This window comes from Bradyrhizobium sp. G127, from assembly GCF_021502575.1.
In the GTDB taxonomy this organism is placed as follows: domain Bacteria; phylum Pseudomonadota; class Alphaproteobacteria; order Rhizobiales; family Xanthobacteraceae; genus Afipia.
On record NZ_JAKFGN010000001.1, the window covers coordinates 170,112 to 226,503 of the forward strand.

The 56,392-nt window shown below is 62.5% G+C and carries 52 protein-coding genes and 3 tRNA genes (2 of these 55 only partly in view); 26 read left to right on the forward strand and 29 right to left on the reverse strand.

Annotation, left to right across the window (positions count from 1 at the left end; genetic code table 11):
• The 5 genes from LVY71_RS00845 to LVY71_RS00865 form a co-directional block, all read right to left on the reverse strand.
• On the reverse strand, positions 1-401 hold the start of the coding sequence (locus LVY71_RS00845; protein ID WP_235097318.1) for an aminotransferase class I/II-fold pyridoxal phosphate-dependent enzyme. The gene continues 838 nt to the left of window position 1, outside the view; 401 of the gene's 1,239 nt are visible here — the first part of the coding sequence; it begins with the start codon at positions 399-401; its stop codon lies beyond the left edge, outside the window.
• Between the two features lie 279 nt (positions 402-680).
• The gene (locus LVY71_RS00850) at positions 681-2,123 is read right to left on the reverse strand and encodes an ammonium transporter (protein WP_235097320.1); all 1,443 of its coding nucleotides are present in this window, start codon (positions 2,121-2,123) and stop codon (positions 681-683) included.
• 37 nt (positions 2,124-2,160) lie between these two features.
• A complete protein-coding gene (locus LVY71_RS00855; protein WP_235097321.1) occupies positions 2,161-2,499 on the reverse strand; it encodes a P-II family nitrogen regulator in 339 nt (112 codons plus the stop codon).
• Positions 2,500-2,832: 333 nt separating this feature from the next.
• Positions 2,833-4,137 carry an ammonium transporter gene (locus LVY71_RS00860; RefSeq protein ID WP_235097322.1) on the reverse strand — a complete coding sequence of 435 codons (1,305 nt, stop codon included), beginning with the start codon at positions 4,135-4,137 and terminating at the stop codon, positions 2,833-2,835.
• 134 nt (positions 4,138-4,271) lie between these two features.
• A complete protein-coding gene (locus LVY71_RS00865) occupies positions 4,272-4,610 on the reverse strand; it encodes a P-II family nitrogen regulator (protein WP_235097323.1) in 339 nt (112 codons plus the stop codon).
• Positions 4,611-4,873: 263 nt separating this feature from the next.
• Between LVY71_RS00865 and LVY71_RS00870 the strand changes: the two genes are divergently transcribed.
• On the forward strand, positions 4,874-5,743 hold the full coding sequence (locus tag LVY71_RS00870; RefSeq protein WP_235097324.1) for a DUF4339 domain-containing protein: 870 nt from the start codon (positions 4,874-4,876) through the stop codon (positions 5,741-5,743).
• 28 nt (positions 5,744-5,771) lie between these two features.
• On the opposite strand, the gene tesB is transcribed toward LVY71_RS00870, so the two are convergent.
• Positions 5,772-6,647: an acyl-CoA thioesterase II gene (tesB, locus tag LVY71_RS00875; RefSeq protein WP_235097325.1), complete on the reverse strand. Its 876-nt coding sequence runs from the start codon at positions 6,645-6,647 to the stop codon at positions 5,772-5,774.
• Positions 6,648-6,840: 193 nt separating this feature from the next.
• On the opposite strand from tesB, the gene LVY71_RS00880 reads away from it, so the two are divergent.
• A complete protein-coding gene (locus LVY71_RS00880) occupies positions 6,841-8,061 on the forward strand; it encodes a ubiquinone biosynthesis hydroxylase (protein ID WP_235097326.1) in 1,221 nt (406 codons plus the stop codon).
• Here LVY71_RS00880 and LVY71_RS00885 read toward each other — a convergent pair.
• From LVY71_RS00885 to trxA, 4 genes are all read right to left on the reverse strand, one after another.
• On the reverse strand, positions 8,058-8,690 hold the full coding sequence (locus tag LVY71_RS00885) for an HAD hydrolase-like protein (protein WP_235097327.1): 633 nt from the start codon (positions 8,688-8,690) through the stop codon (positions 8,058-8,060). The genes LVY71_RS00880 and LVY71_RS00885 overlap by 4 nt on opposite strands.
• Before the next feature lie 26 nt (positions 8,691-8,716).
• Positions 8,717-8,914: a Trm112 family protein gene (locus LVY71_RS00890; protein WP_235097329.1), complete on the reverse strand. Its 198-nt coding sequence runs from the start codon at positions 8,912-8,914 to the stop codon at positions 8,717-8,719.
• A gap of 80 nt (positions 8,915-8,994) precedes the next feature.
• A complete protein-coding gene (locus LVY71_RS00895; RefSeq protein WP_235097330.1) occupies positions 8,995-9,669 on the reverse strand; it encodes an LON peptidase substrate-binding domain-containing protein in 675 nt (224 codons plus the stop codon).
• 40 nt (positions 9,670-9,709) lie between these two features.
• Positions 9,710-10,630 (reverse strand): thioredoxin, encoded by a 921-nt coding sequence (trxA, locus tag LVY71_RS00900; protein ID WP_235097331.1) that lies wholly within the window; start codon positions 10,628-10,630, stop codon positions 9,710-9,712.
• A 247-nt stretch (positions 10,631-10,877) separates the two neighbouring features.
• Here trxA and LVY71_RS00905 point away from each other — a divergent pair.
• Together LVY71_RS00905 and LVY71_RS00910 are read left to right on the forward strand one after the other, a co-directional pair.
• Positions 10,878-10,952, forward strand: a tRNA-Gly gene (locus LVY71_RS00905).
• A gap of 234 nt (positions 10,953-11,186) precedes the next feature.
• Positions 11,187-12,242, forward strand: a complete 1,056-nt coding sequence (locus tag LVY71_RS00910; protein ID WP_235097332.1) for an alpha/beta hydrolase — start codon at positions 11,187-11,189, stop codon at positions 12,240-12,242.
• Positions 12,243-12,310: 68 nt separating this feature from the next.
• On the opposite strand, the gene panE is transcribed toward LVY71_RS00910, so the two are convergent.
• From panE to LVY71_RS00925, 3 genes are all read right to left on the reverse strand, one after another.
• Positions 12,311-13,240, reverse strand: a complete 930-nt coding sequence (gene panE, locus LVY71_RS00915; protein ID WP_235097333.1) for a 2-dehydropantoate 2-reductase — start codon at positions 13,238-13,240, stop codon at positions 12,311-12,313.
• A 110-nt stretch (positions 13,241-13,350) separates the two neighbouring features.
• Entirely contained in the window at positions 13,351-14,088 is a 738-nt protein-coding gene (locus LVY71_RS00920) for an SDR family oxidoreductase (protein ID WP_235097334.1), read from the reverse strand.
• Positions 14,089-14,173: 85 nt separating this feature from the next.
• Entirely contained in the window at positions 14,174-15,382 is a 1,209-nt protein-coding gene (locus LVY71_RS00925; protein ID WP_235097335.1) for an ABC transporter substrate-binding protein, read from the reverse strand.
• Positions 15,383-15,612: 230 nt separating this feature from the next.
• Between LVY71_RS00925 and LVY71_RS00930 the strand changes: the two genes are divergently transcribed.
• Together LVY71_RS00930 and LVY71_RS00935 are read left to right on the forward strand one after the other, a co-directional pair.
• Positions 15,613-16,110, forward strand: coding sequence for a winged helix-turn-helix transcriptional regulator (locus LVY71_RS00930; protein ID WP_235097336.1), 498 nt, complete (start codon positions 15,613-15,615; stop codon positions 16,108-16,110).
• An 88-nt stretch (positions 16,111-16,198) separates the two neighbouring features.
• Entirely contained in the window at positions 16,199-16,861 is a 663-nt protein-coding gene (locus LVY71_RS00935; protein WP_235097337.1) for a glutathione S-transferase family protein, read from the forward strand.
• A gap of 16 nt (positions 16,862-16,877) precedes the next feature.
• Here the strand turns inward: LVY71_RS00935 and LVY71_RS00940 are convergent, their stop codons facing one another.
• The 4 genes from LVY71_RS00940 to ggt form a co-directional block, all read right to left on the reverse strand.
• The gene (locus LVY71_RS00940) at positions 16,878-17,768 is read right to left on the reverse strand and encodes an SDR family oxidoreductase (RefSeq protein WP_235097338.1); all 891 of its coding nucleotides are present in this window, start codon (positions 17,766-17,768) and stop codon (positions 16,878-16,880) included.
• 12 nt (positions 17,769-17,780) lie between these two features.
• On the reverse strand, positions 17,781-18,686 hold the full coding sequence (locus LVY71_RS00945) for an amidohydrolase family protein (RefSeq protein ID WP_235097340.1): 906 nt from the start codon (positions 18,684-18,686) through the stop codon (positions 17,781-17,783).
• Positions 18,679-19,980 carry an MFS transporter gene (locus LVY71_RS00950; protein WP_235097341.1) on the reverse strand — a complete coding sequence of 434 codons (1,302 nt, stop codon included), beginning with the start codon at positions 19,978-19,980 and terminating at the stop codon, positions 18,679-18,681. Before LVY71_RS00950 ends, LVY71_RS00945 begins: the two co-directional genes overlap by 8 nt.
• Before the next feature lie 138 nt (positions 19,981-20,118).
• Complete coding sequence (gene ggt, locus LVY71_RS00955) at positions 20,119-21,867, reverse strand: gamma-glutamyltransferase (protein WP_235097342.1); 1,749 nt, start codon at positions 21,865-21,867, stop codon at positions 20,119-20,121.
• Positions 21,868-21,984: 117 nt separating this feature from the next.
• On the opposite strand from ggt, the gene LVY71_RS00960 reads away from it, so the two are divergent.
• Complete coding sequence (locus tag LVY71_RS00960) at positions 21,985-23,391, forward strand: MFS transporter (RefSeq protein ID WP_235097343.1); 1,407 nt, start codon at positions 21,985-21,987, stop codon at positions 23,389-23,391.
• A gap of 96 nt (positions 23,392-23,487) precedes the next feature.
• On the opposite strand, the gene purH is transcribed toward LVY71_RS00960, so the two are convergent.
• From purH to LVY71_RS00975, 3 genes are all read right to left on the reverse strand, one after another.
• Positions 23,488-25,080, reverse strand: coding sequence for a bifunctional phosphoribosylaminoimidazolecarboxamide formyltransferase/IMP cyclohydrolase (gene purH, locus LVY71_RS00965; protein WP_235097344.1), 1,593 nt, complete (start codon positions 25,078-25,080; stop codon positions 23,488-23,490).
• Positions 25,081-25,296: 216 nt separating this feature from the next.
• Positions 25,297-27,051, reverse strand: coding sequence for a heparinase II/III family protein (locus LVY71_RS00970; protein WP_235097345.1), 1,755 nt, complete (start codon positions 27,049-27,051; stop codon positions 25,297-25,299).
• Positions 27,052-27,320: 269 nt separating this feature from the next.
• Positions 27,321-28,670, reverse strand: a complete 1,350-nt coding sequence (locus LVY71_RS00975) for an RsmB/NOP family class I SAM-dependent RNA methyltransferase (RefSeq protein WP_235097347.1) — start codon at positions 28,668-28,670, stop codon at positions 27,321-27,323.
• A gap of 294 nt (positions 28,671-28,964) precedes the next feature.
• Between LVY71_RS00975 and LVY71_RS00980 the strand changes: the two genes are divergently transcribed.
• Together LVY71_RS00980 and LVY71_RS00985 are read left to right on the forward strand one after the other, a co-directional pair.
• Positions 28,965-29,186, forward strand: a complete 222-nt coding sequence (locus LVY71_RS00980; RefSeq protein WP_235097349.1) for a DUF1674 domain-containing protein — start codon at positions 28,965-28,967, stop codon at positions 29,184-29,186.
• Positions 29,187-30,065: 879 nt separating this feature from the next.
• Entirely contained in the window at positions 30,066-30,269 is a 204-nt protein-coding gene (locus LVY71_RS00985) for a hypothetical protein (RefSeq protein ID WP_235097350.1), read from the forward strand.
• 83 nt (positions 30,270-30,352) lie between these two features.
• On the opposite strand, the gene LVY71_RS00990 is transcribed toward LVY71_RS00985, so the two are convergent.
• Positions 30,353-30,880 carry a L,D-transpeptidase gene (locus LVY71_RS00990; RefSeq protein ID WP_502797525.1) on the reverse strand — a complete coding sequence of 176 codons (528 nt, stop codon included), beginning with the start codon at positions 30,878-30,880 and terminating at the stop codon, positions 30,353-30,355.
• Positions 30,881-31,445: 565 nt separating this feature from the next.
• On the opposite strand from LVY71_RS00990, the gene LVY71_RS00995 reads away from it, so the two are divergent.
• Positions 31,446-31,862: a hypothetical protein gene (locus tag LVY71_RS00995; protein ID WP_235097351.1), complete on the forward strand. Its 417-nt coding sequence runs from the start codon at positions 31,446-31,448 to the stop codon at positions 31,860-31,862.
• A 175-nt stretch (positions 31,863-32,037) separates the two neighbouring features.
• Here LVY71_RS00995 and acs read toward each other — a convergent pair whose 3' ends face one another.
• The 5 genes from acs to tsaD form a co-directional block, all read right to left on the reverse strand.
• Positions 32,038-34,002: an acetate--CoA ligase gene (gene acs / locus LVY71_RS01000; RefSeq protein ID WP_235097352.1), complete on the reverse strand. Its 1,965-nt coding sequence runs from the start codon at positions 34,000-34,002 to the stop codon at positions 32,038-32,040.
• 168 nt (positions 34,003-34,170) lie between these two features.
• On the reverse strand, positions 34,171-34,848 hold the full coding sequence (locus LVY71_RS01005) for a class I SAM-dependent methyltransferase (protein ID WP_235097353.1): 678 nt from the start codon (positions 34,846-34,848) through the stop codon (positions 34,171-34,173).
• 140 nt (positions 34,849-34,988) lie between these two features.
• Positions 34,989-35,402: an EVE domain-containing protein gene (locus tag LVY71_RS01010; RefSeq protein ID WP_235097354.1), complete on the reverse strand. Its 414-nt coding sequence runs from the start codon at positions 35,400-35,402 to the stop codon at positions 34,989-34,991.
• A gap of 12 nt (positions 35,403-35,414) precedes the next feature.
• Positions 35,415-36,395 carry an NAD(P)H-dependent glycerol-3-phosphate dehydrogenase gene (locus LVY71_RS01015; protein ID WP_235097355.1) on the reverse strand — a complete coding sequence of 327 codons (981 nt, stop codon included), beginning with the start codon at positions 36,393-36,395 and terminating at the stop codon, positions 35,415-35,417.
• Between the two features lie 2 nt (positions 36,396-36,397).
• Positions 36,398-37,489: a tRNA (adenosine(37)-N6)-threonylcarbamoyltransferase complex transferase subunit TsaD gene (tsaD, locus tag LVY71_RS01020; protein ID WP_235097356.1), complete on the reverse strand. Its 1,092-nt coding sequence runs from the start codon at positions 37,487-37,489 to the stop codon at positions 36,398-36,400.
• Positions 37,490-37,606: 117 nt separating this feature from the next.
• On the opposite strand from tsaD, the gene LVY71_RS01025 reads away from it, so the two are divergent.
• From LVY71_RS01025 to LVY71_RS01040, 4 genes are all read left to right on the forward strand, one after another.
• Positions 37,607-38,359, forward strand: coding sequence for a uroporphyrinogen-III synthase (locus tag LVY71_RS01025; protein ID WP_235097358.1), 753 nt, complete (start codon positions 37,607-37,609; stop codon positions 38,357-38,359).
• 80 nt (positions 38,360-38,439) lie between these two features.
• Positions 38,440-39,657, forward strand: coding sequence for a COG4223 family protein (locus tag LVY71_RS01030; RefSeq protein WP_235097360.1), 1,218 nt, complete (start codon positions 38,440-38,442; stop codon positions 39,655-39,657).
• Positions 39,658-39,665: 8 nt separating this feature from the next.
• Positions 39,666-41,363 (forward strand): heme biosynthesis protein HemY, encoded by a 1,698-nt coding sequence (locus tag LVY71_RS01035; protein ID WP_235097361.1) that lies wholly within the window; start codon positions 39,666-39,668, stop codon positions 41,361-41,363.
• Positions 41,364-41,490: 127 nt separating this feature from the next.
• Positions 41,491-41,566: transfer RNA gene (locus LVY71_RS01040), tRNA-Thr, on the forward strand.
• Between the two features lie 52 nt (positions 41,567-41,618).
• On the opposite strand, the gene LVY71_RS01045 is transcribed toward LVY71_RS01040, so the two are convergent.
• Positions 41,619-42,761 carry a GGDEF domain-containing protein gene (locus LVY71_RS01045; RefSeq protein WP_235097362.1) on the reverse strand — a complete coding sequence of 381 codons (1,143 nt, stop codon included), beginning with the start codon at positions 42,759-42,761 and terminating at the stop codon, positions 41,619-41,621.
• Between the two features lie 216 nt (positions 42,762-42,977).
• Between LVY71_RS01045 and LVY71_RS01050 the strand changes: the two genes are divergently transcribed.
• The 9 genes from LVY71_RS01050 (at position 42,978) to LVY71_RS01090 (ending at position 53,741) form a co-directional block, all read left to right on the forward strand.
• The gene (locus LVY71_RS01050) at positions 42,978-43,949 is read left to right on the forward strand and encodes a Bug family tripartite tricarboxylate transporter substrate binding protein (RefSeq protein WP_235097363.1); all 972 of its coding nucleotides are present in this window, start codon (positions 42,978-42,980) and stop codon (positions 43,947-43,949) included.
• A gap of 138 nt (positions 43,950-44,087) precedes the next feature.
• Entirely contained in the window at positions 44,088-45,485 is a 1,398-nt protein-coding gene (locus LVY71_RS01055) for a cytochrome P450 (protein ID WP_235097364.1), read from the forward strand.
• Positions 45,486-45,687: 202 nt separating this feature from the next.
• On the forward strand, positions 45,688-46,845 hold the full coding sequence (locus LVY71_RS01060) for a TRAP transporter substrate-binding protein (RefSeq protein WP_235097365.1): 1,158 nt from the start codon (positions 45,688-45,690) through the stop codon (positions 46,843-46,845).
• A 123-nt stretch (positions 46,846-46,968) separates the two neighbouring features.
• Entirely contained in the window at positions 46,969-47,637 is a 669-nt protein-coding gene (locus LVY71_RS01065; protein WP_235097366.1) for a TRAP transporter small permease subunit, read from the forward strand.
• On the forward strand, positions 47,634-49,493 hold the full coding sequence (locus tag LVY71_RS01070; RefSeq protein WP_235097367.1) for a TRAP transporter large permease: 1,860 nt from the start codon (positions 47,634-47,636) through the stop codon (positions 49,491-49,493). The genes LVY71_RS01065 and LVY71_RS01070 overlap by 4 nt, the downstream gene beginning before the upstream one ends.
• Positions 49,494-49,591: 98 nt before the next feature.
• Positions 49,592-51,001, forward strand: coding sequence for an adenylate/guanylate cyclase domain-containing protein (locus LVY71_RS01075; RefSeq protein ID WP_235097368.1), 1,410 nt, complete (start codon positions 49,592-49,594; stop codon positions 50,999-51,001).
• A gap of 244 nt (positions 51,002-51,245) precedes the next feature.
• Positions 51,246-51,725, forward strand: coding sequence for a tellurite resistance TerB family protein (locus LVY71_RS01080; protein ID WP_235097370.1), 480 nt, complete (start codon positions 51,246-51,248; stop codon positions 51,723-51,725).
• Between the two features lie 65 nt (positions 51,726-51,790).
• Positions 51,791-52,567 carry an SDR family NAD(P)-dependent oxidoreductase gene (locus tag LVY71_RS01085; RefSeq protein WP_235097371.1) on the forward strand — a complete coding sequence of 259 codons (777 nt, stop codon included), beginning with the start codon at positions 51,791-51,793 and terminating at the stop codon, positions 52,565-52,567.
• A 349-nt stretch (positions 52,568-52,916) separates the two neighbouring features.
• The gene (locus LVY71_RS01090; RefSeq protein ID WP_235097372.1) at positions 52,917-53,741 is read left to right on the forward strand and encodes a glutamine amidotransferase; all 825 of its coding nucleotides are present in this window, start codon (positions 52,917-52,919) and stop codon (positions 53,739-53,741) included.
• 95 nt (positions 53,742-53,836) lie between these two features.
• On the opposite strand, the gene LVY71_RS01095 is transcribed toward LVY71_RS01090, so the two are convergent.
• Positions 53,837-55,057: a bifunctional alpha/beta hydrolase/OsmC family protein gene (locus LVY71_RS01095; RefSeq protein ID WP_235097373.1), complete on the reverse strand. Its 1,221-nt coding sequence runs from the start codon at positions 55,055-55,057 to the stop codon at positions 53,837-53,839.
• Positions 55,058-55,254: 197 nt separating this feature from the next.
• On the opposite strand from LVY71_RS01095, the gene LVY71_RS01100 reads away from it, so the two are divergent.
• Entirely contained in the window at positions 55,255-55,614 is a 360-nt protein-coding gene (locus tag LVY71_RS01100; protein ID WP_235097374.1) for a nuclear transport factor 2 family protein, read from the forward strand.
• A 70-nt stretch (positions 55,615-55,684) separates the two neighbouring features.
• On the opposite strand, the gene LVY71_RS01105 is transcribed toward LVY71_RS01100, so the two are convergent.
• Positions 55,685-55,760, reverse strand: a tRNA-Ala gene (locus tag LVY71_RS01105).
• Between the two features lie 273 nt (positions 55,761-56,033).
• Between LVY71_RS01105 and LVY71_RS01110 the strand changes: the two genes are divergently transcribed.
• Positions 56,034-56,324 carry a YggT family protein gene (locus LVY71_RS01110; RefSeq protein WP_235097375.1) on the forward strand — a complete coding sequence of 97 codons (291 nt, stop codon included), beginning with the start codon at positions 56,034-56,036 and terminating at the stop codon, positions 56,322-56,324.
• 21 nt (positions 56,325-56,345) lie between these two features.
• Positions 56,346-56,392, forward strand: the beginning of a protein-coding gene (locus LVY71_RS01115) for a DUF167 domain-containing protein (protein ID WP_235097376.1). The gene runs 277 nt beyond the window's last position; 47 of the gene's 324 nt are visible here — the first part of the coding sequence; it begins with the start codon at positions 56,346-56,348; its stop codon lies off the right edge, out of view.

Genomic DNA, 56,392 nt, shown 5'->3' on the forward strand with positions numbered 1-56,392 from the left:
GGCGCGCCTTTGCGCGGGGCGGCATAACGCGCCGCTGCGATGCCAGCGAAAAACAGCCCCTCGCGGCTGCCGTTGAGCACCAGGATTTCGGTCTCTGGATCGAGCGCGCGGGGCAGACTGAATCGCCGCGAGGCCCATGCTGCGGCAGCCTGCCGGAACGGCTCGATGCCGCGTGCGATCGGGTAGCGGCCGAAGTCGTTGATGTGCTTGGCCAGGATCGGCCCAACAAACCCCGGAACAGGGTGCTGCGGCTCTCCAAGTGACAGGTTTATCAATGGTTTGCCTGGCTTGTGAGGTGCCAGCAGCTCGGTCAACCGGGCGAACGGCGAGCGCTCGCTGGCCTGGGCGCCGTCTTGGGCGCCGGCAAGGGAAGCCGTGCGGGAAGAAGCGGTCATGGCCATCTCAGAGCGCCAGCACTTTTTAAGGTCCGTCGGTCGCGCCCGGATTGGTCGCGGGGTCGCGGGATTGGATCACGCCACCATAGGTGCGGCGAGGTTAAGACGCGATTAACCATCGCGGATCGGCGTGCGTCCAGCGTGTTCTTCCCCCGGCCGGCTTCAACGCAAAAGTAAAGGGCCCCAGCTTGCGCTGGGGCCCTCCGACGGAAAGGGCATTGCCGGGTTTGTGCCCTAACCGTTGTTCCGAAAATTCGCCGCGACCCCGAGATCGCGGCGAACGGCTTACATGTTATAGGCACGCTCCGTGTGATCGGTGATGTCGAGGCCTTCGCGCTCTGCATCGACCGGGACACGCAGGCCGACGATGACATCGACGACCTTGAAGATGATCGCCGAGCCGACGCCCGACCACACCAGCGTGGTCGCGACAGCCTTGAGCTGCGAGATCATCTGCGCGGTGAAGTCGTAGTCGGCGATCTTGCCGGCGACGTAGTCCATCACGCCCGTGCCGCCGAGGGCAGGGTTCACCAGGATGCCGGTAGCCAGAGCGCCGACGATGCCGCCGATGCAGTGGACGCCGAACACGTCGAGGGAGTCGTCGTAGCCGAGAGCGTTCTTCACCACGGTGCAGAAGAACAGGCAGACGACGCCGACCACGAGGCCGAGGATCAGCGCGCCCATCGGGCCCGAGAATCCGCAAGCCGGAGTGACGGCGACAAGACCTGCGACCGCGCCCGAAGCCGCGCCCAGCAGCGAGGGGTGACCCTTGATCATCCACTCCGCGAACATCCACGACATGGCTGCCGCGGCGGTTGCGAGGAAGGTGTTGGTCATGGCCAGTGCAGCCGTGCCGTTGGCTTCGAGGTTGGATCCGACGTTGAAGCCGAACCAGCCAACCCAGAGCAGCGAAGCGCCGATCATGGTCATGGTCAGCGAGTGCGGAGCCATCAGCTCCTTGCCGTAACCGGTGCGCTTGCCGATGATGAGAGCGCCAACGAGACCGGCGATACCGGCGTTGATGTGCACCACGGTGCCGCCCGCGAAGTCAAGTGCACCCCAGAGGAAGATCTGACCGGCGTCGGCCATGACTTCATCGAGTTTGGCCTGTGCCGCAGTCTTTGCAGCGCCGTCAGCGGCAGCAGCAACAGCCTTGGCCGCAGCCGTAACCGCGTCCGGACCAGCCCAGTACCAAACCATGTGAGCCATTGGGAAGTAGATCAATGTCACCCAGAGCGGGACGAACAGCGCGACCGCCGCGAACTTGGTGCGTTCTGCAAACGCGCCGATGATCAGGCCGGGGGTGATCGCGGCGAATGTCATCTGGAAGCAGAAGTAGATCAGCTCCGAGATTTCGACGTCAGCCGAGAATGTGCCCGCCATCGAGTCCGGCGTGATGCCCGACAGGAATGCCTTCGAGAAGCCGCCGATGAACGGCGAACCGCCGGTAAAGGTGATGCTGTAACCGTAAACGGCCCAGATGATCATCACGATGCAGGTGGTGTAGAGGATCTGCATCAGAACGGAGAGCATGTTCTTCGAGCGGACGAGGCCGCCATAGAAAAGCGCGAGGCCTGGAACGGTCATCAACAGCACCAGCACTGTCGATGTCATCATCCAGGTATTGTCGCCTTTGTTGATCGCCGGTTCGGCATATGCCGCGGTTGCGGCGAACAGGCCGACGGCAAGTGCCGCCAATCCCGCGCAAGTGGGACGTTTGAACGTCATCTGTTTAACTCCTGATTGGTAAAGGGTGAGCGCGAAATCAGAGGGCGGCAGCATCAGCCTCACCCGTGCGGATACGCACCGCATGGTCGAGGTTGATGACGAAGATTTTGCCGTCGCCGATCTGGCCGGTCTTTGCAGCACCGGTGATCGCTTCAATGGTCTTGTCGACCTGAGTCGAGGCGACAGCGACCTCGATCTTGATCTTGGGCAGGAAACTCACGGCGTATTCAGCGCCGCGGTAGATTTCCGTATGGCCCTTCTGCCGACCATATCCCTTGACTTCCGTTACCGTGAGACCGTGAACGCCAATGGCGGTCAGGGCATCGCGGACCTCTTCCAGCTTGAATGGCTTGATGATGGCCATAACAATTTTCATGGGTTCTTCCCCGCTTGGGCCCGGTCGTACAGACCGGGCGTTCTCGACTGAGGGTCACCACGCGAAGAAAGATCACTACGCGGGCACAGCCGGGTCCCTTAGAATCAAATGCCGTGCCAGAACCGCCAAATTCCCTAACGGTTTATGAATCCGAGGCTTTTCGGCTTTTAGGGGGGTGATGAAGGATTGGGCGCTTTTCTCGCGCCTAAAAGATCAACAGCAGTGCAAAAAACATAGGCATGGCAGACTGCCGACACATTCGTGCCCATCAGACAAGCAAAAGGTATTTCTGACCGGCAAAACCGGTCATTGAGCGCCTCGAATTGCGGCGATTTATTGAAGCGCTTCGCCGTGCTGGGTAATGTCGAGGCCCTCGACCTCGTGTTCGTGGGAAACCCGCAAGCCCGCCAGCATGTCCACGATCTTCAGCAGAACGAACGTCATTCCGCCGGTCCAGACGAACACCACGGCGACCCCGTAAGCCTGAGTCAGCAGCAGCGAGGGATTGCCTTCAATGAGCCCGGCGGTGCCGCCGATGGCGGCCGTGGCGAAGACGCCGGTCAGCAGCGTGCCGAGCAGGCCGCCGACGCCGTGGATACCGAAGACGTCGAGGGTGTCGTCATAGTTGAAGCGATGCTTGAGACTGGTGCAGGCCCAGAAGCAGATGGCACCCGCGACGCCGCCGATCACGATGCCATGCCAGGGCTCCACGAAGCCCGAAGCGGGGGTGATCGTGCCGAGACCAGCCACGGCACCCGAAATCATGCCAAGCACTGAGGGTTTGCGCCGCGTGATCCATTCGATCGCAGTCCATGTCAGCGCGCCGGCGCATGCCGCCAGATGGGTTGCGAGAATCGCCATCACCGCGCGTGAGCCGGCCTGCAATGCCGAACCGCCATTGAAACCGAACCAGCCGACCCACAACAGGCCGGTGCCGATCACCGCGAGTGAGAGATCGTGAGGCGACAGGTTTTCCGTGCCATAGCCGCGGCGCCGTCCCATCACCACCGCGGCCACAAGGCCTGCGGTGCCAGCGCTGAGGTGCACGACGAGACCGCCGGCGAAATCCAGCACGCCGGCTTGCGCCAGAAAACCGCCGCCCCAGACCCAGTGGGCCAACGGGATGTACACCACCGTGAACCAGCCGATGCAGAACAGCACATAGGATGAAAACCGCATCCGGTCCGCGACGGATCCCGCCACCAGCGCTACGGTGATTACCGCGAAGGTCATTTGATAAATCGCGAACAGCGCTTCCGGAATGGTTTTCGCGGCGGAATTGACGCCGTCCATGGCCATGCCGGACATCAGAATGCGATCCAGTGTTCCGATCCACGCGCCGTCGCCGACGAACACCAGGCTGTAACCGTAGATCACCCAGAGAATGGAAATCAGCGCCACCGCGATCAGGCTTTGCGCCATGGTCGCCAGCACGTTCTTCTTGCGCACCATGCCGGCATAGAACAGCGCGAGGCCGGGAATCGTCATCATCAGCACGAACGCGGTCGCCGTGATCATCCATGCAGTGTCGGCGGCGTCGATCTTCACTGTGCCGGCGAAAGCAGGCGCTGCAAATGCAAAAATCGCGACGAAAGTTGTCGCCGCAAATCGTGCGGCGGCGCGCGGCAACCTCAACATCGTAATCCCCCCGGCTAGGAAGACCTCGCGGCGTCTTGCGCGCGCCGCTGCGGTCGCTTGGTGATGCTTATTTGTTTGAGCGTGATCTTATCCAAAAACCGGCTTCCGCTTTTTGGGATCATGCTCCCAAAATTCTAGAGCGCGTCGTTGTCGGTTTCGCCGGTCCGGATGCGGACGGCGTTCTCGATCGGCGTGACGAAAACCTTGCCGTCGCCGATCTGTCCGGTGCGCGCGCCGGCGGTGATGACCTGCACTGCCTTGTCGGCGAGATCGGAGCCGACTGCGATTTCGATTCGCAGCTTGGGCAGGAAATTCACGATGTATTCTGCGCCCCGGTAAATCTCGGTGTGGCCCTTCTGGCGGCCGAAGCCCTTCACCTCGGTCACAGTCATGCCGTGCACCCCGATCGCGGTCAGAGCCAGGCGGACCTCTTCAAGTTTGAAGGGTTTGATGATTGCGGTGATTAGCTTCATGATCGCGTTTCATCCCTTGAATTCAATGCGACGTCCTCACGCGTCTTTACTCGGACCCATGCTAAATCGCTACCTTTTTGGGCAAATCGGCAGAAAAATATGCAGTTTGGGCCAAAAAGCATTGCGGCGATGCGCGGTCAGTTTGTAGCATTCGCTTTGCTCGGGGGCCGAGACCGATTGCATCCGCTTCGTGCCGCAATTCGATGCCGCAAAATGTCTTGCTGCTGGGCCCCGCACATAATTTTCCGCAGTGAGGATATGGCATGTCGGGGCGATCTTGGTTTGTTGCCGTCGGGGATAAGCAGGAAGGCCCCTATTCCGAGGACGAGTTTCGCGACCTGATTGCACGAGGCGCGGTCAGGGCTGATACATATGTGTGGGCGGACGGTATGCCCGCTTGGCAGTTCGCCGGCGACGTTCCGGGTCTGCTGTCGTCCGGTCGCACGCCGCCGTCGATCCCGCGGCAGGGCGGCGCCATCCCCGCGGAGAGCGCGCAGTCGGGTCAGTCGTTTTCCATCGATTTCAGCATCTGGGAGATGACCGGTCGGGCGCTGATCTTTGTGATTGGTTTTCTGCTGGTCATCCCGGCGCCGTGGGTGGCTGCAAGTTTTTACGGCTGGGTGATCTCGCGCGTCCATGTGCCGGGGCGCGGCCAGCTCGGCTTCACCGGCAAGCCGCTGGACATCTGGTATGTCTTCGTCGCACTGGCATTGCTGACTTACGTCGGACAGAGCGGCATCGGATACATCGAGCTGCTTGTTTTTCCGCTGCAGGCGTTTCTGTCCTGGCTTTCGCTTCGATGGGTGATCGCAAACATCAGCGCACAGGGACAACCGCTGGGGCTGAGCTTCACGGGAAATGCCTGGACGTATATTGGCTGGTATCTGCTGTTCTACCTGTCGATCATCACCATCATCGGATGGGCGTGGGTGATCACGGCCTGGATGCGCTGGCTCTGCGCCAATGTCGAAGGGACGCGGCGGGCGATTTCGTTCAACGCAACCGGGCTTGAGATGCTGTGGAGAACGCTGGTGTTCTCCATCGCCTGCATCTTCATTATTCCAATCCCGTGGATGATCCGGTGGTACGGCCAATGGTATATCGCGCAGTTCTCGGCATCAGGCCGGGTATAAGGCGCGACATCGCCATTGCGGAAGCCGCCTAAGCCGGCGGCTTTTCCTTGCGCTCGCGGACCGAGCCTTCCTGCGCGACAGAGGCCACCAGCGTGCCGTCCTGCTTGAAGATCAGGCCTCGCGTCAGGCCGCGCCCGCCCTGCGCACTCGGCGAGTCCTGGCTGTAGAGCAGCCATTCGTCGGCGCGAAACGGCCGGTGAAACCACATCGCATGATCGAGGCTGGCGGGCATCATGCGCTGGTCGAACAATGTGCGTCCGTAGCGCGCCATCACTGCATCGAGCAGTGAGAAGTCCGACGCATAGGCCAACGCGCACATGTGCAGCGCCGGATCTTCTGGCAGTTTCGCGACGGTACGAATCCAGACATGGATGCGGCCGTCCTCGATCTTCTGGCCGAAGTAGCGGCCGAGTTCGACCGGGCGCAATTCGATCGGCCGATCGGATTCATAATAGCGGCGGATGAATTCCGGCATCTCCTTGAAGATCGGCTGCTTGGAGACCTCTTCGGCCGTCAGCTTTTCGGGTGGTGGGACATCCGGCATTTTCTCCTGATGGTTGAAGGAGCCTTCTTCCTCGGCGTGGAACGACACCATGATGGAGAAGATCGCGTGGCCGTGCTGGATCGCGGTTACGCGCCGTGTCGAATAGCTCTTGCCGTCGCGCAGCCGCTCGACCTCGTAGACGATCGGAATCTGCGGATCGCCTGGCAGGATGAAATAGCAGTGCAGCGAATGCGGCAGGCGGCCTTCGACCGTGCGGCACGCCGCCACCATCGCCTGTCCGATCACCTGTCCGCCGAACACCCGCTGCCAGCGCGTTTTCGGGCTGGTGCCGCGGAACAGGTTCACTTCGAGTTGTTCGATATCGAGGATCGAGAGCAGATCAATGAGGCTTTTCGACATTCACGATGTTCCGATCTTCGTCATGCAGAGAGGACAAGGCGATTTCCGGCGGCCGGCAAACCCTGATAAACAGCGTGGGCCCATCTTCGGACCCATTCATAAGGCATATTTCCCTTATGGCCGGGTCTGAGGCAAGGGCGGCCGTGAAATACGCGCCATACGCATAATATGTCTTGAGAAACATCGGGGTCTCATGTCGTCACAGCGAAGCATCGTGATCGGGGGAGGCGCCTTCGCCGGGTTGGGACTGGCGCTGGCGCTGCGACAGGGTCTCGGCCCGGATATTCCGATCGTCGTTGCCGATCCGGCATTTGCCATGCGGCCGAGCCGCGATCCGCGTGCGTCCGCTATTGTCGCCGCCTGCCGCCGATTGTTCGAGGCGGTCGGCGTCTGGGGCGAAGTGGCGGATACCGCGCAACCCATTCTCGACATGGTGGTGACCGACTCCCGGCTTGAGGATGCGGTGCGTCCGACATTCCTGACCTTTTCGGGCGAGGTCGAGCCCGGCGAGCCGTTCGCCCACATGGTCGAAAACCGGCTTCTGATCGATGCGCTGACGGCGCGTGCGGAAGCCGAAGGCATCGAGCTCACTGCAGTGGCGGTGTCCACTTACGACTCGAATCCGGACGGCACGCGCGTGACGCTGAGCGACGGCCGCGTCATCGATGCGAGTCTGCTGGTCGCCGCTGACGGTGCCAGGTCGAAGCTGCGGGAGCGCGCCGGGATTGCGACCCATGGCTGGGACTACGATCAGTCGGGCATTGTCGTCACCGTTGGGCATGAGCGCGATCATCGAGGCCGCGCCGAGGAACATTTCCTACCGGCGGGGCCGTTCGCGATCCTGCCGCTGAAGGGCAACCGCTCGTCGCTGGTCTGGACCGAGAGCCGGCGTGAGGCCGCGCGCATCGTCGTTCTGCCCGCCGATGAATTCCAGGCCGAACTGGAAACACGATTCGGACTTCATCTCGGCGAGGTGAAGGCGCTCGACAAGCCGCGCGCATTTCCGCTCGGATACTTTGTGGCGCGCTCGTTCATCGCGGAGCGCCTCGCGCTGGTCGGCGACGCCGCCCATGTGATTCATCCGATCGCGGGACAGGGGCTCAATATGGGCCTCAAAGACGCGGCGGCGCTGGCGGAAGTGATCGTGGACGCGGCACGGCTCGGCATCGATCCGGGGCAGGCCGACGTACTGGAGCGCTATCAGCGCTGGCGGCGGTTCGACACGGTGGCGATGGGCGTCGCCACCAATTCGCTCAACCTGTTGTTCTCGAACAAATCGACCTTGCTGCGCACGGTGCGTGACATCGGGCTGGGACTGGTCGATCGTATGCCGCCGCTGAAAAGCGCCTTCATTCGTCAGGCGGCAGGATTATCCGGCGAGATGCCGCGGCTGCTCAAGGGCGAAGCGCTCTAGGTATGCAGTAGCTTTATCGCGATGTCGGCGGGCGTTTCGAACATCAGCGCCGGTGATGTCGCGCCAAGTGCTTCGCGTGTGGCATGGCCCCACGCCACGGCGCCAAAGTGTGCGCCGGCTTTCGCCGCAGCCTCGGCATCGCGAATTTCATCACCGATACACAGCGTGTCTTCGGGCTTGACGTTCAGTTTCCGCATCACGCGGGTGAACAGGGCGGATTTGCCGAACAGCGACGCGCCGCAGCCGAACGCCGCAAATAATCGCTCCGCGTCGCCCAGCGACCTGCGCACATTCGACTCGGAATCGGATGTTACGATCGCAAGAAGAATTTTTGCGGCGTGGAGCCGCTCGAGCATGCCGATCGAACCGGGAAACAGCGGAATATCACCGAGGTTCTCTGACTTCAGCCTGCGCATGTCGCGCGAAATCCAAGGAAGCCGCCACTTCGGAATTTCCAGATGCTTGATGATGTCGCGCGACGTCTTTCCCCGCAGCATCTCGGCAGCGTCATCGTCGATGCGCTTGAAGCGGTGTTTGTCGGCGATCGAATTCACCACGCTGCGAAACCACGGCAGGCTGTCGGACAGCGTGCCGTCGAAGTCGAAGATCGCGAGCTTGTAGGGCATCATCGCGGGAAGGACCGGCCGCGCCGGTCTCAATCAATTCGGCGCGCTTCTTCCGGCAGCATGATCGGAATGCCGTCGCGGATCGGATAGGCGAGCTTGGCCGAGCGCGAGATCAGTTCCTGCCGCGCGCTGTCGAATTCCAGCGGGCCCTTGGTTTGCGGGCACACTAGAATCTCCAGAAGTTTCGGATCGACGCTGCTTTCGGGCCGGTCGTTCGGCGAGGTCATTTCACTTCAGCTCCGCTGGATCTTTATTGCCGGGTCATAGCACGGCGCGGACAAAACAAAAACCGTCGGGATTTCGCAATCTATTGCAGAGGCGGATCGCCGCTGGTGCGTTTCTTGGCGAGATCCATTTCGGTGACCGCAATCAGGATTTCGGCGCGGGTCTTGAGGTTCGGCGCTTCCAGCAGCGCCTGCTTTTCCGCCGGTCCGTAGGGCGACATCATCGCCAGTGCGTTGACGAGGGCTTCGTTGGGCGCGCTCTCGATGCCGTCCCAGTCGACCTTGAGCTGATTGATCTTGAGAAACTGCGTGAGTGCCCGGAGCAGCGCGGGGCGATCCACGTCTTCCTCGCCCTTGCGCGCAGTGAAGTCGTCGATGAAGGCGGAGTAGTCCACGCGGCACTGGCGATAGGGCGTCAGAACCGTCTGCTCCTCAGCCACCTTGAACCGCGCGACACCGGTCAGTTCGAGAATGTAACGACCGTCACCGGATTCAGCGAGCTGGGTGATGCGGCCGACGCACCCGACCTTGAACAAGGTCGGCCGTTCGTTGCTGTGGGAGTGGGTGACATCGGGCTGGATCATGCCAATCAGGCGGTGGCCGTCACGCAGCGCGTCGTCCACCATCTGGAGATAGCGCGGCTCGAAAATATTGAGCGGCATCTGTCCGCGCGGCAGCAGCAGCGCGCCGGGCAGCGGAAATATCGGGATCACTTTCGGCAGATCGGCCGGACCTTTGTACTCGGCATTGATCGGCATCGGCTTCCCTCACTTCCGGCGTACGGCTTCGGACAAACCTTCAGGAGAAAAGGATCGTGGACAGACGCTTGCGGCCCTCAAGGGTGGCGTCGTCGTTCGGTCCCCATGCCTCGAAGAACTGCACGAGCTTCTTGCGCGCGCCATCGTCATCCCACTTACGATCGCGCTTGACGATTTCCATCAGATGGCCGGCCGCCTCGGTGCGCTTGCCATTCGCGTTGAGCGCGACCGCAAGATCGAAGCGCGCCTGGTGATCCAGGGGATTGGCCGCGACCTTCTGTTCGAGTTCGGTGACCGGGCCGACGGCTTTCGCCTGCTCGGCGAGATCGAGCATGGTCTGCACCGCAGAGACAGCCGCATCGCTGCGCTTGGACTCTGGTACCATGGCCAGCGTCTGCTTGGCCTGCTCCAGTGCACCGGTAGCGACATAGCACCGCGCGAGCCCGGCCAGCGCCGCCAGGTTGGTGGTGTCGATGGAAAGCACTTCGGCATAGATCGACGCGGCCGTTGCCGGATCGCCCGCTGCTATCGCGGCGTCGGCCTCGTTGAGGATTTCTGTCACATCGCCTTCCGGCGACGGCATGCCCTGCGTGAGTTTGTCGATAAAGGCGGTGACCTGGCTTTCAGGCACCGCGCCCATGAAACCGTCGGCAGGCTGGCCGTTGACGAAGGCGATCACGGCCGGAATCGACTGGATGCCCATCTGTCCCGGAATTGCCGGATGGTCATCGATGTTCATCTTGACCAGCTTGACCTTGCCCTTCGCGGCCCGGACCGCCTTTTCGAGGCTGGGCGTGAGCTGTTTGCAGGGGCCGCACCATGGCGCCCAGAAGTCGATCAGCACCGGCTGCCGCTTCGATTCCTCGATAACGTCCTTCACGAACGTCTGGGTGGTGGTGTCCTTGATCAGGTCGGGCGGCGTCGTTGCCGCGGGTCCGCTGCCTTGCTCGACTATGGTCACGTGATCCTCGCCTGCCGTATTATTTGGTGAAATTGAGCCGCTTCTAGCATAGCCAGAGCTATAAATGGCGGTCCTTCGGCCGATTTTCAATCGTCGGGATGCCCTAAAGACCTTTGGAAACATCGCTTTGACCACGAATCCATGGAACTGGTCCCGAAATGAAGGATTCCCCCTGTTGCATTGCATGTCCGCTTTTGGCATAGGAAGGCCCGGCGGCGGCGCTTGCGCCCCGCCAATTCTCTGCGATGCGGGTGTAGCTCAGGGGTAGAGCACGACCTTGCCAAGGTCGGGGTCGAGGGTTCGAATCCCTTCGCCCGCTCCAGAAAATTCTTGGCCACGCACGATCCCCGGATCGTTGCGTTCGAATGACAAGCCGCCGCAAGGCGGCTTTGTCGTTTGTACTTTGTTGCTTGCCCCATGCGCGCGCCTGCCGAATACCCGCCTCACGTAGCCGTGGCTATCCAGAGCCGCGGAAGCTGCCTAGCATCGTCATCGGCCCAGACTGAACGGACGATCCGGTCTGGGAATAAAAAGCAAACGTCCGCGGGAGAACGAGATGACAACCAGACTTTCCTGGATGGTAGTGACGTGCCTTGCCGGTGCGATCTTTGCCAGCGCTGGCGCGCAGGCCAAGGACCTCAAGCTGACGACGACGGACACCATGATTCCGACCGGCGAGGCCGGCATTCAACTGTTCGTGCGCAACAAGCATCCGGTCGGCCAGACAAAATTTACCGCCGACAAGATCCTGCTCTACGTCCACGGCGCGACCTATCCGTCGGAAACCGCCTTCGACCTGCCGATCGGCGGCAAGTCGATGATGGATCTGATCGCGGCGCGGGGCTACGACGTCTATCTTGTAGATGTGCGCGGTTATGGCCGCTCGTCCCGGCCGCCTGAAATGAGCCAGCCGCCGGCGGCCAACAAGCCGATCGTCCAGACCCGCGTCGCCGCGAAGGATTTCGGAACTGCGGTCGATTACATCCTCAAGAAGCGCGGCGTTTCCAAGATCAACGTGATGGGCTGGTCGTGGGGCACCTCGACCGTCGGTCTCTACACCAGCGAGAACAACGCCAAGGTGAACCGTCTCGTGCTCTACGCGCCGCAGTGGATTCGCACCGAGCCGCCGCCGGCCAATCCGCCGCAGCTTGGCGCGTACCGGCTCGTCTCGAAGGATTCCGCCAAGGAGCGCTGGCTGAAAGGCGTGCCGGAGGACAAGAAGGCCGATCTTATTCCGGCCGGCGTATTCGATGCATGGGCCGACGCGACCTGGGCGACCGATCCGGATTCGGTGACGAAGAACCCCGGCATGCTGCGCGCGCCGAACGGCGTGGTCGAAGACACGCAGCTTTACTGGGGCGCAGGCAAGGCGCTCTATGATCCGGGCAAGATCACCGTGCCGACATTCGTCCTGCATGCCGAATGGGACGCCGACCTGCCGAGCTACCTGGCGCAGAACTACGTCAAGCAGCTGAAGAACGCGCCCTACTGGCGCATGGTGGAGATCAGCGAAGGCACCCATACGGTGATGATGGAAAAGAACCGCATGCAGTTTTTTCGCGAACTGATGAACTTCCTCTCCGAGGAAAAACCGCTGGCCTTGAACGACTGAGCGTTGGTCAAACCAAAAAACAAAAAGCCGGGCTTCGACCCGGCTTTTGCATGTTAGCTGCGCTTGCCTCAGCCGAGCTGCGATTCGTAAGCCTTCAGGTGCGTGTAGACGATGCGCAGCAGCGGCACGCTGAGCGCGCCTTTTTTGTTGGTCTCGGCGCGACGGATCAGATCGCCGATGATCTGGTCGGCTTCGATTCGGGCGTTGCCCCGGATGTCGCGCAGCATCGACGCGGTCATCTGCGAACCGGGTGCGAACAGTAGGCCGCCCGTCCGCTCAAGAAATTCCGCGCGCGGCGCATGGCCCGCGGCTTCTGCGACCGACGCGATCTCGGCGCGAAGCCCGCGAATGAAATCCGCTCCGCCGGGGGCTGCGGTGATATGCCCGGCTGCGGCGCGCATCAGCGACGTTGCACCCGCCAACGTGGCGAGGAACACCCACTTCTCGTACATCTCCTGGATGATGACGTCGCTGGCCTTGGCATCGAACATGGCGCCTTGCAAGGCCGCCTCAATGCGCCTGGCGCGGTCACCCTTGGGCGTACCGCGCTCGCCGAACGACATCGCCTGTAGGGGCGTGAGGTGCTGGATGACACCCTGAGGGTCCAGCATCGATGCAATCTGGCATTGTCCGCCCATGACACGGTCGATGCCGAATTTCGCATCGAGCACATCGAGATGTTTCATGCCATTGAGGAACGGAATGATCGCGGTCTCAGGGCCGACGGCCGCGGCGAATGATGCAATCGCGTCGTCGAGATCGTAAGCCTTGCAGCTCAGGATGATGACGTCAAACGGCGCCTTGAGGTTTTCGCTGAGAACCGTGGGAGGATTCTTGAGCGTGACGTCGCCGGCCGGGCTCTTGATGACGAGGCCGTTCCTGGCCAGCAGTTCGGCGCGCTTGGCGCGCACCAGAAAGGTGACGTCGCGCCCGGCCTGTAACAGCCTGCCGCCGAAGTATCCGCCGGTCGCTCCAGCCCCGATAACAAGAATTCGCATGTTCAAATCCACTTCTTTCTGAGTGTTGACATGCGATCCTTGCTCGAATGACAGCGCCGGCGCAAGCAGGGCTCGCGCCGGCGTGTTGCTCGGCAGCTATGCGCGTGCGCTTACCATTTTTCGCCGAAGGGGCGTATTTCCATTTCGAACGTCCAGGCGCTGCGCGGCTGCTGGTAGAGCAGCCAGTAGGATTCGGCGACCGAGGACGGCGGCATCAGCAAGTCGGGATTGTCGAGCGCATTCGGACCATTGGCCTCGATGCGGCGCTGGCGCACCCATTCGGTATCGACGCCGGAGTCGATAATCAGGTGCGCGACGTGGATGTTCTTCGGTCCGAGTTCGCGGGCGGTCGCCTGCGCCACGGCGCGCAAGCCGAATTTGGCGCTGGCAAAAGCCGCATATCCGGGGCCGCCGCGCAGGCTGGCGGTCGCGCCGGTGAAGAAGATGTTGCCCTTGCCGCGCGGCAGCATCAAGCGAGCCGCCTCGCGTCCTGCCAGAAAGCCGGAGTAGCAGGCCATTTCCCAAACCTTGCGGAACACCCGCTCCGTGGTGTCGAGAATCGGAAAGTTGACGTTGGCGCCGATGTTGAAGATGCAGACCTCGAGCGGTGCATGCTTGTCGGCATCGCCGAGGAAGGAGACAATCTCGTCTTCCTTGCGCGCGTCGAGCGAGCGGGCATGGATTTCGCCGCCCTCCGCCTCGATCTCCTTGACCAGCGGCGCGAGCTTGTCGCCGTTGCGGCGCCCGGCAAAGACGGTGAAGCCTTCGGACGCGAATTTCTTGGCGATCTCGCCGCCGATATAGTCGCCGGCGCCGATCACGGCGACTGTCGCATTTCTCTTGGCCAAGTTCGCCTCCCTGATGAAGCCGGTTGATACGCGGCGGAAATTGTTTCCGCCGCGCGAGGTTCGAGTCAATTCACTTCACGCCGCCTTATTTGGCGTCGTCGCTGATCAGGCCACCCACCAGATCCCACGCCTTGCCGTTCCAGCGCTGGAGGTTGAGCTGCGTGTACATCTTGTTGTTAGTCGGACCGGTGTTGACCATGATGCCGGGCAGCGACATCGGCAGCGCGAGACCCTTGATGTTGCGGGTCTGCTTCAGGATGTTCTCGCGCGAAAGATCGTTGCCGCATTGCTTGAGCACGGTTTCGAGCACGACACCCTGATGGATGCCGGTAAAGTAGTTGCTGTCGGCAAGATCGGCGCCTGGCATGTATTTTTCCATGAAGGAGCGGTACATTTTCACGCCTTCGTCATTCGCCCATTTCGGATCGTCCGGATCCTTGCGGTAGGTTGCAGTCATCACGCCGGTGGAGATGTCGAGTCCGGCCGGCGCGAGCACGGCGGCGATCGAGCTTGAAATCAGGTTAGTGATGAACAGCGGCTTCCAGCCGGATTCGTGGGTTTTGCGGATCGCCTGCGCGGCGAATTTCGGCGTGCCGGCGAACAGCATCACGGTTGCGCCCGAGCTTTTCAGCGAGACGATCTGGGAATCGATCGTCGGCTGGCTGACTTCGTAGGTGCTGGTCACGACCTTGCTGTCGAACGCTTCTTTCAGTTCGGATTTGAAGCCCGCGATGAAATCCTTACCCAGATCGTCGTTCTGATAGAGAATCGCGATCTTGGCGTTTGGCATTTCCTTGGCGAGGTAACGCGCATAGGCGCGCGATTCGGTATCGTAGCTCGGCAGGCCGGTGGTGATCATCGGATATTCGTTGTAATCCGTGAAACGCGTCGCGCCGGTGACGATGAAAGCCTGCGGGATTTTCTTTGCGCCGAGATATTTTGCGATGGCAAGGTTGCTCGGTGTGCCGAGCGTCGAGAACATGAAGGCGACTTCGTCGGATTCGACCAGCTTGCGGGTCTGCTCCACCGCCTTCGGTGGGCTGTAGGCGTCGTCGAGCGCGACCAGATTGATCTTGCGCCCGTTCACACCACCCTTTTCGTTGATAAAATTGACATAGGCGATCAGCGACTTTCCGACCGCGCCCAGCGCCGATGCCGGGCCGCTGAACGGGAATACCGCGCCGACCCTGATTTCGGTTGCGGTGACGCCGGGCGTTTCGGCCATCGCGGGGGCGGGCATTTTGACCATCAGCACGATTGCCGCAGCCGCCAGTAATGCAGTTCTCCTGAGCATCGCTCTATCTCCCTTGATTTATTCATTCGCGGGGCCGTGGTTGGCCGCGCTTTTCTCAGAGCAATAGGGTTCTGATATAGAACTGTCAATGTCAATGCGGCAGATGCGCTTTCTGCTGCTCTGCAACATACAGGGCTTCCCGGTTACCTGGCTCTGGGATATAATCAATATCAAATCAGAACGAGACCTCGCGGCTCGACGACGCCGCAGGGACGGCACGGAGACGCGGGATGAGATGGGATCGCCTTGAAGACGAAGCATGTTCGATGTCGCGGACGGTGTCGGTCATCGGCGACCGCTGGACGTTGCTCATTCTGCGCGATTGTTTCCGCCGCATCCGTCGTTTCGATGAGTTCCAGTCACGTCTCGGAATCACCCGGCATCTTCTGGCCGAGCGTTTAAGGAAGCTGGTGCGTCAGGGCGTGCTGCGCCGCGTGGCCTATCAGGAAAGGCCGAAGCGCTACGAATATATCCTGACCCAGAAGGGCCTCGACCTTCATCCCGTCATGATGTCGATTGTCCACTGGGGCGACGTGCATATGGCGGACGAGCGCGGGCGGCCCGTGATTCATCAGCACAAGAGCTGCGGCCATACCTTCGATCCGGTGATGACCTGCTCGGTGTGCAATGAACCGCTCATCGCGAAGGAGGTCCATGTGCATCCGGGGCCGGGCGCGGACCCGTCAAAGGTGGCGCTGCCCTCGCTCGAGCAGCAGGCCATGGATTAGGCCAGACCTAAGGGTCCGTGACCCTAGCTGTTTCGGTATGCTTCAAATAGGCTGCCGTCTCCTCTGACGGCTGGCTTTGGAAACATCCATGCTCACGGTCCATCATCTCAACAATTCCCGCTCGCAACGGGTGCTCTGGCTGCTGGAAGAACTCGGCGTGCCCTATGAGATCGTGCGCTATCAGCGCCAGCCGTCGATGCTGGCGCCGAAAGAATTGCGCGCGCTGCATCCGCTCGGGAAATCACCGGTCATCACCGATGGTGGCAACACCATCGCGGAGTCGGGCGCCATCGTCGAGTACATCGTCGAGACTTACGGCAACGGCCGTCTGATTCCGCCGCCGAGGACACCGGAGCGTCTGCGCTATACCTACTGGCTGCACTACGCCGAAGGATCGGCGATGCCACTGCTGTTGCAGAAGCTGCTGTTCACGCTGGCGCCGAAGCGCGTGCCTGGATTGCTGCGTCCCTTCGTCAAGCCGGTATTCGACCGGATGCTCGCCACGCTGGTCGATCCGCAGTTGAAGCAGCACATCGCGTTCTGGGAAGACGAATTGTCCAGAAGCGAATGGTTCGCAGGCAATGATTTCTCCGCCGCCGATATCCAGATGAGCTTTCCGCTGGAGGCGGCATCCGCGCGCGCGGGCTTCGCAAACGCACCGAAAGCGGCAGCGTGGCTGGGGCGCATTCACGCGCGTCCTGCTTACCAGCGGGCGCTGGAGAGGGGCGGCTCGTACCAGGTCGGGCGGTAAACTGAAATTCGGTCGGTTAGTGTGGGACCGCGCCGAGCGACGGCAGCGGCATCACCCTGACCCCCGGCGGCGGCACGTTGTCGTCCGGCACGAAGAAATCCGACAGCAGCGGCACCGACGAATCGACACGATAAGACTCGAAGTCGCGCACGCCGGAATCATACAAGATGCTGTCGTCGATGCAGAACTGTCCCGTGAATTCGCGCGCCGGCTTGGTGAAAATCACATGGGCGGCGTCGGCGAGGATTTCCGGCGTGCGGCTGGCGCGCATCATGGCGTCGCCGCCGAGCAGGTTGCCGACGGCGGCGGTGGCGATTGGCGTTCGCGGCCACAGCGCGTTCACGGCAACGCCTGCGCGGCGCAGTTCGCCCGAGAGGCCGAGCACGCACATGCTCATGCCGAACTTCGCCATCGTATAGGCCGTCGAGTGCTCGAACCATTTCGCTTTCATGTCGAGCGGCGGGGACAGCATCAGGATGTGCGGATTCGCCGCTTTCTTGAGATGCGGGATGCAGTATTTCGACACCATGAACGTGCCGCGGGTGTTGATTCCCATCATCAGGTCGAAGCGCTTCATCTCGGTGCGCTGGGAATCTGTCAGGCTGATGGCGCTGGCATTGTTGACGCAGATGTCGATGCCGCCGAACTCCGCCACCGTCATTTCGATGGCGGACAGCACCTGCGCCTCGTCGCGGATGTCGCAGATCAGCGGCAGCGCCCTGCCGCCGGCGGCCTTGATCGCCTCCGCAGCGGTATAGATGGTGCCTTCGAGTTTCGGCTGCGGCGTCGTTGTTTTCGCGGCAATGGCGATGTTGGCGCCATCGCGCGCGGCTCGCAGCGCGATCGCAAGGCCGATGCCACGGCTGCCGCCGGTGATGAATAGCGTCTTGCCTTTCAGCGTTGTCATGCGCTCGCTCCTTCAGGTAACGGCGGGAAATCCGAACAGCCGTTGCGGGTTGTCGACCAGAATGCGGTTACGGAGCTTTTCGTCCGGCACCCAGTCGGCCAGGAGATCGAGCAGATCCGCAACGCCCATCATCACGCCCCAGTTGGCGACATGTGGCCAGTCCGATCCCCACACACAGCGGTCGGGCGCGGCCTTGATCACCTTGTGCGCGAACGGAATCGTGTCGCGATAGGGCGGACCCTCCACCGTGTTGCGATAGGCCCCGGACAGCCGCACCCATGCGCCGTCGCGCACCAGCGCAACCAGTGTCTGGAAGCCCTCGTTATCCACGCCGGCGGAGGTAGGGAAGTGTCCAATGTGATCGACCAGAAACGGCACCGGCAGCTTTGACAGGCGCGGCGCGAGCGACGGCAGGTCGCGCGCATCGAGCAGGAATTGCAGATGCCAGCCCATATCGCGGCACAGCGCGCCGTAATTCTCGATCTGGGTGAAGTCGACACCGCCGCCGCCATACAGAACATTCATGCGCAGGCCAACGACACCGGCGTCTTTCAGCGCAGCCTTCTCGCGCTCCGGGCAATCGAGCGGGATCACGGCAATGCCGCGCAACCGCTGACGATGCGCGCGCAGCGTTTCCACCATCAGCCGGTTATCGGTGCCGTGCACGCTGACCTGCGTCAGCACGCCGTAAGTCATGCCGGTGGCATCGAGCATGGCAAGGTAATCACGCGCGCTTGCGGCCGGTGGCGTATAGGCGCGTCCCGCCACGAACGGATAGTCTGGCGGCAAGCCGATGACGTGGCAATGGGTGTCCACCGCGCCGCGCGGCACCTTGAACCGCGTCGGCAGGTGTTGGGAAGGCTGAGGCCCCGGACATGCCGGGGCCTCCTTGATGGTTGCGTTCTCGGGATCATGCATCGGCGTGAAGAATCCTGCCGCGGGTTTCCGGAAGCGCATAGGCCGCAAGGAAGAACAGGCCGTAGGCCGCGACTGCGAAAATGCAGATCGCGTTTCCGAGCGACGTCGAAGTGGACAGCCACCCGACGAGGAACGGAAACAGCGCGCCGATGCCTCGGCCGAAGTTGTAGCAGAAACCCTGTCCCGAACCGCGCAGCCGTGTCGGATAAAGCTCCGTCAGGAATGCCCCCATGCCGGAGAAATAACCCGATGCAAAGAAGCCGAGCGGGAAGCCGAGCAGCCACAGCACGTCGTTGGTCAGCGTCACCTGGGTATAGATCAGGATCAGCACGATGGCTCCGATGGAGAAGATCAGGAACAGATTGCGCCGCCCGATCCGGTCAGCAAGCCACGCCCCAACCAGATAGCCGATAAACGATCCAATGATCAGGGTCGCGAGATAGCCGGTCGAGCCGACGATCGAGAGCTTGCGTTCAGTGGTGAGAAAGCGCGGCACCCAGAAGGTGATCGCGTAATAGCCGCCCTGACATCCGGTCGCCGCCAGCGCGGCAAGGACAGTGGTCTTCAGGACTCCGGGCGAGAAGATTTCCAGCAGCGATGGCCGGTCGCCGGACGCTTTTTGCTTGGCCAGCGTTTCAGCGGCAATCTTCGGCTCTTCCACATAGCGGCGCAGGAAGAACACCAGCAGCGCAGGCAGCGCGCCGATGGCGAACATCCAGCGCCAGGCTTCTTCCGCTGGCAAGATCGTGAACATCACCGCCTGCGACAGCACGGCAAGACCCCAACCGACTGCCCATCCGGACTGTACTGAGCCCACTGCGCGACCGCGGTATTGCGGACGAATGACTTCGCCCATCAGCACGGCTCCGGCTGCCCATTCGCCGCCGAAGCCAAGCCCGAGCAGCGCACGTGCCACAAGAAGCTGATCGAAATTCTGCGCGAAGGCGCAGACCAGGGAGAAGAAGGAGAACCAGACGATAGTGATCTGCAATGTGAGGACACGGCCGATGCGATCGCAGAGATAGCCGGCAAGCCAGCCGCCGATGGCGGAGGCCAGCAGCGTCACGGTGCCAGCGAGGCCTGCGGTGCCGGGATCGACCTTCCACAGCGCAATGATGGTGCCGATCACCAGCGGATAGATCATGAAATCCATGCCATCGAGCGTCCAGCCTGCGGCGCAGGCCCAGAACGTGCGTCGCTCCGGCGCGTTCATGTCGCGATAGAATGCAAGAAGGCTGGTGTCTTCGATTTTGGCGACTTCGATCGCGTCTGGCGACGGCTGAACCGTACTCATAGTGCTCCCCATAATTGCGGCGTGTTGGAGCCCCGTTTCGTGCCGCATCTCGCGGGGCTTTTTGTCGCGCGGCAATCTACGACATTCATCCGGCGTGTCACCAGACAAATGCGAAAGCCTCGATGGCTTCCAGTATTTCTAGTATCCGGCGGCATCGGCACCGCGTGTGCGCGGATCCGGCGCGCCGAACAGACCATCCGGCGTCACCGCAATCGAATTGGCTGAAGTCTGTCCGAGCGGCTCGGCCACGCGATGACCTTTCGCGCGCAGCGCAGCAAGGGCTGTTTCGGGAAATCCATGCTCGACGCGGACTTCGTCGGGCAGCCATTGGTGGTGGAGCCGCGGCGCGGAAACGGCGGCGGCGATGTTCATGTCGAAGTCGATGGCATTGACGATCACCTGCAGCACCGCCGAGATGATCCGGCTGCCGCCGGGGGAGCCCGTCACCAGCACCGGCTTGCCGTCCTTGAGCACGATGGTCGGCGACATCGAGGACAGTGGCCGCTTGCCGGGGCTGGGCAGGTTGGCCTCGAAGCCGACCAGGCCATAGGCGTTCGATGCGCCGGGTGCTGCGGTGAAATCGTCGAGTTCGTTGTTGAGCAGCACGCCAGTGCCGTCCGCGACCAGGCCGAGGCCGTAGCTGAAGTTCAGCGTGTAAGTGTTGCTGACCGCATTGCCGTCCTTGTCGACCACCGAGAAATGCGTGGTGTTGCTGCCTTCGCGCGGCGGCGCGGCTGACAGCGTGTCGGTCCAGGGCGTCGCCTTATCCATATCGATGGAGGCGCGTTGTTTTGTGGCGTAGTCCTTGGAGATCAGTTGCGCCATGGGTGCATTGACGAACGCCGGATCGCCGAGATAGCGCGCGCGATCGCCATAGGCACGCTTCATGGCTTCAATCGAGATGTGCAGCGCATCCACCGATCCCGCACCCATGTCGCGCAGCTTGTAGCCCTCGAGAATATTCAGCGTCTCGACCAGCACCGTGCCGCCCGAGGATGGCAGCGGCATCGAGACAATATCGAAACCGCGATAGGTGCCGCGTACCGGCGTGCGGATGACCGGCCGATAGGTTTTCAGATCCTCAGTCGTGATGATGCCGCCGGCGCTCCGAATACCGGCCACCAGCTTGTCCGCCACCGGCCCGTCGTAAAATCCGTTCGCGCCCCGCGCGGAGATCGCTTCCAGTGTCGCGGCCAGATCGGTCTGGACCAGACGATCGCCTGCTTGCAGCGATGTGCCATCGGCGCGAGAAAATATCTTCACACTGGATGGCCATTTCGCCAGCCGCCGGTGCCAGTCCGGCAACGTATCGGCAGTGTCGTCGGCGATCACGAGCCCATCGCGCGCCAATGCGATGGCGGGCGTAAGCAAATCTGAAAGTTTGAATCGTCCGGAGCCATATTTCTCCAGTGCAAGCGAAAGCCCCGCGACCGTGCCGGGCACGCCGATGCCGAGCGCCTGATCACGGGATTTTTTGGTGTCCGGCTTGCCGTCGTCGCCGAGAAACATGTCGCGCGTGGCGGCAGCCGGTGCGCTCTCACGATAATCGATAGCAACATCTTCAGCGCCGTTCGCCAGATGCACCAGCATGAAGCCGCCGCCGCCGATATTTCCCGCGCGTGGATAGGTGACGGCCAGTGCGAATCCGGTGGCGACGGCCGCATCGACGGCGTTGCCGCCTCGCGCCAGTATATCGCGGCCGATGCTTGCCGCGATTCGTTCCTGCGCCACGACCATGCCGCTTTTCGCCGTGACTGGATTGATCGCGGCAAGCGTGGGCGGCGCGTAATATCCGTGTCGCGAATCCTGTCCGAAAACCGGCGCGGTCAGCAGAAGGATTGCGCTGAATGAGAAGGCAATCGCGCGGCGCTTGGTAAACAGGGTCATAAAGGTCTCCAGTAAACCACGGATACGCTAAAACGCGATGGCAATTGGATTGCCGCACGATATGGTTTCGCGGCAATGACGGATATCGTCCGCGCAGATTCGGCAGGAATTTCGACCATGGCTCAAGAGATTCCGGCGCATGACAGTTACGCGCGGGGCAATCACTCAGATGTGTCGTCGCAGAGCTATCCGCCGCGCAAGGCGGTTTTCGGCTGGATACTGTTCGACTGGGCGGCGCAGCCCTATTTCAGTCTGATCACCACATTCGTGTTCGCGCCCTATTTCGCCACCCATATCGCGGCGACGCCGGCGAGCGGTCAGGCGATGTGGGGATTTGCGACGGCCGCTGCCGGACTTGTGATCGCGATCCTGTCGCCGGTGCTGGGTGCGATCGCCGATGCTGGAGGCCGCCGCAAGCCCTGGATTGCCGCGTTCGGTGCGTTGTTCGTGATCGGCGCGTCGATCCTGTGGATCGGCAGGCCGGGCGATCCGTCCATTATTCTGCCGCTCCTGATCGCATTCGGCATCGCCACGATCGGCGTCGAATTCGCCACCGTGTTCAACAATGCGATGATGCCGACGCTGGTGCCGCCGGAGCGCATCGGCCGCCTGTCGGGCACCGGCTGGGCCACAGGCTATATCGGCGGCATTCTCAGCCTTGTGCTCGTACTCGGCTTTCTCGCGGCCAGCAGCGAGACCGGTCGCACGCTGTTCGGATTGACGCCGTTGTTCGGCCTCGATCCGGCAACGCATCAAGGCGATCGCATCACCGGGCCCCTGAGCGGCCTGTGGTTTATCGTCTTCGTGTTGCCAATGTTTCTGTTCACGCCGGATCGTGCGTCGAAAAAGCCGGCGCTTGGTGCAGTACGCGAAGGCCTGCGCGAGTTGCGCGAGACGTTGTCGAAGTTACCGAAACGGCCGGTGATGATGACGTTCCTGATCGCGAACATGGTTTATACCGATGCGCTGGTGGCGCTGTTCGCGTTCGGCGGCATTTATGCTGCCGGCACGTTCGGCTGGCAGACCATCCAGATCGGCACCTTCGGAATCCTCGCGGCGTTCTCCGGCACGCTGGGCGCGTGGATCGGCGGCAAGCTCGATGACAAGCTCGGGCCGAAGGCCGTGATCGCGGGGAGCATGACGATCCTGCTGCTCGCCTGCGCCGCGATCCTGTCGATCGACCGCGACACGCTGTTTTTTGTGGTCAAGGTTGCGCCGCCGGTGCCGGGCAAGCTGTTCGGCTCGCCTGCTGAACAGGTCTATCTGGCGCTCGGATTCCTGATCGGCATGGCGGCGGGCCCGATGCAGGCCGCATCGCGCACGCTGCTGATTCGTCTGGCGCCGCCGGATCGCATCACACAGTACTTCGGCCTGTTCGCACTGTCCGGCAAGGTCACGTCCTTCATGGCGCCGCTGGTGGTCAGTATCGTGACGGCGGTGACTGCCAGTCAGAAGGCGGGCATGGCAGTGCTTGTGGTGTTCTTCGCGGCGGGACTTGGGCTGCTCTGGCGCGTGCGGGCGTAGAGCGCGATTATTCCCCGCTCATTCCCGTGCAAGCGGAATCCAGTTCTCTCTTGGCTCTGGGCCCCGCTTTCGGGGAGACGCGCGGCTAACCACAGCTCAATGCTTGAAGTGTCGGACGCCGGTCAACACCATGGCGATGCCATGTGCGTCTGCGGCCTCGATCACCTCGTTGTCGCGCATCGAGCCGCCGGGCTGCACCACAGCGGTGGCGCCGGCTTCGATGGCCACCAGCAATCCATCGGCGAACGGGAAGAACGCATCGGACGCCACCACCGAGCCCTTGGTCATTGGCGCGGCGAGGCCCAACTCCTTTGCAGCGTCCTCGGCCTTGCGCGCGGCAATGCGCGCGGAATCGACCCGGCTCATCTGGCCCGCGCCGATACCGACGGTGGCGAGATCCTTGGCATAGATGATGGTGTTGGACTTCACGTGCTTGGCGACACGGAAGGCGAATCCTAAATCGCGCAGTTCGGCATCAGTCGGCGCGCGTTTGGTGACGGTCTTGAAGGTCATGTCATCGACAACCGCGTTGTCGCGCGACTGCACCAGCATGCCGCCGGCCACGGTCTTCGCCGTCAGTCCCGCCGCGCGTGGGTCCGGCAGCCCGCCAGCCAGCAGCAGGCGCAGGTTCTTGCGCTTGCCGATGATGGCGATGGCTTCATCGGTGGCGTCCGGCGCGATGATGACTTCGGTGAAAATGCCGGCGACCGCATTGGCCGCATCGGCGTCAAGGGTGCGGTTGAATGCGATGATGCCGCCGTAAGCCGATGTAGAATCACAGGCCAGCGCCTTGCGATAGGCGCTGGCGAGATCCGCGCCTTCGGCAACGCCGCACGGATTGGCGTGCTTGACGATGACGCAGGCGGCGGTCCGCTTGGCGTCGAACTCGGCGATGCATTCGTAGGCAGCGTCGGTGTCGTTGATGTTGTTGTAGGACAGTTCCTTGCCTTGGAGCTGCCGTGCTGTGGCGACGCCGGGCCGGCGGTCCGGTGTTTTATAGAACGACGCATGCTGATGGGGATTTTCGCCGTAGCGCAGAGCCTGAATCAGCTTGCCGCCGAAGGCGCGGAAGTCGGGCGCGTCGTTCTTCAATTCGGCGGCGAACCAGTTGGAGATCGCCGCGTCATAGGCCGCGGTTCGCGCGTAGGCTTTTTGCGCGAGTTTTCTGCGAAGCGCCAGCGTGGTCGCGCCGTTGTTGGCGGCGAGTTCGTCGAGCACAGACTGATAGTCGGGCGGTTCAACCACGACAGCGACGTCGTAATGGTTCTTGGCCGCCGCGCGGATCATGGCGGGCCCGCCGATGTCGATGTTTTCGATGCAGTCGTCCTCGGACGCGCCTTTGTCCACCGTGGCTTCGAACGGATAGAGATTGACCACCAGAAGATCGATCGGGAGGATGCCGTGATCCTTCATGCTGCGGGCGTGATCGGCATTGTCCCGAATCGCCAGCAATCCGCCGTGCACGTTGGGGTGCAGCGTCTTGACCCGGCCGTCCATCATCTCCGGAAATCCGGTGAGGTCCGACACGTCCCTGACCTTGAGTCCGGCATCAGCGATGGCCCGCGCGGTGCCTCCGGTGGAAACCAGTTCGACACCGAGGTTCGTGAGCGCCCGGGCGAACTCGATAAGGCCGGTTTTGTCGGAAACGGAAAGCAGGGCGCGCGCAACGCGGCGCGAGTTGTCAGTCATTATGGCGGTCCTGGTTCGGATAGATGTTGTTTGCCGGGTAGCATGGTTTTCTCCCCGGCAAAACCTCCAAATCGGTGAGTTTTTGTGGCGAATTTGCCGTCACCCTGAGGTGCCGTAGCGAAGCGGAGGCCTCGAAGGGCGACGGCTATAAATTGTCATTCTTCGAGGCTCGCGCTCGAGAGCGCCCGCACCTCAGGATGACGATACCGCTCCAGTTTATAGCGGCAATTCCGGCTCGCGCCGGGCGTCGCGGCGGGCCGTGGTCACGGTGGCCGATGCCGACGAGCGGGTAAAGCTCCAGCGCACGCTCGGCGCATCCTTGCGGTTCTGGCGGATCACGATCTGGGAGGTGCGTCGCGGCCCATCGGAGCCGGCCAGAAAGACACTATCCTCAAGGTCCACTTTGTCGTTGAGCGCTTCGAACGTCCACACGTCGCGGTTCGGCAGCACCAGCATCACGCCGTGGGCGTCGGTGAGGCGGCTTGCCTTCACAGCTGGGTGCAGATGAAAACGCAACACGTAGTCATCGGGCTTGTTGCGTGTCGAGGAGCCGGACGCATTCAGCAGGGTGTCTTCGCCCTCCAGCCGCCCGCCGTCGTTGGACAGCATCAGGGTGCGCTGGTGCACGACGCCGAACTGGCGCGCGTAGGCATCGTGGGATGTGGTCAGCAGAATTCCATCATTCGCCGCCTCGCGGAACGCGCCGACATTGGACGGCCCGCTGACGATAGGAGCGCCTTGCAGCATCCGTTTCATCGCCGGAAGTTCGACGAACTGGCACGACGATAGGTCGTGACAGATCAGCGTCGAATGCGCCGCTGTGCTGCGCGCAAACGAGCGCCAGTTGTCGCGTCCGGTGGAAGGGATGCCGCAATTGACGACAATGCGAGCATTGCCCGACGACAGCTCGAACGACAGGCACCCCGCGTGGGCATCGCGGCTGACCGATGGCGGTGGAGGCGCGCCGGTGTCGATGACGATGGCGGTGCTGCCGGCATCGAGGCGCTGGAAGCCGCTATGCGGCATGTTCGACATCGGAATGCCGTGGGTATCGTCATAGGCGAGCAACGTCGCGAGCAGGCCCGACGGTGCGCTGCTCATGCCGTTGAACAGCGCGAAGCTGCCGTCACCGTGACGGAAAAACCGCAGCATCGGCATCATGCGGTCGATGGCGTTCAGGAGCGCGGGCGGCGGCGCGATGTTGCGCGCGGCATAGGTCTGGCGCAACGGCAGCAGGTCGGGCAGCAGTTCGATCAGTGCGCCGGGATTGCGAGAAATATGTCCGCCGTCGGGAAGGATCTGCCGCGCCAGTTCGTCGGAGAGTTTGCGCGATGCGGTGCGGATGTGTTTGGCTTGATTGGCGAGGCACAGCGAGGCGTAGCACAGCGCGATCAGCACCTGCAGCCGCGGCACGCCGTCGGGAATGTCCACCATCGTATAGCGCAGATAACGGATTTCACGGGTGAGGCTGCGCAGGAAGCGGCGGTAGAATTTTCCGTCGGCGTCGTTCAGCACCAATGGCGCCTGCGACAGCAGGGAGATCACGCGGCGCGCGAGCACATCGGCGCGCCAGCCGATCCCGCGCTTGCGGATCGGCTTTGAAATCCAGTCGTCGATCAGCGAGCGCGCATTGGCGCGGGTGATCGCCGAGTCTGCGGCGCGCAGATGGCGCAGCCAGCCGAAGCCGAGCAGGTTCGCTTCCCAGTCCTCTGACGGAGGATCGAATTCAAAGATGGAGCGTCCGTGCGATGTGACGATCTTGCCGGCGAACACAAAACGTCCGGCGTAGATTTCAGACGCGCGGGTGGCGTCGACGGTGCGCAGATCGTTCGGTGCGATCAGCAGCCGGTCGGTGCGGCCCGGCCAAAATCGCGACAGCGCAACCGAGTTGCCGCTGGCGCGCGCGAGCACGGACCGCGCGGCGCGGCCAAGCAGCAGGGACGAGATGCCTCTTCGATGAGCGACCGCCACGCGCGCCTTTGCCCTCACATCACGCCGCCGGCTGAGCTCCGCCGCCGAACGTGATCGCTTCCCACAATTGGGGCATCCCCACCCGAAAGCCGCGCCGGCGCCGAAGCACCGCGCGCGAAGGAATCCCCGCGCACTCTTGTAGTCTGGAAATGCCGATAAAACACCCCATTGACGAATGGGTGTGGACGGCAAGGGCAAAGACGGCCGCCGCGAATCAGTTGCACGCAGGATTGGTGAGTCAATCGTCCGCGAATCAGGTCTCGCGGGACTCAGGACTTGATGAGGCGCGCGGCATAGAAGCCGTCGAGACCGCCGAGGCGCGGATCGGCGTGCGCCAGATGAGACGGGAGCGTGCGAACATCACCCGCCTGGGTGAGAATTTCGTCCAGCCCCGCCACTTCGTCCCGTCCAACGGGCGCGCGGCGCAAGCCTGTTTCGTCGGCAAGGAGCGTCGCCACGGCTTGTTCGCCTTCCTCGGGTTCCAGCGAGCAGGTGCAATAGACCAGGGTTCCACCCGGCTTCAGCAGTGTCACGGCCCTTTGCAGCAGGCGCTTTTGCAGCGCGGAGAGCGTCCCGATATCGGCTTCCTGCTTCAGCCACGCAACGTCGGGGTGGCGGCGGATGGTCCCGGTCGCGGCACACGGCGCATCCACCAGAATGCCGTCGAACAGTTCGTTGCTCGCGGGCTGCCATTCGGCGGCGTCCGCAACCACAGTCTCGGCTGTGAGCGAGAGACGTGCGAGGTTGTCCTTCAGCCGCGCGATGCGATTGGACGAACGGTCCACCGCCGTCACCCGCGCGCCGGCGTGGACGAGCTGCGCGGTCTTGCCGCCGGGCGCGGCGCAGAGATCGGCGATCGACTTGTCTTTAACGTCACCGAACAGCCGGGCCGGGATCGCGGCGGCTGCGTCCTGCACCCACCACTGACCGTCGTTGAAGCCGGGAAGCATGGTGACCGAGCCGTGCAGTAACGTGCGCACCGTGCCGGTCGGCAATGCCTCACCGTGCAGACGGGTCGCCCAGCCTTCGGGATCGGATTTCACCGTGAGATCGAGCGCCGGCTCGACGCTGATGGCGGCGGCCATCGCGCGCGTGGCGTCTTCGCCGTAGGCGGCGATCCAGCGCTGCACCAGCCACGGCGGTAGATCGAGCATCTGCGATTTGACTTCATCGATCAGGGGCTGGCCTTCACGCGCACAACGCCGCAGCACGGCGTTGACGAGGCCGGCATATTTCGCCGCGCGGCGGTCGGCCTGAACGAGTCGCACCGAGAGATCGACGGCGGCGTGATCCGGCACGTCCATCCACAAAATCTGCGCGGCACCGATCAGCAACGCACTTTGCGTGCGTGGCGCGTCGGTCGGGATGCCGCGATCGAGCAGCCTTGAGAGCACATGACCGAGCGTGCCGAGCCGCCGCAAAATCGTGGCGACCAGCCGGCGCATCAGCGCGCGGTCGCGGTCGGATAACGCCTTCAATCCCGGATGGGCGCCCGCGCCGTCGAGCTGATCGTCCAGCATGCGATGCTTGTGCAGCACGCCGTCAAGAATATCGGCTGCGATGCGGCGCGCGGCGAGGCCGGGCACCTCGGTCGGCGGGGCAAATCTTGTAGAAGGCATGCAAAAAACTTCGCTGGCGGGACAACACGCAACACGAGCAACGTCACCGCTGCGCCGCGTGCCGGAGAGAGATGGCACGCGAATATGCCAAATGTAAGAATCGCGGTCAGATCGGCATGCTGATATACGTTGCCTGGCCGCATGTTCCCAAGGCTGATATTTATCAAGGCTGATATTTATACGGAACGTCATTGCCGGGCTTGTCCCGGCCATCCATCTTTCCGTTCAGGGATTTTACGATGGATGGCCGGGTCAAGCCGGCCATGACGATTGGAAACAGAACGAGCAATAGCGATGAGTGACGATCCGACCCAAAATCCTTCCCCGGCGCCGGACGTTGCGCGCAAGCCGTTGTCGCCTCAGGCGCGACGGGCTTTGGCGGAGGCCGAGGAGCGGCGGTTGAAGGCGGCACAGGAAAAAGTCACGCCCGGACCGAAGGAAGTTCAGGGCCCGAAGGGCCCGGAGCCGACCCGCTACGGCGACTGGGAAACCAAGGGCATCGCGTCGGATTTCTGAGGCGCCGCGTCGAAAAACCGAATCCTGTATTCCGGCCCGCGGTTTCGGGCGTATCGGCAGTCGGCGAAATGAGGTATGCTGCCTTCAGCCGTAGGGCGCGCAAGGTGCAGAAAAGCGAAGTCGCAGCAGCAAGTAGGCATTAGTCAGCCAAGTCAGCAATTTTCAGTCGCAGAACAGCAAAGTAAGCGCAGTCAGGCAAAGACAGAGATCAGCAGGTCGCATCCGACGGGATGCAAAGACCTGAAAGCTATCAAGCGGTGTGATCACGCCATCGACTTAACCGTCTGTGGCCACGGACCTCAGAGATGGAAATACCATGCTCACGGTTCGTATCGAGGTGACCGCAGATTTGCAGGCAATCGCGAAGGTGATTGTTTTGCTTGTTCTGCTTCTGACTTAAACGACAGGCGCGAGGGGCAACCCTCGCGCTTTTTGCTTCCGAATCCACAAGGACTCACCGATGCTTCCCGCAAAGCGAACCAACCCGGCGATCTCCCATCCCGCTGGAAATCCGCATTTTCCACCGTATTTAGTATTTGATTCAGCTTTCGACACTAATCCTTGACGTGCCGGACGGAGTCGGCCTAGCGTCGTTAATGTTCGGTGTACGCGGTTCGCCAACACAAACAAAAACGCCCCGCCGCAAGGCAGAGCGTTTCGTTTGGGGATGTGGTGGAATTGGTAGACACAACGGTCTTTAAAACCGGGGCCCTCAGAAGCATACGGGTTCGAGTCCCGTCGTCCCTACCGCGATCCACAAGGCTCCCTCTCGCGAGGGGGCCTTTTTCTTTACAGCCCCAGTGTGACTGAGTCGACTCAGCCACTCAAGCGCTTTAATGTCACTTATTGACATTAAAATGCGTAATTTTGAGTTAAAGTATGGCAGGAGCGCCCATCAAAGAGGAGACAGTCACACTGCGTTTGGCGGTGTCCAAGAATGTCTATGGATATTTGAAAACTCTGCGGCGGAGATCATTGCTTGGTGCTTCTGAAAACGACATCGCCAAGTACGTTTTGACAAAAGCGCTAGAGCAAATGATAGCGGACAAATATCACCTTACTCAGGCCGTACCCGAGGATTGATGAATACGAGAGCAGCAGGCGCGATAATCGCGCATTAAAAAAGCCGCGTGTTCACGCGGCTTTTCGCGTTCTTATAAAACATGTCACCGCGTCGTGACCACCACCTGGGTGCCGACCTCGACGCGATCGAACAGGTCGCTGATGTCCTGATTGTACATCCGCACGCAGCCGTAGGAGACATAGCCGCCCACCGAGTTCGGCCGGTTGGTGCCGTGAATGGCGTATTCGCCGCCGGCCAGCGTCATCGCCGCGACGCCCATCGGATTTGATGGCGATCCGCCGGGGATCACATCGGGAATGCTCGGGTTGTCGCGCTTCACCTCCGCGGGCGGCGCCCATGCGGGCTGGCGATATTTGCCGTCGATGCGGGTGGTGCCCGCCCACTGCTTGCCGGCCTTGCCGACGCCGACTGGATAGCGCAGCGCGCGGCCTTCGCCGAGCACGAGATAGAGTTTGCGCTCGTTGGTCTTCACCACGATGGTACCCGGCGCATAGCCATCGGGAGATGCGACCATCGAGGGTGCCGCCTGCGCCGTTGTGCCGGATAAACCGATTGCCGAAAATCCAATGGCCGTCGTGACTGCAAAAGTCATCGCGAATTTACGCAACATCATTGTCTCCAGTCCCTTCATTCCATCGCAGGCAGGGCTGCGAAACCGGTCGCACCCTGCAGCAAGGCCTTCAACAGCCCCTTATCGCCGGATGCAAAAGGCCGGTCGTGCAGGCCTTTAAAAGGAAATTCCCGCGGCAAAGTAAATGCCCGGGAAACAACACATTTGGCCAAACGGCCTCGGACGGCTGACATTTCCGTGAGCCGAGAGGTTCCGCGCGTCTCCGCGAAGCTCGACCCAGAGAGCTATGCATCGATTTCCGCTGACGGGAATGAGCGGAGATGAGCTTGATTGGAGGCGTGTCCGCGTGAACGCCTTGCACACTGCGACGGCGCAGCGCAGCCGCCCGCGGCATAGATCCCGTCGCCGACCGCGGCCTCACTGAGGCAAGTGACGCGGCGTCGGGTAAAAAATGCCGTACCCGGCAAATTCGTTCAGGTGAACTCACCGGTGGCCTCATGACGCGCGCCAAAAAGTTCTTTGATCTCATGGAGCAAACAAGCCCGATCACTGGCATATGGTTTGCGTGACTGCGACGTCAGTTTACTCCCTGGGTGTCGGACGTATGCGCATCGATGCAGGCTCTTACTTCTATCAGCAGGGTATTCCAATAAAGGACGTGACTCCGGTTGTCCCGGCCGGCGTTGCCGCGCCGCCGTCCCGCGTCAGCCAGATCGATTTCACCAGCATGACCCGCCAGCAGATGTTCGACTGGATGAACAATCAGATTCGCAGCGGCGCGATGTCGCTGGACGAAAGTACGCCGTTCCTCGGCATGACCGTGAAAATCGATGCGGCGACCGGCGCGCCGGTGGACATGGCATCGGATACGGAACCCGTGAACTTCATCGATCGCGCGAGGCAAGGCATCGCAGGCGCGTTGTGGCGCGGGGATCAGGACGCCGCCGCGCGGTTGCAGTCCGCGGTGGCGACGATGCAGCGCTATCAGGGTCAGGTCGCCGGCGTTGATATTCGCGCGTGAGCCTTAGCGGGATCAGGACACGGCACAGCCGCCAGGCTCGTCATGCTCCGGCCATCGGCATCCTCTTTGAGATCTGCAAAATGTGGAAGGCCGGGACATAGACGAGCCAGAGCGACGCCGTTCTTCGAACGGCTGCGCCCGATCATGACGTGGAGCATCAGGGACCGCCGGCGTCTCAGGCCTCGGCCTTCTTGTTCTGCCGGTTGTCGACCAGATCGTTGACGACGTTGGGATCGGCCAGTGTCGAGGTATCGCCGAGCGATCCGGATTCGTCTTCCGCGATCTTGCGCAGGATGCGGCGCATGATCTTGCCCGAGCGCGTCTTCGGTAGACCGGGCGCGAACTGGATCAGATCCGGCGATGCGATCGGCCCGATGTCCTTGCGCACCCATGCGACCAACTCCTTGCGCAGTGTCTCGGTCGGCTCGACACCCTGCATCAGCGTGACATAGGCGTAGATGCCCTGGCCCTTGATGTCGTGTGGATAGCCCACCACCGCCGCCTCCGACACGCAGGAGTGCGCCACCAGTGAGCTTTCGACCTCAGCCGTGCCCATGCGATGACCGGAGACGTTGATGACGTCATCGACACGGCCGGTGATCCAGTAATAGCCGTCCGCGTCGCGGCGGCAGCCGTCGCCGGTGAAGTACTTGCCCTTGTAGGTCGAGAAGTAGGTCTGTTCGAAGCGCGCGTGATCGCCATAGACCGTGCGCATCTGGCCCGGCCACGATTTCGCGATGCAGAGGTTGCCCTGCGCCTCGCCTTTCAGCACCTTGCCGTCGGCGTCGACGATCTCCGGCACCACGCCGAAGAACGGCTTGGTCGCCGAACCCGGCTTCTGCGCAATCGCGCCGGGCAGCGGCGTGATCAGGATGCCGCCGGTCTCGGTCTGCCACCAGGTATCGACGATGGGGCAGCGCGATTCGCCGACCACGCGGTAATACCATTCCCACGCTTCGGGATTGATGGGTTCGCCGACCGAGCCGAGCAGGCGAAGGCTCTTGCGCGAGGTCTTCTTCACCGGCTCGTCGCCGCCCTGCATCAGCGCGCGGATCGCGGTGGGCGCGGTGTAGAAGATGTTGACCTTGTGCTTGTCGATCACGTTCCAGAAGCGCGAGTTGTCCGGATAGTTCGGAACACCCTCGAACATCAGCGTGGTCGCGCCGTTCGCGAGCGGCCCGTAGAGAATGTAGCTGTGGCCAGTGACCCAGCCGACATCGGCGGTGCACCAGTAGATGTCGCCGTCGTGATAATCGAACACGTATTGATGTGTCATCGACGCGAAGGTGAGATAGCCGCCGGTGGTATGCAGCACGCCCTTGGGCTGGCCGGTCGAGCCTGAGGTATAGAGAATGAACAGCGGATCTTCCGCGTTCATCGGCTCCACCGGACAATCTGTATCGACCACGGCGGCGGCCTCGTGAAACCAGACGTCGCGCACCGGGTCCATCTCGATCTTGCCGCCGGTGCGCTTGACCACGACCACCCAGTCGACGCCGCCGGTCGTGCCCCCCATTTTGGCGATGGCCGCATCCACGTTGGCCTTCAGCGGCACCTTTTTGCCGCCGCGCAGACCTTCATCGGCAGTGATGACCACCTTCGACTTGCAGTCCGTGATGCGCTGCGCCAGCGAGTCTGGCGAGAAGCCGCCGAATACCACCGAATGAATCGCGCCGATGCGCGCGCAGGCCAGCATCGCATAGGCCGCTTCCGGAATCATCGGCAGGTAAATGGTGACGCGGTCGCCCTTCTCAACGTTCCGCAGCCGCAGGATGTTCGCCATCTTGCAGACTTCGTCATGCAGCTCGCGATAGGTGATCTTCCTGGACTCCGACGGGTCGTCGCCTTCCCAGATGATCGCAATTTGGTCGCCGCGCGTCTCCAGATGGCGGTCGATGCAATTGTAGGCGGCGTTCAGGACGCCGTCCTCGAACCATTTGATCGAGATATTGCCGGGCGCGAACGACACGTTATCGACCACGGTGAATGGCTCGATCCAGTCGAGGCGCTTGCGGGCTTCGTCACCCCAAAAGCCGCTCGGGTCGCTGACCGAGCGCGCGTACATCTCTTTGTACTTCGCCTCATTGATCCAGGCGCGCGTCGCCCACTCTGCGGATACGTCATAAATTTTGTCGGACATTGCTTCTCATTCCTCCACGCCGCAATCCCGCGTCACAACATGCGCGCGGGCGTGTTCTTGGTTGAGGCCATTATGCGCTTTCGCGCATGGGGACGACAAGCCGCAGCGGATAGGACTTTTGTCTGGCTTGAGAGCGCCGGGCCACATGATCTGGTTGGCGAATTCGGATCAGGCCGGCAAAACCAGCTCCCAGACGGCGGTTTGCTTGATCTCGGTGTCTTCAAGATCACGGGTCACCGGGACGCTGTAATCCGCAATCCGGCGCAATTTGTCCCGGGGCAGGTAACTCCGGCCCGGATCGCCGATCAGCACCATTTTGCCCCGCGCCGCGTGGCCGTGAAGAAAATCGAAAGCCTGTTGCGCGGTGTCGCGCTCATAGAAAATATCGCCGGCCAGAATGACATCCCAGCGGCTGTCGTCCGGCGCGGCGAGCAGATCGTCCTGACATGTCGTGAGCATGACACCGTTTTCCACTGCGTTGAGCGTGGACGCGGCGCAGGCGAAGGCGTCGATGTCGGCGACGGTCACCGTTGCGGCGCCGGCCTTCATGGCGGCAATGCCCACAAGACCCGAGCCGCTGGCGAGATCAAGCACCGTTTTGCCGCGCACGATTTCGGGATGATCGAGGATGTGGCGGGCCAGCGCCTGGCCGCCGGCCCAAGCGAAGGCCCAAAACGGCGGCGGCAGGCCGGCTTCGCCCAGTTCTTCCTCGGTCTTATGCCACAGAGGCACAGCTTCGTCCGCGACGAAGATCGCAATTTCGGGGGCGAGCGGCACCGCGCGCAGCCGCGTGTTGGCGCGAATGAAGGCGTCCTTGTCGGCGATGGGTGATTGTTCGAGCGCCATCATCTCTCCGGGTCGTCCCGGTGCAGGCCGGGACCCATACTCCCTGGACCGTCGTTAAGTCCTGATCGTCGAGCATCGCCATTCAAAGCGAACGCGGTGGTTATGGGTTCCGGCCTGCGCCGGGATGACGAGAGTCAGGTTCATACCCCGCCCAGCTTGCAGACCAGCTTCCATTCGTCCGGCTTCACGCTCTGCACCGACAGCCGCGATTGCTTGAGCAGCTCCATCTCCGCCAGTTTCGGTTCGGCCTTCACCGCAACGAGCGTCACCGGCTTTTTCAGCGGTTTGTCAGCAGCGATGTCGACGCAGACGAATTTTTCGGTCTTGTCGGTCGGATCGGGATAGTGCTCCTTCACGATCGCGGCGATGCCGACGATCTCCTTGCCTTCGTTGGAGTGATAGAAGAAGGCGCGGTCGCCCTTCTTCATCTTCATCATGTTGAGCTTGGCGGTGTGGTTGCGTACGCCGGTCCAGGCTTCGCCCTCGGCGCCTTTCGCGACCTGCTGATCCCACGACCACACCGAGGGTTCGGATTTTACCAGCCAGTAAGCCATCGTCGGTCCTCTTTATCCTTCGGCCCGGAACGGCCGGGTCAGCAGCGCCTCGATCGCGGCATCGATGGTCATCGCGCCACCAAGCACCGCCGCCACCGCATTCGCGACCGGCATCTCGACATTCTTTTCATTGGCGAGTTCGATCAGCACCGGCGCGGTGAATTCGCCCTCGACCAATTTGTCACGCGGCGGTGTCTCGCCACGCGCAAGCGCAACGCCGTGGGAAAAGTTGCGCGACTGCGGACTCGAACAAGACAGCAGCAAGTCGCCGAGGCCCGACAGGCCCGCGATGGTTTCCGGCTTCGCGCCGCAGGCTACGCCGAGCCGCATCAGTTCGGCGAAGCCGCGCGTGGTCAGCGCCGCCAGCGCCGATGCGCCGAGCTTTCGGCCCGCGACGATGCCTGCTGCGATCGCCAGCACGTTCTTCGCCGCGCCGCCAATTTCGACGCCGCGCACGTCGGTCGAGTGATAAGGCCGGAATGTCGCCGAGCCGAGCGCCTGGACCAGCGCCTTTGCCAGCGTCTCGTCGCGAGTGGCAAGCGTGACGGCGGTCGGCAATCCGCGCGCGACATCGATGTCGAAGCTTGGCCCCGACAGGATCGCGGGCACGGCATTCGGCACCACGTCTGTGACGATCTCCGTCATGAATTTGTGTGAACCGCGCTCGATGCCTTTGGCGCAGACGATAACCGGTGTGCCGGGTGCCAGATGCGGCGCAAGCGCCATCGCGGCCTGCCGCAGACTCTGCGCGGGCGTCACCAGCAGCACGGCAGAAGTCTTGCCCGCCTGCGCAAGATCGCTGCTGACGGTGATCGTGGCCGCGAGCCGGATGCCGGGCAGTTTCGGATTCTCGCGCGTCCGCGAAATGGTGTCCGCGATAGCTGGATCACGCGCGCAGAGAATGACGTCGCATCCGGCGCGCGATGCCGCGTTCGCAAGCGCCGTGCCCCATGCACCGGCGCCGACAATGGAAATGGCTTGATAAGAACTCATAGTCAGTGCCGCGCGCGGGTGTTGGCGAACTTCGCCGGCGTCGATGCGGTCTCGTCGAGCCGCCAGCGCGCGCGGGGCGCCGTTTCCATTTCGTCCACCATCTTGAGCGCAAGCCGCTCCGCGCCGGCCCAGGCGATCATCGCGCCATTGTCTGTGCAGAGCGCGGGTGGCGGAATGATCAGCATGGTCTGGGCGCGGGCCGCGATGTCGTGCAGCGCGCCGCGGATCGCGTGATTGGACGCGACGCCGCCGGCTGCGACCAGCGCGCGCGGCGGGCCGAACTGTTCGTGGAATAATCGCAGGCCGACGCTGATCCGGTCCGCGGTGAGATCAAGCACTGCGGCCTGAAAGCCGGCGCACAGGTCTGCTACGTCCTGCGGCTCGAGCGGCGCAAGGCGCGCGACTTCGTTGCGAACGGCGGTCTTCAATCCGGACAGCGAGAAATTCGCATCGGGTCGCCCGACCATTGGACGCGGAAACTGAAAGCGCGCCGGGTCGCCATGCGCCGCCGCTTGCTCGACCTGCGGTCCGCCGGGATAGGGCAGGTCCAGCATCTTCGCGACCTTGTCGAACGCCTCTCCCATCGCGTCATCCACCGTGGTGCCGAGCCGGACATACTTTCCGACGCCCAAGACCGCGACGATCTGGGTGTGGCCGCCCGAGGCGAGAAAGAGACAATAGGGGAATGCCAGCGCCACGGTGAGACGCGGCGTCAGTGCATGGGCTTCCAGATGATTGACCGCGATCAATGGCGTGTTGTGGACCAGCGCGATCGCCTTCGCCGTGGTGAGGCCGACGATCACGCCGCCGATCAGGCCCGGGCCTGCGGCTGCGGCCACGGCGCTGAGATCGCCGAAGCCGACATTCGCTTCTTTCATCGCCGCGCGGATGATACTGTCGAGCGTGTCGACATGGGCGCGCGCCGCGATCTCGGGCACCACACCGCCGAACGGCGCGTGCTCCTCGATCTGCGAGCGCACGATGTTCGACAGAATCCGCCCGGAGCCGTCGCGCTGCCGCTCGATTACGGCGGCTGCGGTCTCGTCGCAGGTGGTCTCGATGCCCAGCACCAGTGTCGGCTTGCCCAATGCCACAATTGTTCCTGTGTTCGCTCGCCCTCCAATTGCGCACCGGAGGCGGTTATTCAACCGGTTCTTAACGCCAAATTGCGAAATGAGCTATCCTTAGCTGTCCCCCGTGGAGCCTCTTGTATGGCCATTCTCGTGACCCGTCCGGCGCCCGACAACAAGAGGACGGCGGCGGCCCTGCGCGCGCGGGGATATACCGCGCTGCTGTCGCCCATGATGCGCTATGAGGCGATTCCTTTTCACGATGAAGACGACGCGGCTTATGACGGCGTTGTCATCACTAGCGCCAACGCCATCCGCGCCATCGAGAGCCATCCGTCCCGGACGCGTCTGTTCGGGCTGCGTGCATTTGCGGTCGGTGAGCAAACCGCCGAGGCCGCGCGCAACGCCGGTTTCGGCGATGTGGTTAGCGCAAAGGCCGGCGCGCGCGCGCTGGGCGATCTCATTGTCAAGAATGCTGCGGCGGGACGCCTCAAGAAGAACGCGACTCTGTGTTATCTCGCGGGCGCTGATCTGGCGCACGATCTCGCCGCCGATCTTGGCGCGCGCGGCTTCACGGTGGTGACGCATACGACTTACAGGATGGTGCCGGTGGCGGGATTTCCTGCCGGAATCAGCGATGCCTTTCGCGACGGCGGCATCGACGCGGTGCTGCATTATTCACGGCGTAGCGCACGCGCATTTCTGGATGCTGCGCGGGCCGACGGAATCGAGATTTCGGCCTTGGCTTTGCCGCAATGTTGCATCTCCGATGCGGTCGCGGGACTCCTGCGCGAGGCGGGCGCGATGCAGGTCGCTGCGGCGCGCACGCCGGACGAGGCCGCAGTGTTTGAAGTGCTGGACAGGACGATCAAACCGGCGTCCAAGGAGACATAAAGCAAATCGCGTTCGCAGAATCTCCTGCCGGAATCTGCTAAGCTGACACGGCGGGAGCGGGTTCCCCATGGGCACTTTCAATGGAAGATGACAAGGACAAGACCGGCGCGTTGCCAGGCGGCGATTCCGGCAAGCGGACGCCGCCGACCATCGATCTTGCGGCGTCGGATGTGACCGAAAGTCCACGCGCGCCGGATGCGCAAGACACAGCCGCGGACGAGCCCGGCTCGACGGCTGAATCTCCCGCCGAAGCTGCATCGGAGCCGCAGGCATCATCGCCGCAGATGTCGCGAACATCGTCCGTGCTGGTCACTGCCCTCACCGGTGGCATCGCCGCCGTGCTCGTGATCGGCGCAGCGACGTTTGCGGGCTGGCCGAAACTTCCCGCGCCGGAATCGACCGCACCGCTTGCGGACAACATTGCATCGAACAAGGCGGAGATCGCAGCGCTCGGTGCGCGCGTCGCGAAGGTCGAAACCGAATCTGCGAAGCCTGCGCCGCGGCCCGTAGCCGATCCTGCGCTGGTGACACGCATTGATGCCCTCGAGAAATCTATGGCATCGCTCCGCAGCGATCTCGCCGCCGTTCGCGCGCAAGGCGACAAGACAGTGGCCGCGCTGAGCGAGATCAAATCTGCTTCGCCCCAAGTCGCAACCGGCGCGACGCAAGCCGCGCCATCGGTTGATGTGTCGGCCATCGAGGAGAGAATTGCTAGGATCGAGCGCGCCACTGCCGCGCTCAATGCCGCGGCTGCAGCGCCTCCTCAACCGCCGGTCGAAGATCCGAATGTGCGCAGGCTGGACGCACTCATCAATCTCGACAAGGCCATGCGTCATGACGCGCCTTATGCCACTGCGCTGGCTGCCGCGCGTTCTGTCGTCGGTGATGCCGATGTGCTGAAGCCGCTCGATCCTTTCGCGCATACGGGCATTCCCGGCGTCGATGCGCTGTGCAAGGAATTGCTTGCGCTATTGCCGCAGCTCGCGCCGAAACCCGGGACGCAGCCTGCGCCATCCGGCGTCGTCGAGCGCCTTCAGCAAAGTCTCGCAAAGCTGGTGCGCATTCAGCGCACCGACGCGCCGCCCAGCGGTTCGGCCGGCATTATCGCGCGTGCAACTGCCGCCGCGCAGCGCAATGATCTGAACGAGGCGAAGCGGGAACTGCTGCAGTTGCCGCCATCGGAGCGCGTCCTGGCGCGGCCATGGATCGCGAAGGTCGATGCGCGCGATAAGGCGCTGGCGGCGTCTGAGCAGTTTACGATGGACACACTGACTGCGATCTCAAGACGGGCGCGATAGGCCATTTCATGATTCGCATCATCCTCTTTCTGTTTCTGGTCGGTATCGTCGCGCTGGGCGCCGCCGTGATTGCCGATCAGACCGGCGATGTCACGCTGACATGGAGCACATGGCGCATCGAGACCTCTCTGCCGGTGCTGGTGCTGGCGTTTGCGGTGGCCGTGCTTGCTGCGATGCTGGTGTGGGCGGTCATCCGCAGCGCGCTGAACACGCCCGAGCGGGTTCGGAGGCTGCGCCGCGACCGCCGCCAGAGGAAGGGGCGTCACGCGATCACGCAGGGTCTGCTTGCGGTCGGCACCGGCGATCATTTTGCTGCCCGCCGCCATGCCGATGTCGCCAGGCGTCTCGCGCATCAGGACCCGCTGGCGATGCTGCTGCATGCGCAGAGCGCGCAGCTTCACGGCGATCGCGAAGGCGCCCAGCGCGCGTTTCATGCAATGGCAGAGCGCAAGGACACGCGGTTGCTCGGCCTGCGCGGCCTGTTCGTCGAGGCGCAGCGCCGCGACGATCTTCATGCCGCCGTGGCACTGGCGGAAGAGGCGCTGAAGACGGCGCCCGCATCTGCATGGGCATCGCAGGCCGTGCTCGGCTTTCGTTGCAGCCACGGCGACTGGGATGGCGCGCGGAAGATTCTCGAAAACAATCTGGCGGCGGGGCTGATCGATCCCGCGCCCTACAGGCGCCAGCGTGGCGTGCTGCTGACCGCGCGCGCTCTCGATCTTGAGACCGGTGATCGCGACAGGGCACGCGCCAGCGCGATGGAGGCGGTGAAGTTCGCGCCGACGCTGGTGCCCGCCGCAACGCTGGCCGCAAAGTTTCTCAGCGAGAACAACCAGACCCGCCGCGCCATGCAGGTGATCGAAGCCGCATGGACCGCGCAGCCGCATCCCGATCTTGCGGATGCTTATGCCCACGTGCGTCTCGGCGATTCCGCGCTCAATCGTCTCGGACGTGTCGAGAAGCTTGCGGCGAGGTCGCCGGGCCATGTCGAAGGCGCGCTTGCGGTTGCGCGCGCCGCCATCGATGCCGGTGAATTTGTCCGCGCGCGTGAAGCGCTTGCGCCCTTCATTGAGTCGCCGACGCAGCGCGTCGCGATTCTGATGGCCGAGCTTGAGCGTGCCGAACACGGCGACGGCGGCAACGCGCGCGGCTGGATGCTGCGCGCGGTTCATGCCGCGCTTGATCCGGCCTGGACCGCCGACGGCTATATTTCGGATCGCTGGCGGCCGGTGTCGCCGGTGACCGGACGGCTCGATGCGTTCCAGTGGCTGACGCCGGTGGCGTCGCTGCCGTCCGACAAGGCGCCGGTGCTCGACGCCGACATTTTGCACGAGGAGCCCGCGCCGCCTGCACGGCTGGAAGCGAATTCCGGTTCGACGCGGGCTGTGACATTGCCGTCGGCGCCGATTGCGCCGATTTCGTCGCAGGACAACGAGCCTGCTCCATCCCCGGTAACACTGCCTCTGCCCGCGACGCCTGCGGCGGCGCCGGTTGTCGTCGAGACACCGCCACCTGTGTTCCGGCCGCGCCGTGACATTGAGAAGGCCGACACGTCCCGGACGGCGCCGGTGATTCCCATTGTCAGGGCCCCGGACGATCCAGGCGTCGCCGACGAGCGGCTGGACCGGGAATTCGACGATCCGGAACAGCCGAAACAGACCAAAACGGGTGGCTGGAAGGGCTTTTTGTCCCGTCTTGTCAGTTGATTAGGAGTTGGATGGCAGTGTTGCTGTCAGCCTGATAGCAGCCCGGAAAAGCACCCTGCCAACGCAGCCGATGTTGCAAAGCGGGGCCGCGGCCAGTATCAGGTGCGTATCGATTTTCCCGCGTTTCGCCGCCTTAGCTCAGCTGGTAGAGCACCTCATTCGTAATGAGGGGGTCGTAGGTTCGAATCCTATAGGCGGCACCACGTTCTTCGGGTTCCCGAATCACTTGGCATGATTCCGGACCGCATGCTGGCCTCAAATCGCCTCCAGATTGGCGGCAACTTCCTCGACCGACCATTTCCATCGCCCGCCGCCGGCGCGTTTCGCGGCATAGAGCGCGCGGTCCACCCTTTCGAGCAACTCGGGTACGGCATCCTCGGATGCACGGGGGTCGTCCTCGACCACTAAAATGCCGGCGCTTGCTCCGATCCGCACCGGCAGATCGGCGACCAGGAACGGCATCGACAGCGCCATCACTGCCTGCCGGGTCAGGGCCAGCGCGGCCTCATGTCCGGCTGCTCCGCTCTCGACGCGCCTTAGCAGCATGAATTCGTCGCCGCCAAAGCGGGCTGCAAGGCCGTCGTTGCCGATGCATTCGGCCAGCCGCCGGGCGACCTGCTGAAGCAGGTTGTCGCCCATGTGATGACCGAAGCGGTCGTTCACCGGTTTGAAATCATCGAGATCGATGGCGACGATCGCGATGGGTCCGTTGGCGTTGAGCAATGCGGACAGGAATGCGGCGCGATTCGGCAGTCCGGTAAGGAAATCCTGGCTGGCCTGACGCGCCAGCGCATGTTTCGCCTCCAGCCGGTCGATAAACGCGGTGCTGAGATGGTGCGACGCTTCGCGCAGCGTGATCCAGAACAACATCAGCATGACGGCGCCGATCTTGTAAGGCAGTTCCGGCCGCAGAAGGCCCGCGACGACGGTCGGAGCCAGCAGCAGAGCCGCAGCCGTCAGCACGATCCACGGGCGAATCGCCGCGCGCGACACCATGCCGACGCAGTATGACATCGATAGTCCGAACGCGATCCAGGCTCCGGGCGCGTCGCCCAGCCTCAGTGCGCGATACGACAGCAGTCCGAGAGCGACGGAGAACGCCGCAGCGCAGATGCCGTAGATCCGCTCCCAGATCACAACGTCACGGTCCGACAGATTGGGCGCATGGGCCTTGTAGCGGTAGAGGCTGGTCAGTCTCACGGTCGCGGTGACGAAGATCAGAAACGAGATGAGGGCGTAACCGGCATCGCCGCTCAGAATGGCGAGCGCCACCCCGCCGCAAACCGACGTGGCGCTGATCGCTATGACCTGCGGCAACGACGTGTAAAGCAGTTCGACCAGTTCCCGGCGAATGCCTGGATTTGGATGCGGAAAGCTGAAAAAGGCGGCCGGCTTCATCGGCGCAAATTGACGTTGAATTCCTAACAAGTGGTGGTGGCACGGCGTCAATTTGCAGGGTTTCCGGACAGCCTTAAGCGCGCGTCAATATCGGCGCGATTCCGCCAGAGCTTGCGCCCGTCTCCGGCCTGTGCCGGAATGGCGGCGACAAAAACAAGCGCGGTCAGGCAGTCGGCACGATTCGGCGTCATGGGCGCGCACCAAGGGAGAACGGCCATGCGTTTTGTTGCCGCCGCGCTCGCGGCGCTCTATCTTGTCTTTCACAATATCCCGCCCGGCCAAGCCCAGGAGGCATGGCCGTCGCGCAACGTTACCATCATCGTGCCGTTCACCGCTGGCGGCACCGCCGACCTGTTTGCACGGCTGCTCGCGGGACATATGCAGCAGACCTTCGGCCAGTCGTTCGTTGTCGAGAATCGCGGTGGCGCGGGCGGCAACATCGGTGCGGCGGCGGTGGCGAAAGCGCCGAACGACGGCTACACCCTGCTGCTTGGCACTGTCTCGACCCATGCCATCAATCCGACGCTATATGCGAACCTGACGTTCGACGCGGCGAAGGACTTCCAGCCGGTCTCGCTGATCGCGCGGCTGCCGAACATGCTGGTGGTGAAGAACTCGCTGCCGGTGACCAGCGTCGCGGAGCTCGTGGCCTATGCCAAGTCCAATCCCGACAAGCTGAACTACGGCTCGTCGGGCGTCGGCACCTCGATCCATCTTGCGGCGGAGCTGTTCAAGATCGCGACCGGCACCAGGATGACCCATGTGCCGTATCGTTCATCCAACGAAATCATGCAGAATCTGACCGGCGGTCACATCGATCTTGCCTTCGACAATATCACGCTGGCGTGGCCGCAGGCGCGGGCCGGCACGGTACGGGCGCTCGGCGTGACCAGCCCGGAACGTTCGCCGACTGCGCCGGACGTGCCGCCGATCGCGGATACGCTGAAGGGTTTTGACGCGACATCCTGGCACGGACTGTTCGCGCCCGCCGGAACGCCGCGCCCTATCGTCGACAAGATGTCTGCGGAAGTGAAACGCATTCTCGGAATGCCGGATACCACCACTAAACTCACCGACATTGGCGCGGTGCCGTCCCCGATGACGCCGGACCAGTTCACGGCGTTCATTGCGGCGGAGCGGTCAAAATGGGCCGAGGTGGTCAAGGCCTCGGGCGCGACGGCGAATTGATGTATTGTTATTGCGAGGAGCGGCAGCGACGAAGCATCCAGCTGTCTAATTGCGCAGCCCTGGATTGCTTCGCCGCGCGCGCAATGACGTGGGTGGTTGTTCCTGGAGCGGTAAACTCCAGTTTGGGTCCGAAGCGTTATGAGCATTGCTGAAATCATCGATATGCCTGCCGCGCACGCACCGCTTATTCCGCCGCGGCCACCCCTTGCGCCGGACGATCTGTCCTCGCTTGGCCGTCTCGCTTTGATCCGCAGGAATGCCATCGCAACCTGGGGCCAGCGCGCCTATGAGGACGATGTCGTTCCGGGACGTTTCTTCGGCCGCAGCAGTTTCATCCTGAACACGCCGGATGCGATCCGGCATGTGCTTGTCGAGAACTACGAGAACTACACCCGCACTCCCGCGGGCATCCGGGTGTTGCGGCCGATTCTCGGCGAAGGGCTTCTGCTGGCGGAAGGCCGCGCCTGGAAGAACCAGCGCCGCACGCTGGCGCCGGCCTTCGCGCCGCGCGCGATTCCATTGCTGGTGCCGCACATGCTGGCGGCGACCGATGACGCCATAACGGCGTTGCGCGAACAGTGCGGCCAGCCGGTCGATTTGCGCGAGGCGATGCAGCGCCTCACCCTCGACATCGCGGGTCGCACGATGTTCTCGTTCGAGATCGAGAAGCACGGCGCGGCGCTGCGGGGTTTCGTCAACGACTATGGCGATCGTCTGGCGCAGCCCCGGCTGCTCGATCTGATACTGCCGATGGGCTGGCCGAGCCCGAGCGATCTGTCGCGCGCGCTGTTCCGGCGGCGCTGGACGCGCTTCATGCAGAAGCTGATCGCCGAGCGCCGTGCCAAAGGTGCGGTTGAGGGCGACGGTGCACTGCACGACCTGTTCGGTCTGATGGTGGCGGCGCGCGATCCGGAAACCAACGAAGCCTTCACCGACGAACAGCTCGGCGACCAGGTCTCCACCATGATCCTCGCCGGTCACGAAACCACGGCCACGGCGCTGTTCTGGTCGCTCTACCTGCTAGCGCTCGATCCCGCGACGCAGGAGAAGCTGGCGGCGGAAGCAAGACGCGCGCGAGCGTCGGGATCGTTCGATACCGCGAGGCTGACCTTCACCCGCGCCGTGCTGGACGAGACGATGCGGCTTTATCCGCCCGCGTTCCTGATCGTACGGGCCGCCGCCGGTCCCGATACGTTGGCGGGATTTCATGTCGCCTCCCGGGACGTTGTGCTGATCTCGCCGTGGTTGCTGCATCGCCATGAAAAACTCTGGGATCAGCCGAACGCGTTCAGGCCATCGCGCTTCCTGCCGGGTGCGCCCCCGCCGGACCGCTTCGCCTATCTACCGTTCGGCGTCGGCCCGCGCGTCTGTATCGGCGCGCAGTTCGCGCTCACCGAGGCCACGCTGGCGCTGGCGAAGTTGATCGCCGAATTCAACGTCGAGCTGATCGACCGTGCGCCGGTAGTGCCGGTCGGCGTGGTGACCACCCAACCCGATCGCTCGCCTAGGTTCAGGATTTCACGGCGCGATCCGTGAACGCGCTGCGATGCGTGCAATGCAGCGCGTATAGACACCGCGGGGCAAGTCTTATTCCAAAGTCTCATATTATGTAGCGCGGTACCGCGTCGAAGCGTCGCAGCTCCGCGATCATTGTTGCAAAACGCACCTGCAAGCCTTTGTCTTGCGCTCAATCAATAAGAGCCAATTCAAAAGAATGGCTCAGGCAGGGGAGAACGCCATGACGAAACGACACAAAGACACACCTAAAGATACGTCCAAAGATACATCCACGACTCGCCGCCGCTTCCTGAAAGTGGCTGCCGCAGGCGCGGCCACGACGGTCGCCGCCCCCGCCGCTCTCGCGCAGAGCGGTCCGGTCAGCATGCGCTTCCAGAGCACATGGCCGGCGAAGGACATCTTCCACGAATACGCGCTCGACTACGCCAAGAAGGTCAACGACATGACCGGCGGCGACCTCAAGATCGAAGTGCTGCCCGCGGGCGCAGTGGTGCCGGCCTTCCAGTTGCTCGAAGCGGTCTCCAAAGGCACGCTCGACGGCGGCCACGGCGTGCTCGCCTATCACTACGGCAAGAGCAACGCGCTGGCGCTGTGGGGTTCGGGCCCGGCCTACGCAATGGACGCCAACATGCTGCTGGCCTGGCACAAGTATGGCGGCGGCAAGCAGCTTCTGGAGAAGCTTTACAAGTCGATCGGCGCCAACGTCGTCTCGTTCCCGTACGGGCCGATGCCGTCGCAGCCGCTGGGCTGGTTCAAGAAGCCGGTGCAGAAGGCCGACGATCTCAAGGGCGTCAAGTTCCGCACCGTCGGCATCTCGATCGACGTGTTCACCGGCATGGGTGCCGCCGTCAACGCGCTGCCCGGCGGCGAAATCGTCTCGGCTATGGATCGCGGCCTGCTCGACGCGGCGGAATTCAACAATGCCTCATCCGACCGCGTGCTCGGCTTCCCCGACGTGTCCAAGGTTTGCATGTTGCAGAGCTTCCATCAGAACGCCGAGCAGTTCGAGATCATGTTCAACAAGACCAAGTATGACGCGCTGCCGGAGAAGATGCGCGCCATTCTCGACAATGCTGCGGAAGCGGCTGGTCAGGACATGGCCTGGAAGGCGATCGACCGTTATTCCAAGGACTACGAGGAGATGCAGTCCAAGGACAAGGTGAAGTTCTACAAGACGCCGGATTCGGTGCTGCAAAAGCAGCTCGAAATCTACGACGAGGTGGTTACCAAGAAGTCCTCCGACCCGCTGTTCAAGGAGATCGTCGACTCGCAGATGGCGTTCGCCAAGCGCGCGACCCAGTGGGAGCAGGACACGATCACCAACCGGCGCATGGCTTACAACCATTACTTCGGGCCGAACGCCAAGAAGAAGACCTGACGCAATAATCAGCACGAGCGAGGCATCATCCGGGATGACAATCCCGGGTGGTGCTTTGTATCGTTTCAGGAATTGCCGGATCTCTTCGTAACAAGACCTTTTTCATAACAGTGACGGCCTCCCATGAGCGCGCAGCGTGTTCTGCACACTATTGACGGCATCAGCACGTGGACCGGCAAGGCTGCCGCTTGGCTGATCATCGGGCTAATGACCCTGGTCTGCGCGGAAGTCTTCAAGCGCTACATTCTGAACATGCCGACGGCGTGGATCTTCGACGCCTCGAACATGATGTACGGCACGCTGTTCATGGTCGCAGGCGCTTATACGCTGGCGCAGAACGGTCACGTGCGCGGCGATTTTCTTTACAGTTCGATGAAGCCGCGCCGGCAGGCATCGCTCGATCTGGTGCTCTACATCGTGTTCTTTCTGCCCGGCATCGCCGCGCTGGTTTACGCGGGCTGGGAATATGCCGTCGATTCCTGGCGCATCAACGAGCATTCCAATGTCACCGCCGACGGACCGCCGGTCTGGCAATTCAAATTCATGATTCCGCTGGCCGGCGCATTGCTGCTGCTGCAGGGCGCCGCTGAAATCATGCGCTGCATCATTTGTCTGCGGACCGGCTCGTGGCCGAGCCGCCTGAAGGATGTGTCCGAGATCGACGTGGTCGAGGAGCAACTCGCCAACAGCGAATATGTCGATGAGGAGTCGCGCAAGATCGCCATCGCGCATGCGCAGGACATCGAGGAAAGCGCGCGTCAGCGCGGCATGGGCGGAGACCTGTTGAAATGAGCGATCCCGCACTCGGTCTCCTGATGCTCGGCCTGATCGTGGTCGTCATCATCATGGGTTTCCCCACGGCCTTCACGCTGATGGGGCTGGGCATGTTCTTCGGCCTGTTCGCCTATCACCGCACAGGCGAGTCGTGGGCCGATAACCACATTTTCGACCTGATGGTTCAGCGCGCCTACGGCGCGATGACCAACGACGTCCTGATCTCCATCCCGCTGTTCGTTCTCATGGGTTATGTGATGGAACGCGGCGCGCTGGTGGACAAGATGTTCTACTCGATCCAGCTTGCGTTCCGCCGCGTCCCGGCGTCACTCGCCGTGGCGACGCTGATCGTATGCACGTTCTGGGGCATCGCCTCGGGTCTGGTCGGCGCCGTCGTGGTGCTGATGGGCGTGATCGCGTTCAACCCGATGCTGAAAGCCGGTTACGACGTCAAGCTCGCGGCCGGTGTCATCACCGCCGGTGGCACCCTCGGCATCCTGATTCCGCCTTCGGTCATGATCATCGTCTATGCGGCGGTGGCCGGTCAGTCGGTGGTGAAGCTTTATGCCGCCGCGATGTTCCCCGGCTTCTTTCTGGCATTCCTGTATCTGATCTACGTTATCGGCTGGGCGCTGCTGAATCCGAAGATCGCGCCGAAATTGCCCGAGGCCGAAACCCGCGTGCCGGTGCGGCCGTGGATCGCCGAGTTGCAGCAGGCTTATTCGAGCCGGATGCTGCCCGCGTTGTTGACCGCCGCGGTGTCTCCCGCGCGTGCCATGGCAATCACCGCCGACGGTATGCGCATCAGCTACGGCATGTTGCTCAAGAATCTCGGCTACGTGCTGGTGCCGCTGGTGCTGACGGTGGCGACGTTGTGGGCGGCGTGGTGGTACGTGGTGATTCACCAGCAGCCGGACGCGCCCGCGCCATCGGCGGCGATCTCCCAGCAGCTTGGCTCGGCATCGCAGTCCGCGGAACCTGCGGAAGAAAAGGTGCAGGAACTCGGCAGCGCGACCGCTGACGAAACCAGGAGCGAGCCGGAAACCTTGCAGGAGATGGGCAATGCCGAATTGCGCGGACAAGGCTCGTCCGCGCCTGCGGCCGCCGGGCCTCCGCAGGCGTTCTATACCTACTTCGCCTTCACCTGCGGACTCTTCGGACTGATCCTGCTCTACTATTACTGGACCATGGGCGCGGAGCAGTTCGAAGTCCTGCGGCTGCTGATCTCATCGGTGATGCCGCTCGGTATTCTGACCGCCGTGGTGTTGGCGGTTATCCTGCTCGGCATCACGACAGCCACGGAGTCGGCGGCGGTCGGCGCGGCCGGTGCGTTCCTGCTCGCGTTCCAGGCGCGGACGCTTGACTGGAAGCGCACCAAGGAAGCGGTGTTCCTGACGGCCAAGACCACCTCGATGGTATGCTGGTTGTTCGTCGGCTCGGCGCTGTTCTCGGCGGTGTTCGCGATCCTCGGCGGTCAGGCGCTGCTGGAAAGCTGGGTGCTGTCGCTCAATCTGACTCCGGTCCAGTTCATGATCCTGTCGCAGGCGATCATCTTCGTGCTCGGCTGGCCGCTGGAATGGACCGAGATCATCGTGATCTTCGTGCCGATCTTCCTGCCGATGCTGAAACATTTCGGCATCGATCCGATCCTGTGGGGCGTGCTGGTGTTCGTGAACCTGCAGGCGGCGTTCCTGTCGCCGCCGGTGGCGATGTCGGCGTTCTATCTGAAGGGCGTCGCACCGGCCCATGTCACGCTCAATCAGATCTTCGGCGGCATGATGCCCTACATGCTGATCGTCATCATCTGCATGGTGCTGATGTATCTGTGGCCCGGCCTGACGCTGTGGCTGCCGAACTATCTGTACGGCAATTAAGGCAGATGCCCGGAAACGGCTGTTCGACCGGCCGGGTGCCGCTTTTAAAATGCCGTGCGTTACTTGGACGCAGGCCTATTCTACCCTAAATAGGGGGAATGAGCGATTTTCATTCTCTCTACTCGGTGCTGAAGCAGACCGCCGACCCGCAGGTCGCCGATGCGATCCAGAACCTTGTGGAGACCGGCGCTGATCACGAGCTGAACCGCATCAACCTCGTGGACTTCTCGGCCAAACGCGGCCTTGACGAGGAGCGCGTGATTTCCGGGTTCCTGCACGCCTCGCGGCTCGGCATTTTCGATCTGACATGGAATGTGCTGTGTCCCGGATGCAGCGGCGTGCTCGGCGCGCATGACACGCTGAAGCAGCTCAAGCCGGAAGATTATCACTGCGGCCTCTGCGCCGCCGGATACGAGCCGTCGATCGACGATCAGGTAGAGGTCGCCTTCACCGTCAGCCCGCGGGTGCGACGGATCGCGGCGCACGATCCCAATACGCTGCCGAGCTGGGACTACTGGCGGCAGATTTTCTGGAGCTCGGGCATCGACATCAACGAGGATTCGTTTGCGCGGCTTGTGAACGAGGCAACCCTCGAAGCAATTGAACTCGCGCCGGGCGAAAAGGCCGTCGTGTCGTTGCAGCTTCCGGCCGAGTTCGTGATCGTGTTCGAGCCGGTGACGCACTCGGCGCTGTTCCTCGACGTCAAGGGCGAGCCGACAAAGGAAAAGCAAAACGCCTCGATGACTTTCGACGGCGTCCATGCGCCGACCGGCACGCTCGAAATGCGGCCCGGCCCGTTGCGACTTGCCCTGGACAATCAGACCGGTGCGCGCGTGCTGCCGTCGGTGTGGATCGCAGGCGAGGCGCTGCATGATCTGCTCGGCAAGCGCAAGCCGATCGTTACCGCGAAACGCATACTTGCGAATCAGACCTTCCGTGACGTCTACAAGGCGGACAATCTCAACATCGACCAGCGGCTCAAGATCACGTCGCTGACCTTCCTGTTCACCGATCTCAAGGGATCGACCGCTTTGTATGAGCGGGTCGGCGATCTTGCGGCGTTCGATCTGGTCCGCGCGCATTTCCGCGCGCTCTTGGAAATCATCGCGTCGGAAGCGGGCGCGGTGGTGAAGACCATCGGCGACGCGGTGATGGCGACGTTCGTGCGGCCGGAGCAGGCAGTCGCGGCGGGGCTTCGGATGCGCCGGGCGATGGATGCGCTGAACGACCAGCGCGGCACGCAAGATCTTCTGGTCAAGATCGGCATCCACGAAGGCGCATGCCTCGCGGTGATGCTGAACGAGCGGCAGGACTATTTCGGCCAGACCGTCAATATCGCCGCACGGGTCCAGGGCCAGGCCACCGAACGGGCGATCAATGCGACGGAACCGGTGGTCAGGTCGCCCGCGGTCATGGAGCTTTTGAACAAGGCCGGGCTGCGGCCTGAGGAAAAGAGCGTCCAGTTGCGCGGGATCGCCGACAAGGTCGTGATCTACGAAATTCCATGACGGGGCTGTATCAAAGGCCCTGTCTGACGGGCTGAACAGAGGTTTCCTCGCCGAGGCAGGCGTCCGGAACCGGCCAAGATTGCCAGAGTTTCATTTTCAGGCCATAGAACGGGAAGATTTTGTCCCTTAGGTTTTGTCCGGGCGTGATCCGATCCGAAAGCCGGTTCCCGCCGGGTCAAGCCGGGGGCATGCGCTTCGGGATCATGCCTTTCGTTGAGGGTCCCGTTTCCGATTGCAGAGATTGATGCTCGATAAACTTCGCAACTTCATTTCGGACGTCGTTTCCCCCACCGGGTCTGAGAATCGTACCTTTGCCGACGGCGACTACCGGCTGGCGGCGACCGCGCTTCTCATCCACGTCATTTCTCTCGACGGTGAGCCGTCGGAGACCGAGAAGCGCAAGCTCCACGCGCTGCTGGAATACCGCTTTGAACTTGACCCGGGCACGGCCGACAAACTGATCGCGGACGCAACGCTGGTGGAAGGCGAGGCGGTCGATCTGTATCATTTCACCAGCGTCATCATGCGCTCCGTCAACGAGGAAGGCCGGTTGCGCATCATTGAAATGATGTGGGAGCTTGTGTTTGCCGACGGCCACGTCACCGAGTTTGAGGATAACATCGTCTGGCGCGCGGCGGATTTGCTCGGCATCTCCTCGCGCGACCGCATCAATCTCAAGCACCGCGTTGCCGATGGGCGGCTTGCGCCCGACACGGCATCGTAGTTTTTTGCATCTATTCTCCACGTCTCTCGACCCTCAGCAGCAACGCACACAACTGAAATGCAGTCATGACTGAACGCGTCACGGTGATCACGGGTGCCTCGTCGGGCATCGGCGCAGAGCTGGCGCGGATTTTCGCGGCGCACGATCACAAGACCGTGCTGGTCGCACGACGCGAGGATCGCTTGAACCAACTCGCGGACGAGATCGCGGCCACCGGCAAGCCGAGGCCGGCCGTGATCGTCTGCGACCTCAGCGAGCCGGGCGCCTGCGACCGCATCGATGCAGCGCTGAAGGCGATGAATGCCGAGGTCGAGACCGTGGTCAACAACGCCGGCTACGGCCTGTTCGGCGAGGCCGCCGAACTCGACCGCGCGCAGCAACTGGCAATGGTCGATCTCAACGTCCGCGTGCTGACCGACATAACGCTGCGTTTCGCCGACAGCCTGATCCGCCATCGCGGCGGCCTCCTCAACGTCGCCTCGATCGCGTCGTTCCTGCCCGGCCCGCGGATGGCGGTCTATTACGCCACCAAGGCCTATGTGCTGTCCTTCACCGAGGCGATGCGCGGCGAACTGGGACCGAAGGGCGTCCGGGTCACGGCGCTGTGTCCGGGCACGGTGCCGACGGAGTTTCAGGGCGTGGCTGGCTTCAAGCCGGGTCTGGATTCGGCAGTTCTGAACCTGTCGGCGGCAGCGGTGGCGCGGGCGGGCTATCGCGGGTTGATGTCGAACAAGCGGCTGGTGCTGCCCGGCGTCGGCGTCCGGATGATCCCGTTCATGTTGCGTTTCGCCCCCCGCAGCCTGGTGCTGGCCTCGGTCGCCCGGGTGCAGCAGAAGCGGTAGGGCAACGGCCACGAAATAGGGCTTTTCCAGGAGCGTCATCCTGAGGTGCGAGCCGTCACCGTAGCCAAGTTTATGCAGGCTACGCCTGCTAGGGCGGCGAGATTCGAAGGATGGCGCTCCCGCCGTCGCCCTTCGAGGCCTATAGCCGTTCGAAGAACGGCGTTCTTTCGAACGCCTATTGCTTCGCTACGGCACCTCAGGGTGACGGCGTCCATAACCCCAGCCACCTCCCGGCGCAGATCACATCCGCGAAATTCCGGCTCGACGGCGCTTCGGCAACACAATATTTTCAATTTCGGCGCTCAATGGAGACGCTTGTCCTCTGCCGGGGATTAAAGAAGACAGTTCTATGCTGCGGCCTGATGGCGATCTACCGACTGATTTTGGCCTGACGAACTTTGGCCCGACCACCTGCGGCCGGTTCACGGCTCTCCCGGTGCTCATCATCCTGCATGGGCCGATGTCCACCCCGGGACGGGTCGGCAACGCGCTGCGCGCCATGGGCCATCCCCTCGACATCCGCCGCCCGGTGTTCGGCGATCCGCTGCCCGACACACTCGCGAATCATGCCGGCGCGATCATGTTCGGCGGACCGATGAGCGCCAACGACACCGAAGATTTCATTCTGCGCGAGATCGACTGGCTGAAGGTACCGCTGAAGGAAAAGCGGCCCTATCTCGGCATCTGCCTCGGCGCGCAGATGCTTGCGAAACATCTTGGCGCCACGGTCGCGCCGCATCCGGAAGGCCGCGCCGAGATCGGCTATTATCCAATCCGCCCGACCGAGGCCGGACGCAGCATCTGTTCGCGCTGGCCCGATCATGTCTATCACTGGCACCGCGAGGGTTTCGATCTTCCGGCCGGCACCGAACTGCTGGCGGAAGGCGACGATTTTCCCGTGCAGGCGTTCCGCACCGGGCGCTGCTTCGGCATCCAGTTTCATCCCGATGTGACCCATGCGATGATGCATCGCTGGACCACGCGCGGGCATGAGCGCATGTCGCTTCCCGGCGCACGCGACCGCGCCGAGCATTTCGCCGGACGCATGGTCCACGATCATTCAGAACGCGCGTGGCTGTCGGCGTTTCTCGATGGCTGGCTGCACCGGCCGCCGCGCCTGCAGACGCCGGCAAATGAAGTGGGCGGATTGATCGCGTCGCTCGCGGCGGAGTAAACTTCTTCGCCATTGCGACGAAGCAAGCCAGCCCTTCGCTTTGTACCGAATAGAATGGATTGCTTCGCTTCACTCGCAATGACCAGGGAACGGCTCTACTCCGCAGCCTTCGTCACGATCTTGATTTCCGAGGTCAGCGTGCGGTGGACCGGGCACTTGTCCGCGATCTCCATCAACCTCTTGCGTTGTTCGGCGTCGAGATTGCCTTCCATGGTGATGACGCGGTCGATCTTGCTGATCATGCCTTCCTTGGTTTCGCACTCTTCGCAATCCTTGGCGTAGATGCGGCCGTGCTTCAGCGTCACCGTGACACGATCGAGCGGGATCGTTTTGCGGTCGGCGTAGAGCCGCATGGTCATGGATGTGCAGGCGCCGAGGCCCGCAAGCAGGAAATCATAGGGGCCGGGGCCGGTATCGTGGCCACCCGCCGAGACAGGCTCGTCGGCGATAATGCGGTGCTTGCCGACCGAGATCATCTGCTGCAGGTGACTGACGCGGGTTTCCTGCACCACAACACCATCGGGCATTTCCGGTATGTTTTCTGCTTCGGCGGGCGCCGCATCGAGATAGCGCATGGCCCATGCCGAGATCATGTCCGCGACATAGACCGCATCCTTCTTCTGCGACAGCAGGTGATCGGCGCCGGTGAGCGAAATAAAACTCTTGGGATGCTTGGCTGCGACGAACAGGTGCGTTGCGTTGTTGATGCCGACCGTGTTGTCCGTGGGCGAATGGAAGATCAGCAGCGGCTTGTGAAGTTGACTGACGGTCTCCGTCAGTCTGTGCTCGGCGATGTCGTCGAGAAATTCGCGCCTGATCCGGAATGGCCGGCCGGCCAATGAGACCTCGAGTTCGCCTTTTTCGCGGATTTCGGGAATCTGATCCTTGAACCAGTGCGTGACATGCGAGGGGTCTGAGGGCGCGGCGACGGTGGCGACGCATTTCGCTTCAGGAATCATCGAGGTCGCCGCCAGAATGGCCGCGCCGCCGAGGCTATGCCCGATCAGGATCGAGGGTGCGCGCCGGGTTTTGCGCAGATGATCCGCGGCCAGCACGAGATCGCCGATGTTCGAGGAAAATGTCGTGTTGGCGAATTCGCCTTCGCTGGCGCCGATGCCGGTGAAATCGAACCGGAGAGTGGCGATGCCGCGCTTCGCCAGGCCCTCCGCGATCCGCTTGGCGGCCAGCACATTCTGTCCGCAGGTGAAGCAATGCGCGAACAGGGCGTAGGCAATCGGGGTGCCCTCGGGCAGATCAAGCGAGGCGGCCAGCAATTGTCCGTCCGAGCCTGGAAACTGGAATTTTTCGGTCTGCATGGTCGGCCCCATTGCGTGATCGCGTCATGTAAGGTTGACGCGCATCCTAGCGCAGGAAAAGGGTCTTTGGGGACTGTTGGTGCTCCCTTGGCGGCCCGAGATCGGCCCGTAACGGCACATTTCTGGAAACAATTCAGCTTCGAGAAAATTGTCGAAGTTCGTCAGGGTGATTCATGAAGGAAAATAGAGGAGGCTCCATGTCAGAGAAACATAAGGCGATCTTGATGAAGGGCAACGCGGAGATCGCTGCAGGTAACCATGAAGGGTTTCTGAAGTTCTGCGCCGACGATACGCTATGGACTTTTGTTGGCGACAAGACGCTTCAGGGGAAAGAAGCCGTCCGCCAGTGGATGAAAACAAGCTACACCGAGCCGCCCAGGGTTTCAGTCGACAACCTGATTGCAGAAGGCGACTTTCTGACCGCCATCGGCGAGGTGATCACAAAGGGCGAAGACGGGAACGAGGCTCGCAGCGCTTATTGCGACGTTTGGCGCTTTCGCGAGGACAAGCTCGTTGAGTTAAAAGCCTTTGTCATCGAGATTAAAAACCAGCGCTAAAACCCGCAATGCGATCCTGCCGGCGGCAATCCCCTGGCTGGACTGCGCTGAAGCTGGACCGCTGAAGTGTTGGTGGAGCCAGGCGGGATCGAACCGCCGACCTCGTCATTGCGAACGACGCGCTCTCCCAGCTGAGCTATGGCCCCTTGATCGGCCGGGCCGGTGACGGCAGCGGCGGACAAGAGCGGCCATTTACAATCCCGATCATGGCCAAGTCAAGAACGCCTAAATCAATGTTTCGAAGGGTATTCCGCAGAGGCGGGCACCGGTTCTGCGGCCGGAATTCGTGCCGAACATTCAGACCGGGGCAGTCCCGGCCCGGCCAGAACCGGGCGCTTTTAAGACCTGAAACCTCCCTTGTTTGCAGCGCCGCGAACCGGTATTGAGGCGGAAGTCCCCGGAAGCGAGCCAGCAACGCCATGCGCGCCATTCTCGACATCATCAACGTCATCCTGGATTTGTATGTCTGGCTGCTGATCGCGTCGGCGATCCTGTCCTGGCTGATCGCCTTCAACGTCGTGAACACCCGCAACCAGTTCGTCGCGGCGGTTGCCGAGTTCCTTTACAAGATCACCGAGCCGGTGCTGCGGCCGATCCGGAATATCATGCCGAATTTCGGCGGCCTCGATATTTCCCCGATCATCGTCATCCTGATCATCATGTTCATCCAGCGCGTGATTGCGTATTACATCTATCCGAACGTGATCTGATCCATCGGGTCTGCTTTTGCCGTGACTGTTCCGTGGCGCTTCTCGGCTCAGGGCATCGCCATTGCATT

What these genes read in the sequence shown, in the direction of transcription:
- panE (WP_235097333.1), bottom strand. Translation starts at nt 13,240, where the DNA reads ATGCGAATTCTTGTTATCGGGGCTGGAGCGACCGGCGGATACTTCGGC.
- LVY71_RS01060 (WP_235097365.1), top strand. Translation starts at nt 45,688, where the DNA reads ATGACGAAACGACACAAAGACACACCTAAAGATACGTCCAAAGATACA.
- LVY71_RS01055 (WP_235097364.1), top strand. Translation starts at nt 44,088, where the DNA reads ATGAGCATTGCTGAAATCATCGATATGCCTGCCGCGCACGCACCGCTT.
- LVY71_RS00980 (WP_235097349.1), top strand. Translation starts at nt 28,965, where the DNA reads ATGAGTGACGATCCGACCCAAAATCCTTCCCCGGCGCCGGACGTTGCG.
- LVY71_RS01065 (WP_235097366.1), top strand. Translation starts at nt 46,969, where the DNA reads ATGAGCGCGCAGCGTGTTCTGCACACTATTGACGGCATCAGCACGTGG.
- LVY71_RS01085 (WP_235097371.1), top strand. Translation starts at nt 51,791, where the DNA reads ATGACTGAACGCGTCACGGTGATCACGGGTGCCTCGTCGGGCATCGGC.
- tesB (WP_235097325.1), bottom strand. Translation starts at nt 6,647, where the DNA reads ATGTCGAAAAGCCTCATTGATCTGCTCTCGATCCTCGATATCGAACAA.
- LVY71_RS01005 (WP_235097353.1), bottom strand. Translation starts at nt 34,848, where the DNA reads ATGGCGCTCGAACAATCACCCATCGCCGACAAGGACGCCTTCATTCGC.
- LVY71_RS00935 (WP_235097337.1), top strand. Translation starts at nt 16,199, where the DNA reads ATGCTCACGGTCCATCATCTCAACAATTCCCGCTCGCAACGGGTGCTC.
- purH (WP_235097344.1), bottom strand. Translation starts at nt 25,080, where the DNA reads ATGACTGACAACTCGCGCCGCGTTGCGCGCGCCCTGCTTTCCGTTTCC.
- LVY71_RS01030 (WP_235097360.1), top strand. Translation starts at nt 38,440, where the DNA reads ATGGAAGATGACAAGGACAAGACCGGCGCGTTGCCAGGCGGCGATTCC.
- LVY71_RS01010 (WP_235097354.1), bottom strand. Translation starts at nt 35,402, where the DNA reads ATGGCTTACTGGCTGGTAAAATCCGAACCCTCGGTGTGGTCGTGGGAT.
- LVY71_RS00860 (WP_235097322.1), bottom strand. Translation starts at nt 4,137, where the DNA reads ATGTTGAGGTTGCCGCGCGCCGCCGCACGATTTGCGGCGACAACTTTC.
- LVY71_RS01090 (WP_235097372.1), top strand. Translation starts at nt 52,917, where the DNA reads ATGCTGCGGCCTGATGGCGATCTACCGACTGATTTTGGCCTGACGAAC.
- LVY71_RS00925 (WP_235097335.1), bottom strand. Translation starts at nt 15,382, where the DNA reads ATGCTCAGGAGAACTGCATTACTGGCGGCTGCGGCAATCGTGCTGATG.
- LVY71_RS00945 (WP_235097340.1), bottom strand. Translation starts at nt 18,686, where the DNA reads ATGCATGATCCCGAGAACGCAACCATCAAGGAGGCCCCGGCATGTCCG.
- LVY71_RS01050 (WP_235097363.1), top strand. Translation starts at nt 42,978, where the DNA reads ATGCGTTTTGTTGCCGCCGCGCTCGCGGCGCTCTATCTTGTCTTTCAC.
- LVY71_RS00930 (WP_235097336.1), top strand. Translation starts at nt 15,613, where the DNA reads ATGAGATGGGATCGCCTTGAAGACGAAGCATGTTCGATGTCGCGGACG.
- LVY71_RS00885 (WP_235097327.1), bottom strand. Translation starts at nt 8,690, where the DNA reads ATGATGCCCTACAAGCTCGCGATCTTCGACTTCGACGGCACGCTGTCC.
- LVY71_RS00940 (WP_235097338.1), bottom strand. Translation starts at nt 17,768, where the DNA reads ATGACAACGCTGAAAGGCAAGACGCTATTCATCACCGGCGGCAGCCGT.
- LVY71_RS00950 (WP_235097341.1), bottom strand. Translation starts at nt 19,980, where the DNA reads ATGAGTACGGTTCAGCCGTCGCCAGACGCGATCGAAGTCGCCAAAATC.
- LVY71_RS01045 (WP_235097362.1), bottom strand. Translation starts at nt 42,761, where the DNA reads ATGAAGCCGGCCGCCTTTTTCAGCTTTCCGCATCCAAATCCAGGCATT.
- LVY71_RS00975 (WP_235097347.1), bottom strand. Translation starts at nt 28,670, where the DNA reads ATGCCTTCTACAAGATTTGCCCCGCCGACCGAGGTGCCCGGCCTCGCC.
- LVY71_RS01080 (WP_235097370.1), top strand. Translation starts at nt 51,246, where the DNA reads ATGCTCGATAAACTTCGCAACTTCATTTCGGACGTCGTTTCCCCCACC.
- LVY71_RS00865 (WP_235097323.1), bottom strand. Translation starts at nt 4,610, where the DNA reads ATGAAGCTAATCACCGCAATCATCAAACCCTTCAAACTTGAAGAGGTC.
- ggt (WP_235097342.1), bottom strand. Translation starts at nt 21,867, where the DNA reads ATGACCCTGTTTACCAAGCGCCGCGCGATTGCCTTCTCATTCAGCGCA.
- LVY71_RS01110 (WP_235097375.1), top strand. Translation starts at nt 56,034, where the DNA reads ATGCGCGCCATTCTCGACATCATCAACGTCATCCTGGATTTGTATGTC.
- LVY71_RS00880 (WP_235097326.1), top strand. Translation starts at nt 6,841, where the DNA reads ATGTCGTCACAGCGAAGCATCGTGATCGGGGGAGGCGCCTTCGCCGGG.
- LVY71_RS00855 (WP_235097321.1), bottom strand. Translation starts at nt 2,499, where the DNA reads ATGAAAATTGTTATGGCCATCATCAAGCCATTCAAGCTGGAAGAGGTC.
- LVY71_RS00960 (WP_235097343.1), top strand. Translation starts at nt 21,985, where the DNA reads ATGGCTCAAGAGATTCCGGCGCATGACAGTTACGCGCGGGGCAATCAC.
- LVY71_RS01100 (WP_235097374.1), top strand. Translation starts at nt 55,255, where the DNA reads ATGTCAGAGAAACATAAGGCGATCTTGATGAAGGGCAACGCGGAGATC.
- LVY71_RS00990 (WP_502797525.1), bottom strand. Translation starts at nt 30,880, where the DNA reads ATGTTGCGTAAATTCGCGATGACTTTTGCAGTCACGACGGCCATTGGA.
- LVY71_RS00910 (WP_235097332.1), top strand. Translation starts at nt 11,187, where the DNA reads ATGACAACCAGACTTTCCTGGATGGTAGTGACGTGCCTTGCCGGTGCG.
- LVY71_RS00870 (WP_235097324.1), top strand. Translation starts at nt 4,874, where the DNA reads ATGTCGGGGCGATCTTGGTTTGTTGCCGTCGGGGATAAGCAGGAAGGC.
- LVY71_RS00995 (WP_235097351.1), top strand. Translation starts at nt 31,446, where the DNA reads ATGCGCATCGATGCAGGCTCTTACTTCTATCAGCAGGGTATTCCAATA.
- LVY71_RS00890 (WP_235097329.1), bottom strand. Translation starts at nt 8,914, where the DNA reads ATGACCTCGCCGAACGACCGGCCCGAAAGCAGCGTCGATCCGAAACTT.
- LVY71_RS01070 (WP_235097367.1), top strand. Translation starts at nt 47,634, where the DNA reads ATGAGCGATCCCGCACTCGGTCTCCTGATGCTCGGCCTGATCGTGGTC.
- LVY71_RS01015 (WP_235097355.1), bottom strand. Translation starts at nt 36,395, where the DNA reads ATGAGTTCTTATCAAGCCATTTCCATTGTCGGCGCCGGTGCATGGGGC.
- acs (WP_235097352.1), bottom strand. Translation starts at nt 34,002, where the DNA reads ATGTCCGACAAAATTTATGACGTATCCGCAGAGTGGGCGACGCGCGCC.
- LVY71_RS01025 (WP_235097358.1), top strand. Translation starts at nt 37,607, where the DNA reads ATGGCCATTCTCGTGACCCGTCCGGCGCCCGACAACAAGAGGACGGCG.
- LVY71_RS01035 (WP_235097361.1), top strand. Translation starts at nt 39,666, where the DNA reads ATGATTCGCATCATCCTCTTTCTGTTTCTGGTCGGTATCGTCGCGCTG.
- LVY71_RS01075 (WP_235097368.1), top strand. Translation starts at nt 49,592, where the DNA reads ATGAGCGATTTTCATTCTCTCTACTCGGTGCTGAAGCAGACCGCCGAC.
- LVY71_RS00850 (WP_235097320.1), bottom strand. Translation starts at nt 2,123, where the DNA reads ATGACGTTCAAACGTCCCACTTGCGCGGGATTGGCGGCACTTGCCGTC.
- LVY71_RS01095 (WP_235097373.1), bottom strand. Translation starts at nt 55,057, where the DNA reads ATGCAGACCGAAAAATTCCAGTTTCCAGGCTCGGACGGACAATTGCTG.
- LVY71_RS00985 (WP_235097350.1), top strand. Translation starts at nt 30,066, where the DNA reads ATGGCAGGAGCGCCCATCAAAGAGGAGACAGTCACACTGCGTTTGGCG.
- LVY71_RS00895 (WP_235097330.1), bottom strand. Translation starts at nt 9,669, where the DNA reads ATGCCGATCAATGCCGAGTACAAAGGTCCGGCCGATCTGCCGAAAGTG.